The following is a 55,581-nucleotide window of genomic DNA, read 5'->3' on the forward strand; positions in this document are numbered from 1 at the left end:
TCGCGTTGTACATGCCCATGCAGCCTTCGTCGAAGACTCCGATGAGGGCCTTGTCGGCGCGAAGCTGATCGCCGATCGCATACCCGAGCTCGCGCTCCGGGCTCTCCGGCAGAGCGGGCAGCGGGCGCACGTGCGAGGCGTCGTGCGTGATGGATCCGGTGTCGATCCATTCGCGGATGCCGTCGCGGAACCAGGTGTCGGCATAGTCGACCGACCAGATGCTCGCGTACTCGCGCCCCATCTTCGTCAGGCTCGCGTTCAGACCGAGCAGCCCGACGAGTCCGGGCCAATCGGGCTGAAAGTTCGCGACCGTGAGGATCGGGCCACGATGGGTGCGCAGGCCGGCGAGCACATGGTGCGAGTACTGCCACACGGCTTCCGCGACGATGAGCGGTGCGTCGAGGGGGATCCCCGTGAAGACATCGAGCCCCATGCGCTGGCTCGAGATGAACCCGTGGCCGCGCGCCTCGTCGACAACGTGCCCGCGCACGACGCGCCAGCCGAGTTCCTCCACGACCGTCGTGACACCGGCCTCGAGCTCCTGCTGCGTCGGCCATCCGGCGACGTTCGCCGACTCCCGCAGATCGCCGTTCGCGATCAGATACACGGTCTTCGGCTCGAGCGCGGGTCGTTCGGCGGGCTGGGGAAGGGAATACGCGGTCATCGCTCGTCCTCGTCGTCGGGGATCTCTCTGGTCCAGCGTCGTGATCACGCCGGCAATGTAAAGGATTACATCGACGGCATGAGCAAGCAACCAGCGACCGGCGATTCCCTCAGATCCGGCCGGGAGGCTCGAGCAGTTCGCCGTGCAGCACGATCCGCTCGGGCTCCGACGCATCGCCCGCCACGCGCTGCAGCAGCCGCTCCGCGGCGAGCTCGCCCATACGCTTCGACGGCAGCCGAACGACCGGCACGGCGCGGGGGTCGAGCGTCGTGAACGGGAGGTCGCCGACGACCGACACGGCGACGTCCTCGGTCGTCAGCCCGCGTGAGGAGAGGGCCTGCAGGACCCCGACACCGAGGAGGTTGTTGCCCGCGACGATCCCGCCGGGCCGGGCCTTCCTGTCGAGCATCGCGAGCGTTTCTCGCCTGCCGCCGTCGACGTCGAACGTGCTGTGCACGACCTCGGTCACGCCGACGCCGATCGCGCCCCGAGCGCGATCGCGCGCGGTCGCGACATTCGCCGGACCGACGAGGCACACGAGGTCTCCGCGATCCGCAATCGCGCGCGCCGCGAGAGCACCAGCCTCGCGATTGTCCATGACGATCTCATCGACCGCGACGCCGCGCACCGATCTGTCGATCGCCACGAGGGCCGGTCCGCCCGCCGGAACGGCGGCGGGCGAGTCGTCATCGGCCGCCGCGAGGATCACACCGGCCATCTGCGTCGCCGTGGCGACGCGCAGATACTCGGCCTCCTGATCGTGATCCCCGTCGGTATTGCACAGGACGACCGAGAATCCGGCCTTTCGCGCGACATCCTCGACACCTCGTGCGACCTCGGTGAAGTACGGGTTCGACACATCTGGGAAGACGAGCGCGATCATCTCGCTGTGCCGACGGCGCAGGGAGCGCGCCGTGCGGTTCGGCACGAAGCGGAGCTCTTCCGCGGCCCGCCTGACGGCGTCCGACTTCTCGTCCGAGACGGTCTGCCCGTTGAACACACGCGAAACCGTCGCCGTCGAGACCCCGGCGAGCCGCGCGACGTCGATGATCGTGGCCACCATCTCAGCCTATGCCAGCGCGATCCGCCGACCCGGAGCCGCTCAGTGCAGGCTCGTCGTCTCGACGGAGCGGATCCGACCCCGGATGAAAGCGTTCGCGTGCGCCGCGAGGTCGTCCGAGTCGTCCCACAGATCGCGCCAGACCCCCAGGGTGTTGCTGAGCTCGGCACTGACGATCGCCGACGAGAACGACTCGAAGACCACGGGCCCGTCGTACGCCGTGCGGGCGAGTGCACCGAAGAAGGCGTCGAAGTCGACCGTGCCGCTGCCGAGATAGCCGCGGTGACTCTCGCCGATGTGCACGTATCCGAGGTCGTCCCCCGCGTCGAGGACGGGCTGCCAGAGATCCGTCTCCTCGATGTTCATGTGATACGTGTCGAGGTGCAGCGAGACGGCCTCGTGATCGATCGCCCGCAGGAGTTCGAGCCCCGCGCGTGCCGTGTTCACGACGTTCGATTCGTATCGATTGACGATCTCGAGGCCGAGCCGCACTCCCTTCGCCGCCGCGCGATCGCCGAGACGGTGCAGCGCAACGGCCGCGTTCCCCACTCCTTCCGGCGTGGACGGCGCCATGTACTTCTGCATCGCGCTGTAGATCACGCCCGTGAGGTGCGATCCCCCCATCGCGTGCACGATGTCGATGCACTCACCGAGCATCTCCTCACCGGCGCGCCAGGCCGCCGGATCCGGGCTCGTCAGATCGGTGGCGGCTGTGAGACCGAGCGACGCTGTCGCCTCGATTCCGCGCGCCGCGAGCAGACGCGCCGCAAGGGCCGCGTCGAAGTTCTTCGGATCCATAAGCGGGAACTCGACGATGTCGAAGCCGGCACGACGAGTCGCGTCGATCGCCGCCTCGATCCCCTTCGCGTCAAGTCTTCCCGTGAATACCTGGGCATGTGCGCCGATCTTCATTGACGTTCCTCTGCTCATCGTCGACCATGGAGTCGATGTAATCGATTTCAGGCTCGCGATCGAATCGAGATCAGATCGCGACATGGTCGGACTTCCGATTGTCGGACCATGAAGATACATTAGGTGACAACTTGACGTGGGCGCTACTCTGAGATGCGCTTACATCAGATGTTTCGAGCGACGCCGCCCGAAACACTCACGACACCCCGAAGAAGCAGGTACACCGTGACAGCACCACTCCTCGACGTCGAGGGGATCAGCAAGAGCTTCCCCGGCGTGCGCGCACTGCACGACGTCCGGTTCCATCTCCGCGCCGGCGAGGTCCTCGTGCTCGTCGGCGAGAACGGTGCCGGCAAGTCGACACTCATGAAGATCCTGTCCGGGATCTACGCCCGAGATGAGGGGACGATCCGCGTCGACGGGCGCCCCGTCGAGATCGCGAACCCCGCGGAAGCGCAGGATCTGGGGATCAGCATCATCCATCAGGAGATGAACCTCGCCTCGGATCTCACGGTCGCGCAGAACATCTTCATCGGACGAGAGCCGCGCGTCGGCCCCTTCCTCTCGGAGCGGGCACTCAATGCGAAGACATCCGATCTCCTCCGCGAGCTCGGAATCGCGCTCGCTCCCTCACAGCTCGTCGGCGACCTCACCGTCGGCCAGCAGCAGATGGTCGAGATCGCAAAGGCTCTCTCGTACGACGCCCGCGTGCTCATCATGGACGAGCCCACGTCGGCTCTGACCGACTCCGAGGTCGAGACGCTGTTCCGCCTCATCGCCGATCTCAAGGCGCGAGGGACGGGGATCGTCTACATCTCGCACCGAATGGAGGAGCTGCAGCGGCTCGCCGACCGCGTCACCGTCCTCCGCGACGGCGAGCACGTCGGCGACCTCGACCGCAGCGAGATCTCGATCCCGCGGATCATCGAGATGATGGTCGGCCGCCACGTCGGCGAGGGCGCGCGCCCGAAGTCGACCGATGTCGCCCGCGAAGAAGTCGCGCTCCGCGTCACCGGCCTCAGCACGCGCTCTCTCCTGAAGGATGTCTCATTCGAGGTCCACCGCGGCGAGATCCTCGGCTTCGCAGGCCTTATGGGCGCCGGCCGCACCGAGACGGCACGCGCGCTGATCGGGGCAGACCACCGCACGTCGGGGCACATCGAGGTGCATGGGCGCGCCGTCCGCATCTCGCAGCCCGCCGACGCGGTGAAGAACGGCATCGGCTACCTGTCCGAAGACCGAAAGCAGTTCGGTCTCATGCTCGAGCAGGACGTCGCCTTCAACACGATGCTCGCGTCGATGCGCAGCTACGCGAACGGCATCGGATGGATGCGCGATGGCCGGGGCCGCGATGTCACCAAGCGCTACGTCAAAGACCTCCGCGTGAAGACGCCGTCGATCGGTCAGACCGTGAAGCTGCTCTCCGGCGGCAATCAGCAGAAGGTCGTCATCGCGAAGTGGCTCGCCCGCGACTGCGATGTGCTGATCTTCGATGAGCCCACGCGCGGCATCGACGTCGGCGCGAAGGAGGAGATCTACACTCTCCTCCACTCCCTTGCCGCCGAGGGCAAGGCGATCATCGTCATCTCGTCGGAGCTCCCCGAAGTGCTCCGGCTCTCGCATCGCATCGTCGCGATGGCGAACGGACGCGTCACCGGCGTCCTCGACAACGAGGAAGCCAGCCAGGAGAAGATCATGGAGTACTGCACGATGGACAGTGCGAGCGAAGGGCAGGCCGCCTGATGAACACCGAGCCCCGCACCACGACGGTGATCAACACGGCGATCGCGGAGGACAAGCCCGCGTCGGGTGGCTTCGTCGGCTTCCTCAAACGGTCCGTCCAGCAGTCGCTCGCGTTCGGCACGCTGATCGCGCTCGTGCTGTTCTTCGCGATCGCGAGCCCGAACTTCTTCACCTGGACGAACATCTCCGGCGTCCTGCTCTCGACCGCCGTCGTCGGGATCCTCGCACTCGGCACGACCTTTGTGATCATCACGGGCGGCATCGACCTCTCGATCGGCACCGGGATGACCCTGTGCGCCGTGATGACCGGCGTCTTCGTCACGAACATGGGATTGCCGATCTGGCTCGGCGTCCTCGGCGGCGTCGCAACCGGCGCACTCATCGGCCTCATCAACGGCACGGGCGTCGCCATCCTCGGACTGCCGCCCTTCATCGCCACTCTCGCGATGATGATGATCGCGCAGGGCCTCGCTCTCGTCATCTCGGGCGTCGCCCCGATCTACTTCAGCGGCACGCCGTCGTTCAAGCAGATCGCCCTGGGCGAGATGATCCCGGGGCTGCCCAACGCCGTGCTGATCATGCTCGTCGTCGCGGGCATCGCGATCATCATCCTGTCGAAGACCCTCATGGGCCGCTTCACCTACGCGATCGGATCCAACGAGGAGGCGACCCGCCTCTCGGGCATCAACACGCGCCGATGGAAGATCGCGATCTACGTGTTCGCCGGCGCCTTCACGGGCATCGCCGGCGTCGTGCTCGCCTCGCGTCTCGACTCGGCGCAGCCGCAGCTCGGCATGGGATACGAGCTGCAGGCGATCGCGGCGGTCATCATCGGCGGCACGTCGCTGCTGGGCGGACGCGGGTCGATCGTCGGCACCCTCATCGGCGCGCTCATCATGTCCGTCCTCCTCAACGGCCTGCGCATCATGTCGATCCAGACCGAATGGCAGACCGTCGCGACGGGCATCGTCATCCTCGTCGCCGTCTTCGTCGACTCGCTGCGCAACAAACGCAGCTGAGACCTGATCCCTTCCTTCCCTGCACCCGAACGCCGGCTGGGAACCGGCACGAGACAACGGAGTTCTCCCTATGAAGAAGTTCACGAAGCGCACAGCTGCCTTCTCGCTGGCCGCCACAGCCGCGCTCGCCCTGAGCGCCTGCTCGGGCGATGGCGGATCCGCCGGCGGCGGTGACAACGAGGTTCCCGACAGCGACGCGACCTATGTCGCGATGGTGTCGAAGGGCTTCCAGCACCAGTTCTGGCAGGCCGTCAACGACGGCGCCCAGGAGAAGGCAGACGAGCTCGGCGTCGAGATCACGTTCGAGGGCCCCGCGTCCGAGACGCAGGTCGACGACCAGCTCAACATGCTGCAGACAGCGATCGACCGCGAGCCCGACGCGATCGCGTACGCCGCCCTCGACCCCGAGGCGTGCATCCCCCTGTACGAGGACGCCGAGTCGGCCGGGATCCCCGTGGTGCAGTTCGATGCGCCGTGCAACAGCGACTACGCGCTGACGCTCGCCGCGACAGACGGCGTGGCGGCCGGTGCTCTGGCGGCCGACCACATGGCCGAGCTCATCGGAGGCGAGGGCAAGGTCGGCGTCATCGGCCACAGCCAGATCAACTCGACGGGCGTCGAGCGCCGCGACGGCTTCGTGAACCAGCTGGAGGACGAGTACCCCGACATCGAGGTCGTCGACATTCAGTACGGCGACGGCGACCACCTCAAGTCGGCCGACATCGCGAAGGCCATGATCAACGCCCATCCCGACCTCAAGGGCCTCTACGGCACCAACGAGGGCTCGGCGATCGGCGTCGTCAACGCCGCGAACGAGCTCGGTCTCACGGGTGATGACCTCACGATCATCGGCTTCGACTCGGGTGCGGCCCAGATCAACGCGATCAAGGCCGGCACGATGGCCGGCGCGATCACGCAGGACCCCCGCGCGATCGGCGCGAAGGTCGTCCAGGCCGCGGTCGATGTGATCAACGGCGAGTCGATCGACGACTACATCGACACTGGCTCGTACTGGTACGACGCCGAGAACGTGGAGTCCGACGAGATCCAGGCGATGCTCTACGAATGATCGGATGAACAAAGCGGCCCCGCGAGATTCGCGGGGCCGCTTTCCTGTGTGCGCTCAGAACGCCAGCAGCGCGCGCGGATTGTCCGTCGTGAAGCGCGCGACGAGCTCGTCGCCGATGCGGGCGGCGAGCCGCGGCAGGTAGCGCCGCCCGAGGTACGCGAGGCCCGGCATGCCGCCATAGGCGACGTAGCGGGTCGCGCGCGCGACGTCGCCGCCGAGCAGGATCCGATCGCCGCCCGCGGCCACGACGCGCTCCGTCAGGGTGACGAGCTCGTCGTCGCTGCGCGTGCGAGGGCGGGCCATGCCGTCGTAGCCGAGCCACGCGCCGCGCGCCATGAGTTCGATGTGCAGCGCCGGATCCGGATCCCGGTCGGCGTGTGCGAGCAGGATCCGCTCGGCGGCGACGCCGAGGCCGCCCAGCAGATCGAGCACCTCGTGCGCCGCCGTGCAGAACTCGAGGTGCACCATGATCGGCGCGCCCGTCTCGGCGTGGGCGCGCGCCGCGGCCTCGAGCGTCGAGAGCTCGAACGCGCTGATCGACCAGTACCCGATCCCCGTCTTCACGATCCCCGCGCGCACCGGATCCCCGCCGGGCGATCGCGCCGGCTCGGCCGCGGCGGCATCCGACGACGGGCACCCATCCTGCAGATCGCGGAGGAACAGCGCCGCGCGCTCGTCGCTCGAGGCCGCGCGCAGGGGGTGGCCCTCCGCGTAGTGCGCCTCGCGGTGGATCCCCGTCGCGGCGACAACGGTCAGGCCGGTCCGCTCGGAGATCACCGCGAGTTCAGCCGACCTCCGGCCGAGTCCGATCGGCGTCGCGTCGATCATGGCGGCGAAACCGCTGTCGCGCAGCGAAGCGGCCTCCTCGGCGCTCCGCGCCGGATCGTCGATCTCGTCGCCGGGGAGCAGGGGGCTCACCTGAAAGAGGTGCTCGTGCGCATTCGTCGGCCCGAGCGCATCCGCCGGGATGTCACCGAGGACCGTGCGCACCGACGTCATCGTTCCGCCAGCCGCGCGAGTCGCTCGACGGCTTGGGCCGGCATCGGGATGCCGTAGACCTCGGCGATCACCTGCGTCCAGCCGTGAATGAAGTAGCGCCACCCGTCCACGACATCGAGCCCGCGCGCATCCTGCTGCGCGCGTGCCTGGGCGAGGAACTCGAGCGTCCCGCGGTAGTTGAACTCCCACACCCGCGCGCCCTCGGGGAAGAGCACGTCATCGGGAAGCGGGGATCCCGGGCGGTCCTTGCCGAGACCGGTCGCGTTCACGACGAGGGATCCGCCGGGCGCCTCCGCGAGCACCTCGTGCGTCACCGCGTCGTCGGCGAGGCGCAGATCGAGGAGTCCTCGCGGGGTGCCACGGCGCTCGTGCACGGCCGAGAGGTGGGAGAGCCGCTCGGGGCTCGTGTCGGTCACGACGACACGTCGCGGCCGATCCTCGCGCTCGGCGAGGCACCAGGTGAGGGCGGTGCCCGCTCCCCCGGCGCCGAGGACGACGGCGTCGCGATCCCCGCCGAAGCCATCCGAGGGGAAGAACTCCTCGAGCGCGAGGCGCGCCGTGATCGGATCCTTCGCGTGGCCCAGCAGCCGCCCGTCGCGCTTCGCGATGCTCGAGATCTCCCCGCAGGCGCGGGCGAAGTCGTCGAGCTCGTCGAAGAGGTCGTGGCAGGCGTCATAGAGAGCCATCTTGTGCGTCGTGACAAGAGCTCCCACGCGGTCCGGGTCGTCGCGCAACGCAGCGACGGTCGTCCGATACTGCTGCGCGCTCGCATCGAGGGGAAGATCCTCACCGTCGAGCGTCGCATCGTCGAGGCCGAGCGCCTCGGCCCAGCGCGGGAAGATCCCCATGATGGACGACGCCCCCGTCGAGACGCCGATGAATGTCATTCGGCTCATGCCGATTCTCCTCTCACGGCGTCGAGCGCGGCACGATACGCACGTGCGGCGCTCTCCACCTCATCGAAGCGCCCCGTCGCGAGCGCGGCGGGCGAGCACAGATCGCCGCCCGCGCCGACGGCCACGGCGCCCGCCGCGAACCAGTCGGCCAGGTTGTCCGCCGTGACCCCGCCGGTCGGCATGATCGACACATCGGGGAAGGGCCCGCGCAGCGCCTTCACGAACGACGGGCCGCCCAGAGAGGCGGGGAAGATCTTCACGATGTCGACGCCCAGCTCGGTCGCCTCCATCACCTCGCTCGGCGTGAGAGCGCCCGTCATCGTGACGCAGCCGGTGCCGCGCATCGCCCGCGCGACCGCCGGCCGAGTTCCCGGTGAGACGAGGAACTCGGCCCCGGCCTCCGCCGCCCGCTCGGCCTCATCCTCCGTCGTGACGGTTCCGGCGCCGAGGACGATGTCGGCTCCGTGTCGCGCAGCCGCCTCGCGGATCACGCGAGGCGCGTCGGGTGTCGAGTAGGTGACCTCGATTCCGGTGATGCCACCGCGGACGAGCGCCGCGATCGCGTCGATCGCGCATCCGGGCGACGGCGCGCGGAGCACCGCGAACACGCCCGCCTCCCTCACGCGGTCGAGTGTCTGCGGATCCGTCATGAGACCTCCCCGCTCGCGTCGGGGACGGGGACGACGGGGTTCGGAGGCGTCCGCCCGGCCAGCACGGCGAGCGCGTTCTCGACGGCGCCGGCCCCCATGTTGTCGACGGCCTCGACCGTCTGGGCGCCGAAATGCGGGGTGATCGTCACCCGCTCCGCGAGATCGTCCGCGAGAAGCGGCGAGGATCCGCCGCGCGTGTCTCCCGCCAGGGAGTCTGCCGCGTACGCGCCGATACGGCCTTCACGCAGCGCCGCGGCGAGCGCCGCCTCGTCGACGAGATCGGCGCGCGCCGTGTTGATCAGGACGCAGCCGGGCCGCGCGGCGGCGAGAGCGGCCTGGGTCACGAGGGTCTCCCCGCCCGGGGCGTGGAAGGTGATGAGATCGCATGCGCCCCACACGTCTTCGACCGTCGCGGACGCGGCGCCCAGCCGGGCCGCGACGTCCTCGTCGAGGAAGGGGTCGGCGGCGAGGATCCGCGGGGCGAAGCCCCCCAGTCGCTGCGCGACGCCCTGTCCGATGCGCCCGAATCCGACGATGCCGACCGTGAGGCTCGCGAGCTGACGGCCCCGAACGACGCGCCAATCGCCCTGCCGCACGCGGCGATCGCCTTCGGCGACCGAGCGCAGCGCCGCGAGCATGAGGCCGACGGCGTGATCGGCGACGGCGTCGCTGTTCGCGCCCGGCGTGTTCGTCACGGCGATGCCGCGCGCACGTGCGGCGTCGAGGTCGACGGCTTCGATGCCCACGCCGTACCGCGCGATCACGCGCAGTCGCGGTGCGAGTTCCATGTGGGCTGCTGTGACGGGCCCGGTCCCGGCGATCCATGCGTCGACACGCGGCAGGACGTCCGCGAGATCGTCGAGTTCGTGCCCGCTCGGCCCGCGCACGACCTCGTACCCCTCGGAATCGAGTCGGCCGAGGAGGTCGATGTCGCCGTCCGAGAACGATCGGCTCGTGGCGAGGATGACGCCGCTCATGCGCGCGCCTCCGCCGAACGACGGAACCAGGGCGCGAGGCTCGCGTAGGCCTCGTCGAACAGGGGGAGCCGCTCGCGGTAGACCGCCGTGCGCGAGGGATCGGGCGCGAACTCGGCGGTGACCTCCGACAGCTCCCGCGCGGCGCCGAATCCGTCGACCAGCCCCAGTCCGACGGCCCCGGTGATGGCAGCGCCCAAGCTGTTGGCCTCTTCGACGATCGTGCGGCGGCGCACCGTGACGCCCCACATGTCCGCCATGATCTGCAGCCAGGCGTCGCTCTGCGCCCCGCCGCCGACGGCGTCGATCCGGTCGATCGCGACGCCGCACTCGCGGAATGCGTCGATGCACTGCAGGAGGTTGTACGAGACGCCTTCGAGAACCGCGCGCATCATGTGGGCGCGCGTGTGGTGGCGTTCGATTCCGAGGAACGCGCCGCGCGCGTGCGGATCCCAGCGAGGTGACCGCTCCCCGAGCAGGAAGGGGAGGAAGAAGAGTCCGCCCTGCGCCGCATCGGCCCCATCCGCCTCCCGCACGAGTCGGTCCAGCGACGCGCCGTCCTCGCCTCCGGAGAGGATCTCGCTCAGCCACTGCACGGAAGCCCCCGCCGCCTGCATCGTCGCGGTCGGCGCGAACATCCCCGGGACGATGTGATTGAACGTGAAGGTGCGCATCTGCGGGTCGAGCACGGGCGCCCCGGTGGCGACCGAAACCCAAGACGAGGTCCCGAGGCACACATACGCGCCGTCCTCCGGGGCGACGACGCCGGCCCCGACGGCGGCCATCGGCCCGTCACCTCCGCCCATGACGACGCGCGTCCCCCGCCGGAGGCCTGTGGCGGACGCCGCCTCCTCGGTCAGCGTCCCGATGACGTCGGTCGACTCGACGATCTCCGGGAGGATCCGCGGATCCACCCCGGCCGCCTGCAGGATCTCGTCGGACCAGCGCCCCGCCTGCTGGTCGTACGCGTTCGTCGCGCTGGCGTCGCTGCGTTCGGTGGCGAGCCGTCCGGTGAGCCAGTGCACGACGACGTCCTTCGCGACGCAGGCGTGGCGCACGCGCGCCCAGACGTCCGGCTCGTTGTCGCGCACCCACATCAGCTTCTCGAGCGTGTAGGTGGGATTGAGGCGGTGCCCCGTCACCCGGTATGCGCTCTCTTCGCCGACGCGCGCGACGAGCTGTTCGGTCTGCGCGACCGCGCGCGTGTCGGCCCAGATGATCGCGGGGCGCACGGGGCGGTAGTCGGCGTCGAGCAGAACGGCGCCCATCATCTGCCCGCTGACGACGAGGCCCGTCACGCTCGCGGGGTCGACGCCGGTCTGCGCGAGGAGCCGCCGCGTCGCGTCGACGACCGCACGCTGCCAGTCGGCGGGATCCTGCTCGGCTGCGCCACCGGCGGCGAATCGGGCCGGATAGGACGCGGTCGTCGAGGCGATCAACCGCCCCGTCTCGTCGTGCAGCGACGCCTTGTCCCCCGTCGTGCCGAGATCGTGTGCGATGAGCACGGCTCAGCCCCCGAAGGGTCGCAGCTCGACGCCCGCGGCTCCGGCATAGGCACGCCGACCCATGCCGTGCTCGAGCACCCAGCCGTAGTCGTGCCCCGCCCCACCCGGATACACCGCGAGGAATCGATAGGCCTCGTCCCCCGTGTTGATCGAACGATGCGCCCATCCCGGCGGGATGTAGCCGATCGTCCCGGGCTCGATGTCGAGCCACTCGGTCCGCTCGCCGTCGTGCATGAGCAGGCCGCCCGTTCCGGAGATCCCGAGGTAGATCTCACCCTGGTGATCGGGATGCTGGTGACCCTTCGTCATCCAGAGCTCCCCGGCGGTCGTGCCGGGCTGGATCGTCGTGATCGACTGCGGGAGCTCACGATCAGCCTCGGGGACGGGCGAGCTCTGCACGCTGTAGACGACGGGATCGCCGTCCGCGACAGCCGCGCGCCACGCATCGGCGTCGGCGAAGAGGCCCTCGAGGTCGCTCATCCGTCGCACGAGCGTCGGCCCCTCCGGGGAGAGGGTCGCGGATTCCGCGTCGAAGCGGATCGCGAACGGGTCGATCGGGGGTGTCTGAAACTCGGTCACGTCGTTGCTCCTCGTGCGACAGGCCGCTCCCTCGTCGGACCGGCTCGGCACACGCAAGCTTAGTTGTAATTACAAGTTGAGACAATCCGAACGATCAGTTCCCTCCGACCCCCGTGTGGCGCAGCTTCGCCACCGACTCATCGGCCGCGCGCAGCTGGAACTCGAAGCGGCTGCGGTCGCCGCGATGGTAGGCGACGAAGAACTCGATCGCCCGCTCGTCCTCGTCGAAGCCGACGCTGCGCAGCACGAGAAGCGGACCGCCGACGGCGACATCGAGCAGCTTCGCCTTCTCGGGGTCCGCCACGGTCGCCTCAGCTGAGCGCACACCCCGCACCGCGTGGATCCCGCTTTCCGCGAGGACCCCGTACAGGGAGCGCCGGCGAAGATCGACGGCCAGGGCCGATTCGCCCGCCCACTCGGGCATCCAGGTCGTGGACAGCGACCACGGCTCACCGTCCACGAAACGGAGTCGCTCGATCACGACGACCGGCTCCCCCGGCGCGATGCCGAGCGCGTCGGCGACCTCATCGGATGCCGACTCGATGCGCTGCCGGAAGACCCTGCTCGTGACGTCCGCTCCCCGCGCCGTCATGTCCTCGTGGAGCCCGTGCAGCGTGTGCACGAGCGCCTCCGCAACCTTCTGCGGCGCGACGAACGTCCCCTTCCCCCGAACACGGGAGACGACCCCCTCGTGCTCGAGCTGCGCGAGGGCCTGACGGACGACCGTCCGCGAGACGTCGTACATCTCGCACATGCGATGCTCCCCCGGCAGAAGGTCGCCTGGCACCAGCCCGTCCTCCTCGATCAGCTCGAGCAGTCGATGCTTGAGCTGGTGGTACATCGGATGGGGCGACTGCCGGTCGAGGGCCCGCGGCGTCACCGGGCCTCCCCCCGACCGAGGAGGGCGTCGATCTCATCTCGCGCCGGGATGCTCGGTGAGGCTCCCGCCTTCGTCACGGCGAGCGCGCCGGCCGCGATCGCCCGCCGAATCGCCTCATCGCGGTCCCGCCCCTCCGCGAGCCCTGCCGCAAGGCACCCGGCGAAGGCATCGCCCGCCGCGGTCGTGTCGACGACCTCCACGCGGATCGGCTCGAAGAACACCGCGTCGGCGGCCGTGACGGCCACCGCCCCGTCTCCCGCGAGCGTCACGAGCGCGCACCCCGCGCCGCGGTCCGTGAACCACCGCCCCGCCGCGACGGCACCGTCGCGGTCGGTCACCTCGATGCCCGTCAGCAACTTCGCCTCGGTCTCGTTCGGCGTGACGAAGTCGACGTGGCGCCAGATGTCGTCGTCGAGCGGGTGCGCGGGCGCGGGGTCGAGCACGACCGTCACGCCAGCTTCTGCGGCGCGCCGGACGGCATGACGCGTGAGCCTGTGCGGCGTCTCGAGCTGTGTGAGCATGACGGCGCACCGGGAGCCGAGGGCGTCGAACGCGCGGTCGATGTCGGCCTCCCCGAGCTCTGCGTTCGCCCGCGGCACCATGACGATGTCGTTCTCGCCCGCCGCGTCCACGCGGATGTGGGCGATCCCCGTTCCCGCGCCCGCCACCTCGCGGACGAAGTCGGTGCCGACGCCGGCCGCGTCGAGCCCCGCACGGACGGTGTCGCGGAAGAGGTCGTCTCCCACGCAGCCGACCATGTGCGACGGCGCGCCTGCCCGGCCCGCGGCGATGGCCTGGTTCGCCCCCTTGCCGCCGAGCACCAGGGTGAACTCGTCACCGAGGATCGTCTCGCCGCGCTCCGGCACGCGCTCCGAGAACGTCGTGACATCGGCCGTCATGCTGCCGACGACGATCACGTCGGTCCGGTCCGGGATGGCGTGGTGCGCCATGGTGTCGCCTCCTGTCGCGTGCGCCTCGTCACCGAGGCGCCAAACTTGTCATTACAATATCGGACATCAGACTTCGCCGACGAGGGCCGTCGGCGTCACCCGAGAGGACGCACATGACCGCAGCGCCGCGCCTGTACGCCGATTCCGCCGTCGTCGACGAGATCGCCCCCCTCCTCGCGGGCAAGCTCATCCACGGCGTCACGACGAATCCCACGATCCTCGAACGTGCAGACCGCACGGGTGCCCACATCTCCGATCTCTACGACACCTGGAGCACGCAGGGCGCCGACGAGATCTTCTTCCAGGCCTGGGGCGCCGACGAGGCGATGCTCGAGAAGCGCGCCCGCGAGATCCTCGCGCTCGGCCCCCGCGCCGTCGTGAAGGTCCCCGCGACGGCGACGGGGTTCCCGGTCGCCGCACGCCTCGCGCATGAGGGGAACTCGGTTCTCCTCACCGCCGTCTACGCCGTACCGCAGGCGCTCGCGGCCGCCGCGGCGGGAGTCCGCTACATCGCGCCCTATCTGGGGCGCCTCCGCGATGCCGGCCACGACGGCCTCGCGACCATCGCAGCGATGCAGAGCCAGTGCGCGGGCTCGGACACCGACGTGCTCGCCGCGAGCATCCGCTCGCCGCAGGATCTCGTCGATCTGCGGGATGCGGGCGTCCGGCACCTCACGGCCAATCCCGCGGTGCTGCGCGAGGCCCTCGTCTGCGAGGCGAGCGACGAGGCGGCCGCGGCGTTCGAGGCGACCGCCGCCGGCGGATCCGAGAACGCGACCGCGTGACGCGCGCACCATCGCCCGGCGGCCGAGTTGTCAGCGGTACGCCGCGACGACCCGCGCGATCTCGCCGAGCGCCCGCTCATCGGGCTCGTCGAGCGCCATCCGGCTGAACTGCGCGGGCACGCCGAGCAGGCGCAGCGCCGCCTTCATCCGCGGCATGTCGCCGCCGATGACGCGGACCACGTCGTCGACGTCGGCCTGCGCCCGTGCGGTGGCTTCGGCGTCGCCGGAGTCCGCGGCCCGCGCGAGGGCGCGGAACGGCCCCGGCAGAACCGACGAGACACCTGAGACGACGCCCTGCGCCCCGACCTCGCCCGCCGCGACGAGATCCCGATCCGCGCCGGTGTAGATGAGGAAATCGTCCGAGACGACCGCCCGATAGCCGGCGATCTCGTCGAGTGACAGCTCGCTCGCCTTGAGGCCGACGACCCCGGGGATCGCGGCGAGGCGCGCGAGCAGCCCCGTGCTGACCGGGTTGCCCGTGCGCGCCGGGAAGATGTAGACGAACAGCTCGCCGTCGCCGACCTCCTCCGCGATGCCGGAGAAGTACGCGTGCATCGCGTCGTCGCTCGCCGGCAGGTAGTACGGAGTGACAGCGGCGAACTCGCGCGCGCCGAGCTCCTTCGCGATCCGCACGCGGCGCCGGGCCTCGAACGCGCTCGGCGCCCCGACGTGGATCACGGCGCGCATCCGCGGCGCGATGATCTCCATCGCCTGCGAGACGACCGCGCGGAACTCGTCGTCGTCGATCGCGGGGAACTCCCCCGTCGTGCCGAGCACGAACCCGCCCTCGTTGCCCGACGCGGCGACGTGCGCGAGAATGGCGCGGTTTCCGTCGGGATCCAGGGATCCGTCGGCGTGGAACGAGGTGGGGATCGCGGTGAGGATGTCGCGACGGGTCACTGGGGCTTCTCCTTCTTCCCGCGCGGTCGCGGGTGGTCTTCCGTGCGGATGGTGGCGGTGAGCATGTCGGGCTGCGCGCGCAGATCGGCGTGCGCGCGCTCGACATCGGCCAGGGTGTCGTCGTCGAGAACCGACTCGGCGAACGAGGCGCGCCGGTCGCGCGGCCGGCGCGCATTGCGGATCGCGGGGACGACGACGGACGCCACGGCGAGCGCCGTGAGGACGAGCGCGATGGGGCTGACCGTCTCGAAGAACGGCTTCGTCGGGAGGATCGCGAGTGTGCGCGCGAGGTTCTCCTCCGCCAGCGGCCCGAGCAGCAGGCCGAGGACGACAGGGCCGGCGGGGATCTCGAGCCGCTTGAACGCGAGCCCGATGACACCGAAGACGAGCATCTGGATCACGGTCGAGACGCTGTTCGTCGTCGCGTACGTGCCGATGAGGCAGAACACGAGGATCCCGCTCCACAGATAGGGCTGCGGGATGTCGAGCAGCTTCACCATGCCCTTCATGCGCACGAGGCTCATGGCGAGGGCGAGGAGGGTCGCGACGACCATGATCCCCGCGATCGACGCGACGAGCTCGGGGCGCGAGACGAACAGGTCCGGTCCGGGCGTGATGCCCCAGATGATGAGGGATCCGATCATGACGGCCATGACGGAGTCGCCGGGGATCCCGAGGGCGAGCGTCGTGGTGAGGGATCCGCCGAGCGTCGCGCTCGACGCCGTGTCGGAGGCGGCGACGCCCTCGATCGATCCCTTCCCGAACGCGCCGGGGTTCTTCGATACGGCGCGCGCCCGCTCCCAGCCGACGAGGCCGGCGATGTCGCCTCCCGCGGCGGGGATGAGGCCGACGCCGAGCCCGATCCCGCCTGCGACGCCGACCGCGCGGCCCGTCTGCCGCAGCTCGCGACGCGTCGGCCACCAGCGGCCGAGGGCCGAGATCGGCCGCGTCGCGGCGGGTCGGTGGGTGAGGAGCTGGTCGAGCAGCTCCGCGATGCCGAACAGACCGATGATGACGGCGATGAAGTTGAGGCCCTCGACGAGCTCGAGCAGCCCGAACGTGAACCGCTGGTCGGCCGTCGGGGCGTAGGTGCCGACCGCGCCGAGCGCGAGCCCGATGAGGCCCGCGAGGATCCCCTTGAGCATCGACTTCGACGAGATGCCGATCATGATCGCGATGCCGAACAGGACGAGCGCGAACAGCTCGGGCGAGCGGAAGTAGTTGCGGGCGAACGTCGCGACGGGTACGGCGAGCGCCGAGAACACGACGATCGACGCGAGGATCCCGACGGCCGACACGATCGCCGACAGCGTCAGGGCGAGCCCGGCACGCCCCTGCTTCGCCATCGGATATCCGTCGAGCGTCGTCGCGATCGACGCGGGCGTCCCCGGGGTGTTCACGAGGATCGCCGGGACGCGGTCGCCGAAGTTCGCCGCGACGTAGATGGTGAGCAGGATCGCGAGGCCCTGGACGGGCTCGAGCGTCATGGTGAATCCGGCCGCGAGCGCGACGACCATGGTCGCCGTGATGCCGGGGAAGGCGCCGACGAGGAAGCCGAGGACGAGGCCCGCGAGCATGTACAGGGCGACCGACACGTCGAGCAGCGCGCCGAGGCCATCGAGTACGGGGGTCACAGGGGGATCCTCAGGGCCAGGCCGAACACCGCGTAGACGAACCCGGTGAGGGCGATCGGGTAGACGACGAGGCCGACGATGCGGCGCTGGCCGAACAGGAGCAGGAGGGCGACCATGTAGATCGCCGTCGCCACGGGGAACACCTCGATGCGGTACCCGAAGGCGATGATCGATCCCAGCGACCACAGCGCGATGAACCCGGCCGTGATCGCGACGGTCGCGATCACGCGCACGGGGCCGCCGCGCGAGACGCTCTCGAGGTCCGCGCGCGTCGGCGCCGGGCGCGTGAGGGAGATGACCAGGTGCACGACGCCGGCCGCGACGCCGGCCGTGCCCAGCACCACCGGCCAGGTGCGGGCGTCGATCGCGCCCGAGGACGCCTCGGAGCGCAGGTCGATCTGGGTCGCGAGAGCGAGGTATCCGGCGAAGAAGGCGACGAGCGCCGCCGCGAAGGCGACCTCGAGCCCCTTCGACGGGCGAGGCGGAACGGCCTCGCCCGTCGCCGGCGGATCCGTCGTGAGAGACGCGCCCGCATCGTGCTGCGCGGGGCTCATCAGCCGAGGAGCTCCTCGAACAGCGCGAACTGCTCGTCGACGAATGCGGTGTGCTCTTCCGCGTCGCGGTAGACGACGAGGTTGCCGGCGTCGTCCTGGAACTGCTGGTAGCTGTCGCTGGCGACGGCCTGGGCGATGGCGTCCTCGAGCGTCGCGTGCACGTCGTCGGGCAGGCCCGCGGGGGCGTAGATGCCGCCCCAGCCGCCGAACTCGACGTCGACGCCGAGGGCCTCGGAGACGGTCGGCACATCCGCGGCGTCGGGGTGCCGCTCGTCGTGCATGATCCCGAGGATCCGCACCGCGTCGGACTGCGCGAGCGCCTCGCCGAGGCCCGACACGCTCGCGACCGTCTCGCCGGATGCGGCCGCGCTCACGGCGGGCGCGCCGCCGTCGTAGGCGACGGGGGTGAGCGCGGCGCCGGACTGCTCGGCGAATCCGAGGGCGGCGGCCTCCCAGATGGATCCGGCGCCCGCCGTCGCGACGGTGACCTCGCCGCTCTTCGACTGCTCGACGAGGTCTTCGAGCGTCTCGATGTCGCTCGAGGCCGAGACGGCGATGACGCCCGGCGCGAGCATGATCTGCCCGAGCATGTCGTAGTTCTCGGGCAGCACATCGGCGCCCTGGGTCGTGTTCAGCATGGCGATCTCGACGGGGCCGAAGCCGATCGTGTAGCCGTCGGCGGGCTGGTCGGCGACGTACTCCATCGCGAGCGCGCCGGCCGCGCCGGGCATGTTCTCGGCGATGACGCTCACCCCGAGCGTGTTCTCGAGCTCGGTTGCGAGGGCGCGCGACGACAGATCGGATCCGCCGCCGGCGTCGGCCTGGATGATGAGTCGGATGTCGTCCTGCGGGAAGGCGGCGTCGCCGCCCTCCTCGCTGTCGACGGGTGTGCACGCGGCGAGGCCGCCGACGGCGATGGCCGCGGCGGAGACGGCGACCGTGAGACGGGTGATTCTGGTGCGGGGCATCTTCGCTCCTCTTCGCGGGGAACCCGGCGCTGTTGTCGGGTGAAAGTCATTCCATCACGTTTACTGTTAACAGTCAACGGGAGGCCTTGAACCGCGAACGCACAGGCTCTGCGCGAGCGCACACGTTATTGCGTGTGCGCTCGCGCAATCCGTGTGCGATGGAGGAGCTACGGCGCGGAGCGCGAGTCGAGCTCGAGCCGCATCCGCTTCTCGGCGCCCGCGAGATGCCCCTGCAGCTCGGCCGCCGCGATCACGGGATCACCCGCACGGATCACCTCGTACAGCCGCCGGTGCGCGTCAGCCGCCTCGTGCAGGTCCCGATCGTGGTTGACGGTGACCTGCAGCAGGGCCTCCCACGTCAGCGCGTACTGCTGCCAGGCTGCGCGCAGCCGGGGGTGGTCGGCGAGCTCGTACAGCAGGTCGTGGAACCGCATATCGGCCGCAAGGAAGGCGGCGTGATCCCCGTCATCCGCCGCCCGCGCCATCCGCTCGACATCGGCGAGGGCCGGAGCCCAGCGCGCATCGTCGGTCACCATCATCGCCCGCTTCATCGCCAGCTGCTCGAGGGCCCCGCGCAGGCTGTAGAGCTGCTCGACGTCATCGTCTGTGAGGCCCGTCACGTAGATCCCGCGCGGCTTCTGCACCTCGACGAGACGCTCGTAGCTCAGCTGCGTCACGGCGTCGCGCACGGGGCCGCGGCTCACGCCGAACTCGTCGGCGAGGGCCTCCTCGGTCAGGCGGGCGCCAGGCGCGAGCTCGCCGCGCACGATGCGCGTGCGCAGGATCGCCGCGACCTGTGTTCCGAGCGGCACGGTCCGCTGCACTGCCACCATGGGTCCTCCCGTTGTCCGTTAACAGACTACAGACGCGAAGGGCGACCCTCCATATCCACAAGTCTTCGCCAAGTCAGCAGCTGGTGGCTGCGGACTTGGCGAAGGCTTGTGGACGCGTCACCCCGCGAGGCGTCGGAACCGATCCACCGCGCGGTTGCGACGGCTCGATCCGCCCTCGCCGTGCACCCGGCCGACCTGCAGGATCGCGCGGGCGAGGACCTCGTCGGGCTGGGTGCGGCGCGCCTGATCGTCGGCGAGCAGCTCGACGAGGGCCTCGACCTCGCTCTCGGCGCGCTCCGCCATGGGGAACCACGGGAGCGCGGCGCGCCATGCCCGGAAGGAGACGCGCAGCACCTCGTGACGCTGCTCGACGTGCGCGCGCTCGTGCGCGATGACGGCCGCGAGCTCGTCCTCGTCGAGCGCGTCGAAGAGGCCCTTCGAGAGGACGGTGACGGATCCGATCCCGCGCGGCAGGCAGTAGGCGACGGGCGCCTGGTCGTCGAGGACCACGGTGCGCTTCCTCGTCGGATCCGGCTCGCTCAGCAGCAGCAGAAGCTGCAGGTGCCGCCGGCGCTGCCGCTCGAACTGCACGATCGTCACCGCGAGGTGGCCGAGGAGGTACAGGGCGAGGAGCGCGGCGGGGATCCCGGCGATCCACGGGTGCGCGGGGAAGAATGCATCGCCGAGCAGCCAGAGCGCGCCGACCATCGACAGCCCTCCCGCGAGGGCGATCGCCTGCCAGAGCAGCAGCGCCCGAGCCGGGGCGCGCGCGGGCCATGCGGCGCGCGAGAGCATGATCGGCGCCGGCCACGCCAGGACGACGGCGACGCCGGCCAGCGCGATGGCGGCGATCAGCGCCGGATAGGACATGGGTCGAGCCTACGCGGCGGTTCCCCAGCGGTTCAGTCGGATCCGACACCCGCGCGATCGAGGATCTGGCGCAGGTATGCGGCCTCCTCCTCGGAGACGCCGCCGACGAATCGGGCGAGCACGGCGGTGCGGTCGCCCGCGTCGCCGAGAACCTCGTGCATGAGCTCGGCCTGGTGCTCGGCGCGAGACGCGATGGCGTGATAGCGGTGCGGGCGCACGGACTTGTCGGCCGCGACGAGGCCCTTCTTCTCGAGCCGGGAGAGCACGGTGAGCACGGTCGTCGCCGCCATGTCTCGGCCGCGCTGGGCCTCGATGGCGTCCTTGATGTCGTACGCCGTCAGCGCGTCGTCGGCGTCCCACAGGACGTCCATGACACCGCGCTCCAGATCTCCCAGATTCGCCAACCGCTCCCCCTCGCTCGAGCCGTGAAGTCCGTCCATTCTACAGCGTGTCGAGCAAGATCTACTTCCTGTCGAAATACTTCTACTCTTCGTAGAAATTTGTTCTACACTGCGTAGAAGACATCGCTCCGACGACGCGAAGGAGACGCGCGTGGACGTTCTCGACATCGCCCGCTGGCAGTTCGGCATCACGACCGTCTACCACTTCCTCATGGTCCCGCTCACCCTGGGACTCGGCATGACAGTCGCCATCCTCCAGACGGCGTGGGTGCGCACGGGGCACGAGAAGTTCCTGCGCGCCACGAAGTTCTGGGGGAAGCTCTACCTCATCAACTTCATCGTCGGCGTCGCGACGGGCCTCGTGCAGGAGTTCCAGTTCGGCATGGCGTGGAGCGAGTACTCCCGCTTCGTCGGCGATGTCTTCGGCGCGCCCCTCGCCCTCGAGGGCCTGCTGGCGTTCTTCGCCGAGTCGACGTTCCTCGGCGTCTGGATCTTCGGCTGGGGCCGCCTGCGCAAGGGCCTGCACCTCGCGGCGCTGTGGTGCGCGGTCACGGGGTCCTGGGTGTCGGCGTATTTCATCATCGTCGCGAACTCGTGGATGCAGCACCCCGTCGGCGTCGAGCTCGCGGCCGACGGCCGCCCCGTCATGACCGATGTCTGGGCCGTGCTCACGAACAACACGGCGATCGCGGCGTTCACACACACGATCTTCGGCGCGCTGGTCGTGGCGGGCATGTTCCTGCTCGGCATCAGCTGGTACCACCTGTGGCGCCGGCGCCACGACGGCATCGACACCGTCGACGGATCCGGCCGCGTCGTCGTCGGCGAGGCCGATCTCCCCGGCCGCGACCGCACCGATCACGGCGTGTGGATCTGGTCGCTGCGCTTCGGCGCGATCGTCGCGATCCTCGGCTTCGCCGGCACGGTCGTCACGGGCGACGCGCAGGGCAAGCTCATGTACGAGCAGCAGCCCATGAAGATGGCCGCCGCCGAGGCCGCGTGCCACACGGGCGGATCCTTCTCGGTCCTCTCTCTCGGTGACCCCGGCGGCGACTGCGATGACGTCGTCACCCTCATCGAGGTGCCCGGCGTGCTCGGCTTCCTCGGCACAGGCGAGTGGGGCGCCGAGATGCCGGGCATCAACGACCTCGAGCCGACGTACGTCGACCAATACGGCGCGACGATCCCCGACGATGCGCTCTACGGCGACCGGGCGGGCAGCGAGGTCGAGTACGTGCCGGTCATGTGGGTGACGTACTGGGGCTTCCGCCTCATGATCGGGCTCGGCGGGATCGTCGCGGGCGCCGCCGTCATCGCGCTGTGGCTCACACGGAAGGGCACCGTGCCGCGATCGCCCTGGATCATGCGCCTCGCCCTGCTGGGCATCGTCGCGCCGTTCGCGGCGAACATCGCGGGCTGGATCTTCACGGAGCTCGGTCGTCAGCCGTTCGTCGTGGCGCCCAATCCCGATCCGTCCGGCATCGACGGCGTGTTCATGTTCACGGCGGCCGCCGTCTCGCCCGGCGTGACCGCGGGAGAGCTGCTCTTCTCGGTCATCTCGCTCTCGGCGATCTACGGCGTGCTCCTCGTCGTCGAGCTGTTCCTGCTCGTGAAGTACGTGCGGGGCGGCGTCGCGAGCGCGATGCCCGAACTCGCCCCGCACGAGACGCCCGACGACGACCGGCGCGACGACGTGCTGGCGTTCGCCTACTGAGACCCGCGGAACAGGAGACAACGCTCATGGACGTTCTTCCCGTCATCTGGTTCGGCGCCATCGCCCTGCTGTGGATCGGCTTCCTGCTGCTCGAGGGCTTCGACCTCGGCGTCGGCATGCACGTGCTCTTCTCCACGCGCGACGAGCGCGAGCGCCGCACGATGCTCAACACGATCGGCCCCGTGTGGGACGGCAACGAGGTGTGGCTCATCACGGCCGGGGCCGCCATGTTCGCGGCGTTCCCGCTCTGGTACGCGTCGCTGTTCTCGGCGCTGTACATCCCCCTCACGATCACCCTGCTCGCGCTCATCCTCCGCGCCGTCTCGATCGAGTACCGCGGCAAGGTGCACACGGCGCGGTGGGCCGGGTTCTGGACGTGGACGCTCGGCATCGGGTCCCTCGTCACGGCCTTCTGCATCGGCGCCGCCCTCGCAATCACCTCGACGGGTCTGCCCCTCGACGCGAACGGCGACCGCGCCGGCCACCCGTTCGTGTGGCTGACGATCCCCGCGGTGCTCGGAGGGCTCGGCGTCGTCGGCTTCGCGCTCGTGCACGGATCCACGTTCCTCGCGCTGAAGACCGATGGGGCGATCCGCGAGCGCGCCGCCCGCTTCAGTGCGACGTGGGGGCCGCTGCTCCTGCTGCCCGCCGCGGGGTGGGCGATCTGGGCGCAGTTCGCGAACGGCGGATCCGCGCTGTCGTGGATCCTCGTCGGCCTCGCCGTCGCGGGCGCGGCGTTCGGGCGGCTGAGCGCGCGGTCGCGGCGCGGCGGGGGCGGATCCGCCGGCGATGCGCGGGCGGAGCGCCGCGCGTTCCTCGGCTACGGCGCGTTCGTCGTCGCGGGAGCGGCGTCGATCTTCGCCGCGATGTTCCCGTACGTGCTGCCGTCGACCCTCGATCCCGCGCACGGCCTCACGGTGTTCAGCGCATCGAGCAGCGACTACACCCTGACCGTCATGTCGATCGTCGCGGCCGTCGGCCTGCCCCTCGTGATCGCCTACCAGGCGTGGTCGTACTGGGTGTTCCGGAAGCGGCTCACCCCGGGCATGATCCCGGCCCCGCACATCGTGCTCCCCGCGATCCTGCGGGAGAGGTAGCGGCGCCAGAATCGGAGAAATCCTCCGGATCGGACGCCTCGCGCGAGAGCTCCCGATCCGGGGGATTTCTCCGACGTTGTGGCGGCGGCTCACCGCCCCGTCGCGGCGCGGGCCTGGAGGATCGCGCGGTCGCGGGCGTTTCTCGCCCGCGCGGCCGCCTCCGCGAACGCCTCGCGCGCCTCCTCCGCGCGGCCCAGGCGCTCGAGCAGCTCCGCCCGCACGGAGGGGACGAGGTGCGAGGCGCGCAGCCGGGGATCCTGGGCGAGGCGCTCGACGATCTCGAGTGCCTCAGCGGGGCCGGACGCCATCGCCACGGCGCTCGCGCGGTTCAGCTCGATGATCGGGGACGGGGTGATGCTCAGGAGCGCGTCGTACAGCCGCACGATCGTCGCCCAGTCGGTCTCCTCGACACTCGGGGCGAGCGCGTGGCACTCGGCGATCCCCGCCTGCAGCGCGTAGGCGTCGCGGCCGCGGCCGATGCGGTCGACCCGAGCGAGCGCCGCGCGGCCGCGCGAGATCGCGCCGCGATCCCATCGAGCCCGATCCTGGTCGGCCAGCAGAACCGGATCCCCGGAGGCGTCGAGACGCGCGGGGAAGCGCGATGCCGTCAGCTCCATGAGCGCGACGAGCCCGTGGGGGCTCGGCTCGTTCGGCAGCAGCACCGCGAGCGAGCGGCCGAGGCGCAGGGCCTCGCGCGCGAGCTCGGGGCGGATCACGTCGTCGCCGTGCGATGCCGCGTGCGCCTCCGTGAAGACGAGGTAGATGACGCCGAGGACGGCGGCCAGGCGCGGCGCGAGGTCGGCCCCCGCCGGCGCCTCGAAGGGCACCTCCGCCTCGGCGAGTTGCTTCTTGGCCCTCACGATGCGCTGCTGCACCGTCGAGACGGGCACGAGGAACGCCGCGGCGATCTCCTCGGTCGACAGGCCCGCGACGATGCGCAGCGTGAGGGCGACGCGGGCCTGCGGCGCGAGCACGGGGTGGCACGAGATGAAGATGAGACGCAGCACGTCGTCGTCGATCTCGTCTGGATCCCACGGCTCCTCGCCCGCCGGATCCATGTCGCCCGCGATCTGGGCGAGGCGATCCTCGTACCGTTCGCGGCGGCGCCAGTGATCGATGGCGCGGCGCTTCGCGGTCGTCGTGAGCCACGCTCCGCCGTTGCGGGGCACGCCCGTGCGCGGCCACTGCGCGAGCGCTTCGGCGAGCGCCTCCTGTGCGAGGTCCTCGGCGAGCGCGAAGTCGCCTGTGTAGCGGGTGAGGGTCGCGACGATCTTCGCCGCGTCGATGCGCCACACGGCCGACACGGCCCTGCGCGCGGATTCCTCCGCGGACAGGGCCGTGTCGTCGAGCGTCATCGAGGGGCGCTCACTGCTGGGCGCGGGCGGCCTGCTCCTCGCGCCAGCCGGCCTCCTTCTTGATCCACTCGTTGTCGGGGTCGAAGTCCGACTCGTCGGTGACGCGGCGCACCTCGATCTTCGATCCCGGGCCGAGCGGCACCTTGCTCGCCCACTGCACGGCCTCCTCCTTCGAGGCGACCTCGAGGATCCAGAAGCCGTTGAACAGCTCCTTCGTCTCGCCGTAGGGTCCGTCGGTGACGAGCGGCGGCTCGGCCGAGAAGTCGACGACGAATCCGTTGTCGTCCGCGTCGGCGAGCCCCTCTCCGGCGAGCAGCACGCCCGCCTTCATGAGCTCTTCGTTGTACTGCCCCATCTGCGCGATGATCTCGTCGAAGTCGACGTCCTTCGTCGCCTCGATCGCCTCGTCCGAGTTGCGCATGATCAGCATGAACTTCATGGGTCTGACTCCTTGTCTCGGGGCCGCCGTATCGGCCCTCTCACTGACAACGTCGACTGGGGAACCTGCGGATCGACATCTCCGAGAACATTTTTCTGGATCCGCGTGCCGCGCGTCCAGTGCCTCTCCCGATTCGCCCCTGTTCCCGTGTCTGAGGTCCGGCGTACCGTTGCCGCATGGTCACCGGAATCATCCCCCCTCACCTGCTGACGCGCCTCGCTCGGCTCGACGATCCGCGCTTCGGGCGCGCGGCGGCCGCAGCGCGACATGCGCTCGTCCGCGACCCGTCGGTGCGCGACGGGCGCGCGCGGCTCGCGGCCCTGCACGCGCCGGCCGTCGACGCCGGCGGCCTTCATCGCACGATCAGCGATGCGCAGAACGCCGAGACGCTGCCCGGCGTGACCGCGCGCGGCGAAGGCGATCCCGCGACGGGCGATGCCGCCGTCGACGAGGCATACGACGGGCTCGGCGCGACATACGCGCTCTTCTCCGACGCGTACGGGCGCGACTCGATCGACGGGGCGGGCCTGCCGCTGCGCGCGACCGTGCACTTCGGTGCACAGTACGACAACGCCTTCTGGGACGGCGAGCGCATGGTCTTCGGCGACGGCGACGGCGAGGTGTTCCGCCGGTTCACGGCGTCGCTGTCGGTCATCGGCCACGAGCTCGCGCACGGCGTGACCGACCACACGGCGCGGCTGGTCTACCGGGGCCAGTCCGGGGCGCTCAACGAGTCGGTGTCCGATGTCTTCGGCGCGCTCGTCGAGCAATACGAGCGTCGACAGGATGCGGCGAGCGCGACCTGGCTCATCGGCGCGGGCCTGTTCACCGACGAGGTCGAGGGCGACGCGCTGCGCTCCATGGCCGCCCCCGGCACGGCGTACGACGACGATCTGCTCGGCAAGGATCCTCAGCCCGGCCATATGCGCGACTTCATCGACACCGTGGAGGACAACGGCGGCGTCCACCTCAACTCGGGCATCCCCAATCGCGCGTTCCACCATGTGGCGACCGCGCTGGGCGGCTTCGCGTGGGAGCGGGCGGGCCGCATCTGGTACGACACCCTCCTGTCCGGCCTCGAGCCGAACATCGACTTCGCGGGCTTCGCGGAGGCGACGATCCGCACCGCTGAGCTGGCATTCGGCGCCGAGTCCGGTGAGGCGACGGCCGTGCGCGGCGGCTGGTCCGAGGTGGGGGTGCGGGGCGATGCCGCGGCGTGACGACGACGACCCCCGCGACGCCGACGGCGCCGCGGAAGGCGAGGCGGAGGAGCGGATCGTCGTGATCCGCTCGGGCGGCTTCGCCGGCCTGCGCCGCGAATGGGCGGTGTCGCCCCGCGACGACGCGGCCGCGTGGATCCCTCTGGTCGAAGCGTGCCCGTGGAACGAGGTCCCGAGCGACGCCACCGCGCGCGACCGATACATCTGGCGCATCGAGGTGCACCTGCTGACGCTCCATCACGCGGCTGACGTTCCCGAATCGTCCCTCACGGGTGCCTGGCAGGCTCTCGTCGAGCGGGTCCGTGACGCGTCGGAATGAGGGGTGCCTGCGCCGCGCGAAGCGGGGAGGGGCTCGTGTCCCGGCGACTGGCTCGGGCCTGGCGGGCGCCCGAGGAACGAGGGCGCGGGAGCGGAGCCGGGACACGAGCCCCTCCCCGCGGCCACCCCGCGCACGCGACCCGAGACGCCTATGAGCCACACAAGCACCCCGCGCGGCGTTTCGTCTCATCCCGACGTATCGGGTAGGCATGGAGTCACGATGAGCAACGATCCGTGGCAGGCGGAGGCCGAGCGACCTCGGGAACCGGCGCGGAGGCCGGAGCTGGGGCCGGTTCCGCGCTTCGCGCTGTTCGCGCTCGGGGTGCTCGCGGCGCTGAAGGGTCTTGGCCTGGTGCTCGTGGCCGCCGCCGTCGCGGAGGGCGTCTCGGGGCTGCTGTCGGGGGCGATCGATACGCAGCACGTGGTGCTGCTGGGCGGCGTGGGCGCGGTTCTGCGCGCGCTCGCGGGCTGGGCGACGCGGGGCGTCGCCCAGCACATGGCGGTGACCGTGAAGCGGGACCTGCGGGGCCGGCTGTGGGATCGCATCGCACACGGCGACGCCGAGGGTGCGGAGCTCGCGGAGGACGCAGCGGAGGACAAGCCGTCGGCGCCGGCGCGCATCTCGACGACTCGCGAGGGCGACGGGTCGGTCTCGGTGCTCGCGACGGACGGGCTCGATGATCTCGACGACTATTACCAGGCGAATCTGCCGGCGATCATCCAGGCGGTCGTCGTGCCGCTCGTGGTGGGGTTGCGGATCCTCGGCGCCGACTGGGTGAGCGCGCTCATCGTCGTCGTGACGGTGCCCCTCGTGCCGCTGTTCATGGTGCTGATCGGCCGCCACACGCAGGCGCGCACGGATGAGGCCGTCGGGTCGCTCGCGCGGCTCGCGAACCACATGACGGAGTTGGCGCGTGGCCTGCCGGTGCTCGTGGGGCTCAACCGCGTCGAGGATCAGTCGCGGGCGCTCGACACCATCCAGCGCGAGTACCGTTCGCGCACGCAGGAGACGCTGCGCTGGGCGTTCCTGTCGTCGATGGCCCTCGAGCTCATCGCGACGATCTCGGTCGCGGTCGTGGCGGTCTTCCTCGGCCTGCGCCTGCTGAACGGTTCCGTGGGCCTCGAGGCGGCGCTGCTCGCCCTGATCCTCGCGCCCGAGTGCTTCGCCGCACTGCGCGAGGTGGGCGCCGCCTTCCATTCGTCGCAGAACGGCCTGTCGGCGCTGCAGCGGGTGCGCGGGATCCTCGGGGGCGCGCGCCGGGACGATGTGCGGGGCGCGGCGCTGCCTGTCGTCGCGGACATCACGAGCCCGATCGACCTCCCGCTGACGAAGACGCTGCCCGAGACGTTCGAGCAGCCGGTGGACTTCCCGACGCTGAGCGAGATCGCGGCGGGCACGGCGTGGGCGGGGCAGCCGGAGCCGCAGCAGGAGCACCTTCCGCCGGCGATCGTCGTGCACGACCTCACGGTGCACTACGCGGGGCGCACGGATCCGACGCTGTCCGGCTTCTCCGCGCGCCTGACGGGGATCACCGCCGTCACGGGGCCATCGGGCGCGGGCAAGTCGACGCTGCTCGGCGCGCTCACGGGCACCCTTCCGGCCGACTCCGCGTCGTCGGGGTGGATCGTCGGCGTCGACTCCGAGCTCGTGGCGTGGGCACCGCAGGCGCCACGGGCGTTCACGGCGACGCCGTGGGACGAGCTCGTGCTGTACGGCTCGTCGAATCCGGAGGCGCCGCTGCGCGAGGTGGGGCTGCAGGCGGCGGCGTATTCGTCGATCGCGGAGCTGAGCCCCGGCGAACAGCGGCGGCTCGCCGTGGCGCGTGCGCTCGTCCGTGTGGACAGCGGCGCGACCGTCATGGTGCTCGACGAGCCGACGGCGCACCTCGACGACGGCTCGGCCGCGCGTGTGCGCGATGCGATCCGCCGCCGGGCGAATCGTGCGACGGTGATCCTCGCGACGCACGAGCCAGAGACCCTGGCGCTCGCGACGCACACGGTCGCGGTGGACGAGGCGGGCGGATCCGCGGACACCGCCGAGCAGGGCACGGACCATCGGCTCGGGTACGCCGCGGCGGGCGCGACGGGCGCGGTCTCGGACGGCGGATCCGTCGATCCCGCCGACGAGGTGTCCGCCGCTCCCCGGGCGGCGTCGCCCGAGCCGACGACGTCGACCGTCGGCCTCCCGGTCATCACCGACACGGTCCGGCTCGCCGACGGGCCGGCGTCGCGCAGCATCCGCCTGCCGCGGCTGCGGGGGCCGAAGCATCGGGCGCTCCGTCGCGACCGCGCCGGCACGTGGCGCGCGCTCGCCGCCGCCATCGCTCCGGTCTCGGGCCCCTGGGCGGTCGGCATCCTGCTCGCGTTCGCGACGATCGCGATGGGCCTGGCCCTCACCGCCGTCTCGGGCTGGCTCATCGTGCGCGCGAGCGTCGAGGAGCACATCATGTATCTGCTCGTCGCGATCGTCGGCGTGCGGTTCTTCGGCATCGGGCGCGCCGTCTCGCGCTATGCGGAGCGCCTCGTCACGCACGCGGCGGCCTTCCGCGTGACGGACCGACTGCGTCTTGTCCTGTGGCGGTCGATCGCGGGCCGCGGCGCCGGCTCCCGGCGCCTGCTCGAAGGCGGATCCCCCGTCGACTATCTGGTGACGCTCGCCGATGAGCTGCGCGACCTGCTCCCGCGCACGCTCCCTCCTCTCGCGGTCGGCGTGCTGTCGATCGCGGGCATCTCGGTCACGACCTCGTTCGTCGCACCGCACCTGACCGGCCTCGTCGCCGCGACGCTCGGCGTCGCGGCCGTGGTGGGGGCGGCCTTCGCGGTGCTGTCGGCACGCGGCGCGATGCGGCTGCGGATCCGCGAGCGCTCGGCCCTCGTGCGCGGGACGACCGCACTCGCGGCCGCCTCCGACGAGCTGCGGGCGAACGGCGTCTCGCTGCCCGCGGTCGCGCGCCTCGATCGCGCCGGTTCCCGGCTCGCGCAGGCCGAGAAGCGCGCGGCGTGGGCTGCGGGCCTCGGCGGCGCCGTCGTCGTCCTCGCCGCATCGACCCTCGCGATCGTCGTCGCCCCGCTCTCGACCGGCAGCCCCGCCGAGCTCGCCTGCGTGGTCGCGCTGCTGGCCCTCGCCGCGGTCGAACCGCTCGAAGGTCTCGTGGCGGCGGCGCACCGGATCCCCGCCCTGCGCGAGGTCGCCCGGCGCCTCGCGCCCCTGACGACCCCGCCGCAGCCGGTGTCGACGGGCACGGATCCGGCCCCGACGCCCGTCCGCGAGCTGGCGCTGCGCGGTGTCGCGGCGAAGTACCCGGGCACGGACGAGCCCGTGTTCCGTCACGTGACGGGCACCGCGCAGGCGGGTGACTGGCTCGTCGTCTCGGGGCGATCGGGGGCTGGGAAGTCGACGCTGCTGACGGTCATCATGGGCGCGCTGTGGACGACGGAGGGATCCGTGACGGCCGACGGCGTGCCCCTCACGGAGATCGCGCCGGCTTCGTGGCGGGACCGGGTCGCCTGGTGCCCGCAGGACGCGTACGTGTTCGATTCGAGCATCCGCGCGAATCTCCTCCTCGCGCGCGGCCGCGACGATGCGCCGACCGACGACGACATGATGGACGCGCTGCGTCGCGCCGGCCTCGGCCCGCTGCTCGAGTCTCTGCCCGATGGCCTCGACACGCATGTCGGCACGGGCGGATCCGGCCTGTCGGGCGGCGAGCGCCAGCGCCTCGCCGTCGCGCGCGCCCTCCTCAACCGGGCCGATGTGATCCTGCTCGACGAGCCCGCCGCACACCTCGACGCCCCCACGGCACAGGCGATGATGGCCGACATCCGCCGCGCGACGACCGACCGCATCGTCGTGCTCGTCAGCCACCGCTCCGACGCCCAGGCGCCGGAGGGCTCCGCCACGATCGAGCTGTAGGGGCCCGGCCGTTCTTGGTCGCCGTGCCGGAAGATGCCCTCACCTCGTCGCACGTTGACGAAGTGAGGGCATCGCCTCGCTCGCACACGATCGTGTGGACGCGGCGCTGACTCAGGCCGGTCAGTCGTCTCCGACCCAGTCCCACTCACACGCGATGGCGTCGGAGAAGTCAGCCTCGTCGATGTCGTGTCCTGTCGGGATCACGGCGATCTCGATCACCTTCGACTCCCCGATCGTCTCACCGTCGCTGCACGCGTTGACGATCGTCCACTCACTCGACCGCAGCATGTTGGCCGAGAAGGTTGCTCGTTCGCCGACTCGCGGACTCGCATCCTGAACCATGAAGGTCACGTCGCCGTCCGCGACGGTGTCGCCACGATCGGTGAGATTCGACAATGGTTCACCGATATACGCGTCGACTCGCTGGTCGGCGAGAGCATCACCTGAAGGCGCGCACCCTGCAGTGACCCCCGCGGCGATGATCACGCAGACGAATCTCTTGCAGCTGCCTCTGACCGTCATTCGCAGAAGAGTCCATTGGAATAGGGATTGAATGCCCAGAGGAGACCACTGTACGACGTATTCGTACTGAGAACGCGCCCGTCGTTGGAATAGCGCGTTTCACGCTTCTTGACCTTGTAGGTGAATTTGTCGCCGACAGCGTATGCTCGCCAGACCTGGCCTGCCTTCATACCGTCAGGGTCAGATTCGCACCCGATCGTCACAGTCTGCGAATGGGAACTGCTGATCCCGAGCTGGCCAGAGACGAGCCCGCGGGATGCCCCCAACGCGACATTGATCGTACGCGTCGCGGTCTCACCCTTGGAGATCGTGCACTTTCCGCCATCGGTGCCGATCTTGCAGTATCCGATCACCCGAGACCGATCGACCTGGTACGTCTTCTTCACCTTGTTCACCACCCACCGCTGAACAGCCAAGTTCTTGGCCTCGAACTCATCCCCGACAGGTTGGTCCGCGACAGCTTGGTCGGGCACTGCTACGGCCGCAGCCGCCGGAAGAGTCGAACCGAACGCGAGAAGGGTCGCGAGGACCCCCCCCCAGGATGAGAACGCGCAGGCGCTTCAGTGACATGCTTCACACTTTCAGATCGTTGATTAGGTCACCGGATGGCGCCCACAACGAACATATGCGATGGACGAAATGCTGTCTGTCCCCCTTTTGGGGGACAAAATGGCCACCGCTCCGACGCCCAGGCCCCGGAGGGCTCCGCCACGATCGAGCTGTAGGGGCCCTCACTCGGGCAACGGCCACCCCGTGTAGGCCTCGGCGAGGAAGCCGCGGCCGGCGCGCGACTCGACGACGCTGTACAGCTCGCCGAGCTGTCGTCGGTCGTCGAAGTCGCTCGAGTCGGGCGTGCGGTGCAGCATGCTCGTCATCCACGACGAGAAGTGCTGCGCCTTCCAGATCCGCGCGAACGCGGTCTCTTCAAATGCGTCGAGGAGGTCGGCGGAGCCGCCGAGCAGCAGGCGCTCGAGAGCGCGGGCGAGGATCACGACGTCCGCGACGGCGAGGTTCATGCCCTTCGCGCCCGTCGGCGGCACGGTGTGGGCGGCGTCTCCGACGATCGCGGCGCGTCCGCGGACGAGCTTGTGGGCGACGAAGCTGCGGAACCGCAGGACGTCGCGCTGGAAGATGTGTCCCTCCTTGAGGGTCGTGCCGGGCACGCGCGCCTGCAGCATGTCCCACAGCTGCGCCTCGCTGTACGCGTCGGGATCCTGGGCGGGGTCGCACTGGAAGTACATCCGCTGCACGTCGGGGCTGCGCTGGCTGATGAGGGCGAAGCCGTCCGGCGAGTTGCTGTAGATGAGCTCGTCCGCCGACGGCGGCGCCTCGCACAGCACGCCGAACCAGGCGAAGGGGTATTCGCGGAAGAAGCCCCCGTGCGCGCCCGTGACGGCGTCGCGGGTGACGCTGCGGGATCCCTCGGCGCCGACGACGAAGTCGGCCTCGATCTCGACGGCCTCGCCGTCGGGCCCGGTCCCGCGCACGCGCGGGCGGTCGCTGTCGATGTCCGCCACCTCGTCGATGCGGGTGGAGAAGCGCAGGTCCTGGCCGGCGGCGAGGCGCGCGGCGATGAGGTCCTTCAGCACCTCGTGCTGCGGGTACAGCCAGACGCCGCGGCCGACGAGGTCGGCGAAGTCGATGCGGTGCCCGGCGCCGTCGAAGCGCAGCTCGATGCCCTCGTGCCGGCTGCCGACCGTGTCGACCCGGTCGGAGGCGCCCGTCTCACGCAGGATCTCAACCGTGTTCTGCTCGAGGATCCCGGCGCGCACGGTCGTTTCGATCTCATCGCGCGTGCGGCTGTCGACCACGATCGACTCGATGCCCGCACGGTCGAGCAGGTGGGCCAGCATGAGGCCGGCGGGGCCGGCGCCGACGATGGCGACGCGGGTGCGTTCGGTCATGGTGTCTCCTTCGACGTGTCCTGCGCCGAGTCTGCCTGCTGTCGCGAGACCCGACGTCGTAGTTCCCGTTGAACGGGAAGAGTGTCAGGATCCGCGAAGGAGCCGTCGCGCGATCCCGGCCGCCGCGGCCCGCAGCTCCTCGAGCGCGCCCGCGGTCGGGGCCGCGCGGGGAATCACGACCGACAGAGCGGCGAGCACCCGCCCCGCGCCGTCGCGCAGCGGCACTGCGATCCCCGTCGACACCGGCTCGACATATCCCGGCGCGATCACGAAGTCGTCTCGACGGATCCGCGCGAGCAGGTCGCGCAGCTCGCGCGGATCCGTCACCGTGTCGGGCGTGAAGGGATCCAGTCGCCCGGCGAGAGCGACCTCGCGCTGCTCCTCATCCGCGAACGCGAGCAGCACGAGTCCCGACGAGGAGGCGTGCAGCGGCAGGCGGCCCGCGATGCGCGTGATGTTCGACACGGCGTGCGGATCCGACAGCCGCTCGAGGAAGAGCACCTCGCCGTGCTCGAGCACGCCGAGCTGCGTGTGCTCGCGCAGCCGGGCCTGGATGCGCTCCATGTGCGGCATCGCGACCTGGCGCAGGCGCAGGGCTCGCGATCCGCGCTGCGCGATCTCCCACAGGTGCATCCCGAGCTGCACGCGCCCGTCCGCGAGGCGCTCGAGGAGCCCGGTCGCGACGAGCTCCGCGACCAGCCGGTGCGCCGTCGACGTCGGCAGTTCGGCGAGGCGCCCGATCTCGCTCGCCGTGAGCGCCGTGCGGTCGGCATCGAACGCCTCGAGCACGCGCACGATCCGCTCGGAGACCGATTCGCCGGACGGGGAGTTCGCCATGGGTCCAGCTTCCCCCATTCCCGCTCACCGCGAGACGCGACCGCTCCTGTGACCGACAGGTGTAGCATCCGCTGGTGACCCAGACCCCGCCCACGAGCGCCGATCGCCGCGTCTCGCTCGGCCTGCTGTTCGGCGCGCTGTGCCTCATCGCCGTCAACATGCGCACGCCGATCACGGGCATCGGACCGCTGCTCGAGCAGATCAGCGCATCGACGGGTCGGCCGCTGCCGGTCCTCAGCCTGCTGACCTCGGTGCCGGTCATCTCGTGGGCCGTCGTGTCGTCGGTCGCGCACCCCCTCACACGGCGGTTCGGCACCCGACGGGTGGTGCTCTGGGCTCTCGTGCTGCTGGTGGCGGGCACGATCGTCCGCTCCCTGCCGGGTGCCGCGGCGGAGGTCGAGCTGTGGCTCGGAACCGGGGTCATCGGCGTGACCCTCGCGCTCCTCAACGTCCTCATGCCCGCCGTCGTGAAGCGGTCATTCGGCTCACGCGTACCCGCCGTGACGAGCATCTACACGGCCCTGCTCGCGGGATGCGGCGCCGTCGCGTCGAGCCTCGTCGTGCCCGTGTCGTACGTCGTCTCGGGCGGAGAGGGATCCGCGGGGTGGCGGGTCGCGCTCGTCGCGATGATCGCGACGCTGCCGATCGCGATCGCCCTGTGGGCGTGGCACATGCGCCAGGCCGGGCCCGACGAGCGCGAGGCACGGCGCGCCCCCGACGCGCCGCCTCGCGCGCCGCGACGGAGCGTGTGGGGCGATCGCACCGCCTGGCTCGTCGGCCTGTACATGGGCGCGCAGTCGACGCTCTTCTACGCGATGCTCACCTGGACGGCGCCGTACGCGCGCTCACTGGGGCGCAGCGAGCTGACCGCCGGCAACGACGTGATGATCCTCCAGATCATCGGCGTGATCGGATCCCTCGTCCTGCCGTTCCTCATGCGCGGCGCGCTGGCGCGGTGGATGCCGTCGATCATCCCCGTCGTCGGCACGATCGGGATCGTCGGCCTCATGATCGCGCCGCAGGGCATCGTCGTGTGGCTGATGATCCAGGGCCTGTACACCGGATCGTCTCTCGCGATCTCGCTCACGCTCATGGCGACGCGCGCCCGCGACCATCGCACGGCATCGGCCCTCAGCGGGATGGCCCAGTCGGTCGGGTACGTCATCTCGGGCGCGGCCCCGCTGATCTTCGGTGCGATCCTCACCGCGACGGGCGGATGGGAGTGGGCGTTCGGATACGTGCTCGTCGCCCTCGCGGCCCAGCTCGTGCTCGGCCTGTTCGTCGGCCGCGAGCGCCATGTCTTCGACGGCCCGCCCTGACGCTGACGCCGGCGATGTGCGTGCATCGCAAGGCGGAGGAGGGAAGGCGCACCGGGTTTGTGCGCCGACCGACGACAACGCCGCGAGGCGCGTGCAGCGTCGGCGTCAGGCGACGATCTCGAGGAGGTCCTCGCCCAACGTGTGGAACACGCCGTGCATCCGGTGGCGCGCGACGAGGGATGCGTCGTCGCAGACGACGAAGAGCGCGAACGTGAGCGCCGCGCGGCGGCCCAGCACGATCCCCGCCTCCGCGAGCACGCCGTCGGAGCGGCCCACCTGGTTCACGAGGATGAGGTCTCGCGCGGACGCGGCGGGAACCGGATCGACGGCCATGGGGGCGCCGACGAGGCTGACATCGTGCTGCCTGGTGGGCAGCGATCCGAGGCGGTCGATCACGGCGTCCGGCAGCCCCTCGCGGCGCGCGAGCTTCGCGAAGAGCTCGGCGTACTCGCGGGTGGTGCCGATCGCGACGTGCGGCGCGTCGTCGGGTCCGCGGTCGTCACGGAAGCGGTCGAGCACGGCCGAGCGGGTCATCCCGAGGCCCGCCATGCGCCTGGTGACGCCGTCGAGGCCGATGATGGCGAGGAGCGCGTTCGCCGCGACGCGGTCGCCCGTCGCGGCGGCGAGGGCCGCGACGTCGGCGAGGGCGAGATCCGCCTGCTCGAGGTGCCGCCACATTCCGCTCCCGTCGACGGCGTCGCCTCGGGTGACGCGCTGCGCCCCGTCGAGGGATCCGTCTTCGAGCCGCGCCGCGACCTCGATGAGGATCGGGATCACCCCGAGGTCTGCCACGGGCATGACGACGTGGCTGTCGGCGGAGAACAGCACCTGCCCCGTGTCGGCGTCGGCGACGTGCGTGCTGACCTCGGCGCCCGTTCGCGCGAGCTCGTCGAGCGCACGCTCGGTCGCCGCCAGGCGTGGCCGAGCGGGCGAACGCCGTTGCGCCCGCCTCGTCGTGCTGCTGCGTCGCTCCCCCCGCAGCGACGCAGACCGGGTTTCGGGCTCTGTGGCCACGTGGTCTCCTCGAGATGCCGCACGAGCGGGTGCGGCGGTGGTCTGCGTCCGTCTTCTATTGTGCTGTGGATCCGGGCCTGTCGCCCGCACCGTCACCAGATCGTCACACGCTGGTCCTCGGGCAGCCACAGTCCGTCGCCTTCGCGGATGCCGAACGCGTCGTAGAACGCGTCGATGTTGCGCACGATCTGGTTGCAGCGGAACTCATTGGGCGAGTGCGGGTCGATCGCGAGCAGGCGGATCGTCTCGGCGTCGCGACCCTTCTGCTGCCAGACCTGCGCCCACGACAGGAACACCCGCTGCATGCCGGTGAAGCCGTCGATCTCGGCGGGCTCCTCGTCGCCGAGCGACAGGGCGTAGGCGCGCAGGGCGATGCCGAGGCCGCCGAGGTCGCCGATGTTCTCGCCGATCGTGAGCGCGCCGTTGACGGTGTGCTGCGGGTCGAGGCCCTGCGGCGTGAGGGCGTCGTACTGGTCGATGAGGCTCTTCGTGCGCTGCTCGAATGCGGCGCGGTCGTCGTCGGTCCACCAGTTCTCGAGGGTTCCGGTGCCGTCGTACTGCGACCCCTGGTCGTCGAATCCGTGGCCGATCTCGTGCCCGATGACGGCGCCGATGCCGCCGTAGTTCGCCGCGGCGTCGCGCTCGGGGTCGAAGAACGGGTGCTGCAGGATCGCCGCGGGGAACACGATCTCGTTCATGAGCGGGTGGTAGTAGGCGTTGACGGTCTGCGGCGTCATCAGCCATTCCTCGCGGTCGATCGGCTGCCCGATCTTGGCGAGCTGTCGGTCGTGCTCGAAGGTGCAGGCCCGGCGCACGTTGCCGAGCAGGTCATCGGCGTCGATCTCGAGGGGCGCGTAGTCGATCCACTTCGTCGGGTATCCAACCTTCGGCGTGAAGCTGTCGAGCTTCTCGAGAGCCTTCTCGCGGGTGGCGGGGCTCATCCACTCGAGGGTCGAGATCGACGCGCGGTAGGCCTCGATGAGGTTCGCGACGAGCAGGTCCATCTCGGCCTTCGCCGCGGGCGGGAAGTGACGGTCGACGTAGATCTTGCCGACGGCCTCGCCCAGCGCGCCTTCGACGACGCTGATGCCGCGCTTCCAGCGCTCGCGGTTCTCGGGAACGCCCTGCAGCGTCGTGCCGACGAACGAGAAGTTCTCATCGACGATGTCGTCTGTGAGGTACGGGGCCGCGGAGCGGACAACCTTCCAGCGCAGCCACGCCTTCCAGTCGTCGAGGCGCTGCGGGGTGAGGAGCGTGCCGAGGCCCTCGACGAAGGTCGGCTGCGCCACCGTGACCTCGTCGACCACCGTCTGCGGCGCGGCGCCGCCGAGGAGCCCCTCGGCCCACGGCGTGAGGTCGACGCCGGCGAGCTTCTGCAGTTCGGTCCAGGTCATGAGGTTGTAGGTCGCGACGGCATCGCGGCTGCGCACGTTGTCCCAGTGGTGCGCCGCGACGGCCGTCTCGAGCGCCATGATGCGGGCCGCGCTGTCGGCCGGATCCGGGACGCCGGCGAGCGCGAGCATGCGCTCGACGTGGCCGACGAACGCCGTGCGCACGTCGGCGAACTGGTCGTCGCGGTAGTACTGCTCGTCGGGCAGCGAGATGCCCGCCTGGGCGAGGAACGGGATGTAGCGCTGCGGGTTGCCGGGATCGGGCTCGACGTACACGCCGATGACGCCCGCGACCGCGCCGTTCCGGTCGAACTCTCCGATGGTGCGCAGCAGCGCCGGGACGTCGGCGATCGCGTCGACCGCCGCGAGCTGCCCCTGGATCGGCTCGAGGCCCCGCGCGGCGATGCGGTCGGTGTCCATGAAGCTCGCGAACAGGTCCCCCACCTTGCGCGCCTCGGTTCCCACCTCTGCCGCGCGCGACTCCTCGACGATCGCGCGCACGTCCTTCTCGGCCTGCTCGGCGAGCTCGTGGAACGCACCCCAGCGCGCCTTGTCGCCGGGGATCTCCGTCCTGTCGATCCACGCGCCGTTCACATGGCGGAACAGGTCGTCCTGCGGACGGATGTCATCAGAGAACTCGTCGATCGCGAGGCCGGAGGAAAGCGTCATGCGATCCATCGTAGGCGCGACCACCGACACCGGATCCGGGCCGGACCAGCGGAGCGGCGGCTGCGGCGAACGATGTCTCACGTCGCCCCTACGCTGGATCCGTGACCGCGCAGCGCACCCTCAACCGCCAGATCCTGTGGCTCGCGCTGCCCGCGTTCGGGTCGCTCGTGGTCGAGCCGATCTTCCTCGCGCTCGACTCGGCGATGGTCGGCCACCTCGGCGTCACGCCTCTCGCGGGCCTCGGCATCGCGGCGAGCGTGCTGCAGACGATCGTCGGCCTCATGATCTTCCTCGCCTATTCGACGACGCCCGCCGTCGCGCGACTGCACGGGGCGGGCGACGACGCGCGGGCGGTCTCGCGGGGCATCGACGGCATGTGGCTGGCGCTCGGCATCGGCGGGGTTCTCGCGGTGGCGGGATACTTCATCTCGCCGTGGGCGGTCTCGCTGTTCGGCGCGTCGGCGCAGGTCGCGGAGCAGGCCGAGATCTACCTGGCGCTCAGCATGTGGGGGCTGCCCGCGATGCTCGTCATCTTCGCCGCGACCGGGCTGCTCCGCGGCCTGCAGAACACGGTCACGCCACTGTGGATCGCGGGGGTCGGATTCGCGGCGAACGCCCTGCTGAACTGGGTGTTCATCTACGTCGCCGACTGGGGGATCGCCGGATCCGCCGCGGGCACGATCGTGGCGCAGTGGGGCATGGTCGCCGCGTATGTCGTGATCGTCGCCCGGCTCGCGCGAAGCCACGGATCGAGCGCACAGCCCTCGCGCGCCGGCGTGCGGGGAACTGCGCTGACGGGCGGGTGGCTGCTCCTGCGCACGGTCGCGCTGCGCGCCGGACTCCTGCTGACGGTGGCGGCCGCGACGGCGCTCGGCACGGACGAGCTCGCGGGATGGCAGATCGTGTTCACGATCGGATCCATCGCCGCCTTCGCGCTCGACGCGCTCGCGATCGCCGCGCAGGCGCTCATCGGAAAGCACCTGGGCGGCGGCGACGAGGACAGCGTGCGCTACGTCCTCGGCCGCACGGTCGCCTGGGGAGCGATGGCGGGCGTCGTCATCGGCGTGCTCATCGCCGCGCTGTCCCCCGTCATCGGCGTCGCCTTCACGGGCGAGTGGGGCATGTCGTGGATGATCCTCCCGGCGCTCGTCATCATGGGCATCCTGCAGCCTGTCGCGGGCATCGTGTACGTGCTCGACGGCGTCCTCATGGGCGCGAACGACTCGCGCTACCTCGCCCTCGCGGGCCTCGTGAACCTCGCGCCGTTCCTCGTCTACCTGACCGTCCTCCTCATGGCCCAGCCGGGCGGATCCTGGGGTCTGATGTGGGTGTCGATCGCGTTCTACGGCGTGCTCATGGGCATGCGCTGGTGGACCCTCGCACGCCGCGTACGAGGATCCGCGTGGCTGAGGAACGCCGCCTGATCAGGCGGGGGTGAGCCCCGCGTCCTCGAGATCCTCGATGACGATCTTCTTCATCCGCATCATCGCCTGGATCTGCGCGGGGGTGGCCGTCAGCTGATCCATGTGCTGCGGCACCACCTGCCAGCTCAGCCCGAACCGATCCTTGCACCAGCCGCACTGCTCGGCTTCCGGCGTGTGCGACAGGGCGTGCCAGTAGTAGTCGACCTCCTCCTGGTCGGCGCACGTCACGACGAACGAGATCGCCTCGTTGAATGTGAAGATCGGCCCGCCGTCGAGGCAGACGAAGTCGACGCCGTCGAGCGTGAAGCGGCCGTTCAGCACCTTGCCCGCCATGCCCGCGAAGTGCGGGTCGAGCGACTCGTCGGGATACGTCTCGATCGAGCGGATCTCCGAGTTCGGGAACACCGACGTGTAGTACTCCATCGCCTCCCGCGCCTGGTCGGCGAACCACAGGCACGGCTGGATCTTGCTGAGCTCCATGATCGACCCCTCTCGCCCGGCGCTCCGGTGCACCCGGCTCACGGGGCAGAGGCTACGCCCGTCGAGTCGACGCCGGTAGGCCCCTCAGCGTGCCCAGCGTCGGCACCACTCGTACATGACGACGGCCCCCGCGGCCGACGCGTTGATCGAGCGGGTGGATCCGTACTGCGTGATCTCGATGTGCGCATCGGCTGCGGCGAGCGCCTCGTCCGTCAGGCCCGGACCCTCCTGCCCGAACAGGAACGCGCAGCGCTCGGGGATGTCCGCCCGGTCGACGGGGACAGCCTCGCCGACGTTGTCGACGGCGATGATCGGAACGCCCTCGCCCGACGCCCACTCGCGGAAGGACGCGACGTCGGGATGGTGCACGACGTGCTGGTACCGGTCGGTGACCATGGCGCCGCGTCGATTCCACTTCTTCCGGCCGACGATGTGCACGGTGTCGGCGAGGAAGGCATTCGCGCTGCGCACGACGGATCCGATGTTCATGTCGTGCTGCCAGTTCTCGATCGCGACGTGGAACGGGTGCCGGCGCGTGTCGAGATCGGCGATGATCGCGTCCATCTTCCAGTAGCGGTACCCGTCGACGACGTTGCGGGTGTCGCCGTGGGCGAGCAGTTCGGGATCCCAGTGCTCGCCGTCAGGCCACGGCCCCGGCCACGGCCCGACACCGTGCACCGGCACGTCGCGGGTCTCTTCGGGGCCGGCGGAGTCGCTCACTCCCCCATCGTCGCATCCCGCGCGAGCTCCTTCCGCCGGACGATCGCCCGTTCTCCGGATCCGATCCTGAGACCGGATCCGGAGAACGGGCGGATCTCCGCTGGATCGGATCGCCTACGGCGCGATCCGGAGATCGTGCCAGACCGACGCCCACTGCGCTGGCGTGAGGTCCCGGGGCAGGGCGCTGTCCCGCACGCGGGCCCGCGCGAGGGCCCGGTGGGCGGCGCGGCCGCTCCGCTGTGAGGCACCGGCGACGACGCGTCGGAGGGATCCGCCCCTCCCCGTGAACACCGCGCGGACGAACGCCTCGTACGCGCGGCGCTCGCGCGGGGGCACGAGCGGCGAGCCGCGGCGGGTCACACGCAGGATCCCACCATCGACGCTCGGCGACGGCGCGAAGTGACGAGCGGGGACGCGCCCCTCGAGCGCGAACTCGAACCACGGCGCGGCCTGCGCCGTCATCATCGTGCGCCCGCCGACGCCCGCGCGCTTCCTCGCGACCTCCCACTGCGTGAGGAGGATCGCGTCGCGCCAGCCCGGAGCGCCGAGCAGGCGCCGGAGGATGGGCGTCGTGAGGTGGAACGGGATGTTCCCGACGATGACCGGGCCCGCGAGCGGGTGCCGGAGGATGTCGGCGCGCTCGACGCGCACGTCGGGGAGCGAGCGCCGCAGCCGGCGCACCCGATGTTCATCGAGGTCGATCGCCGTCGTCGGACGCCCCAGTCGCGCGAGGGAGCGCGTGATCGCGCCATCGCCGGCGCCGATCTCGAGGATGGATCCGCGTGTGTCCGCGGCGAGCGCGGCGATGCGCTCGATGGTCGGTCGGTGGGTGAGGAAGTTCTGGCCGAGTTCGTGTCGGCCGCCGTGGGTTGAACGAGGCATGTGCGCGCTCCAAGGAAGAGTTCTGGAGCACCCCGACGGCAGGATGAGCGCGTGCAGGCACGCGAAGACTGTCCGTCCGAGGTGCCGATGACATCTCGGAGAGACGGCGCGCTGACGTCAGCGAAGAGTTCGGATCGAACGCGAGCGCGCCGTCAGGCGCGGCGGTCGCGGAAGATCTCGCAGCGCCCCATCACGGGCGCTCCCTCTATCATTCCCATACCGTCACGGTAGCACTCGCACCCGTCACGCCGAGAGCCAGATCGCCTCGGCGGCGCCGTCGGGCAGCTCCACGCGGCGCCCCTCGACCTCGATGCATTCGTCGCCCACGGTGATCTCGGTGGCCACGTCGATCCCGGAGCTCGTGATCGCGCGCAGCAGCAGCGGATCCCTGTCGCTCACCCGCAGGACGCCGCCCCGGTGCCCCGGATCCGCCTCGTCGAGCCGCACGAACGGCGAGCGCTCGACGGATCCGTCCGGCTGCGGGATCGCGTCGCCGTGGGGGTCGTGCGTCGGATGCCCGAGGCGGTCGTCGATCCGCGCGAGCATGCGCTCGCTGACGGCGTGCTCGAGCACCTCGGCCTCGTCGTGGACCTCGTCCCACGCGTAGTCGAACTCCCGCACGAGCCACGTCTCGATCAGGCGGTGCCGACGCGTCATCGTCACGGCGCGCGCCCGGCCGGCCTCCGTGAGGGTGACGGCGCGATACGGCTCGTGCGAGACGAGGCCTGCCGCGGCGAGCTTCTTCACCATCTCGGTCACGCTCGACGGCGCGACGCCCAGCTTCGAGGCGAGCACCGACGGCGTGATCGGCGCATCCTGCCACTCGGTGTGGGCGTAGATGGTCTTCAGATAGTCGTCGGCCGCCGGACTCGTGGACATGACATCCAGGGTACGGGGCCGTGCCCGGCCATCAGCGGCCGGCGCGGGCCGCCTTCTGGAAGGGCCACGTCATGCCGGAAAGCGCCTCGCACTTCTCCCACACGCGCCGGCGCACCTCCGGATCGACCGAGGTCGGCGACGGCCGCTGCCGGACGGGCGCGCCGTGGGTGAGGAAGCGCGGGCCCCAGTACTCTCCGCTCGAGATCGTCGGATCGATGAGCGCGCGCACGATCGTGTCGGCCCCACGCTGCTTGCTCTGCGCGACGGGCGCCTGCACGCCGTCGCGGATCCGCTTCCACCGCCCGGGCTCGTTGACGCCGGTGACGAGGGGCGTCCGCCCGCCGATCGAATATCCGGGGTGGGCGACGACGCTCTGCACGGGCACCTCGGCGTCGCGCAGGCGCGCGTCGGCCTCGAAGCCGAGCGCCTGCACCGCGACCTTCGACTGCACGTACGCCTTCCATGCCGAATAGGAGCTCTCGAGCTGCACATCGGTCGGGATGTGGGCGCCCATGCGCGTCGACATGCTGCCGAGCCACACCATGCGCGGGGTCCACCGGCTCGTCGACGACTTCGCGAGCGACACGAGCAGCTCGGCCCCGAGCACGAAGTGCCCGAGCGCGTTCGTCGAGAACACGAGCTCGCGCCCGTCGCGCGTGACCTTGCGGCGGCGCGGCGTGTGCACGATCCCCGCATTGAAGATCACCCCGTCGAGGCGGGTGCGCTCGAACAGCCCTCCCCGCACGCTCGCAGCCGCGGCGCGGATGGATCCGGGATTCGCGACGTCGAGCAGCAGCGTCTCGACCGACGCTCCGGGGACGCGCGCCTCGATCGCATCGTGCGCGGCCGCCAGCCGGTTGGGGTGCCGCCCGCTCATGATCACGTGCGCGCCCGCCCGCGCGAGGTGCTCGCAGGCGAAATAGCCGAGACCGGCGTTCGCACCCGTGACAAGATAGCTCCGCCCGTCCTGCGGCGGCAGCTGCTGCGGATCCCATGCCGCCCGCGCGCTCTTGCTCACACTGCCGAGCGTATGCCCGCACCAGCCGGCGCGGGGCGCGGCGCGCGGATCGTGCGGCGGGGATTCGCGCCAACACGCGGCGCAGATTCCGCGGACGACATACGCTGTCCACATGGCGAGTCGAAGCGAGATCGAGTGCTGGCTGACCGACATGGACGGCGTGCTCGTCCACGAGAATCGGGCGATCCCCGGCGCCCCCGAACTGCTCGCGCAGTGGCGCCGCAACGACACCCCGTTCCTCGTGCTGACGAACAACTCGATCTTCACGCCGCGCGACCTGTCGGCGCGCCTGCTCGCGAGCGGAATCGAGGTGCCGGAGGACCGCATCTGGACGTCGGCGCTCGCGACCGCCACGTTCCTCGAGACGCAGTCGCCCGGCGGCACGGCGTATGTGGTCGGCGAGGCGGGGATCCTCACCGCCATGCACGAGGCCGGCTTCATCATGACCGAGTCGGATCCCGAATACGTCGTCATCGGCGAGACCCGCAACTACTCGTTCGAGGCGATCACGAAGGCGATCCGGCTCATCGGCCGCGGCGCGCGGTTCATCTCGACGAACCCCGACGCGACGGGTCCCTCCGCCGAGGGACCGCTGCCGGCGACGGGCGCGATCAATGCGCTCATCACGAAGGCGACCGGCAAGGAGCCGTACGTCGTCGGCAAGCCGAATCCGATGATGTTCCGCTCGGCGCTCAACCGGATCGGCGCGCACAGCGAGAACACCGGCATGATCGGCGACCGGATGGACACCGACATCGTCGCCGGCATCGAGGCGGGCCTGCACACCGTGCTCGTGATGAGCGGCATCAGCGACCAGAACGAGATCGACCGATACCCGTTCCGCCCGAGCGAGACGCTGTCCAGCGTCGCCGACCTGCTGGAGGATCGCGACGATGGGTGAGGTCTTCCTGTTCGTCATCGGGCTGTCGTGCGTCGCGGCGATCGTCATGGGGATCCGCGCGCTGCGCCACCTGAAGGACGGCCGCGACGACGACGACGCGTTCGGCCCGCGGCGCTGACGAGCGATCAGTCGGTGCGCATCGGGCTGCGTTCGTAGTCGAGGTCGCCGACGTCGAGGATGCGGCGGACGGCGCGCTTCAGGCGCGGAACGTCTTCGTGCGCGGCCGCAAGAACGACAGCGTGCGCCGTATCGAAGTACTCATGGATGACGATGTTGCGCATGCCGACGATCTCATGCCACGCCACCTCCGGTGCTCGGGCGCGCACACTGGAGTGAAGATGCGAAACCGCCTCGCCGATGATGAGGACGCGCGCACGCGTCGCGTCGAAGTGGATCCCGTCGTCGAGCCCCGGATCTTCAGCGACGTACTGCGCAATGGCTTCACAGCACTCCAGGATGTCTTCCAGCCGCTCTCGTTGCCGTCGCGGAGTCATAGTTCAACTGCCTCGGCCATGATGTTCATCACGGCGTAGTGTTTGAGCCCCACGTCTGGCACGACGTCGACCTCCACACCCAGAACGAGTGCCGCCTCCTCCCGCATCGATACGATGCGGACCGGGCTCACTCCGTCCTTGAGGTGCACCAGCAGATCGACGTCGCTTCCAGGCCCCGCGTCACCGCGAGCCACGCTGCCGAAGACGCGGATGCTCTCCGCGCCGAGGTCCCCCAGCGCCTTCTCGAGCTCGGCCTTCTTCGACCGGACGAACGCGAGGGTCGGCGTCGGCTTGTAGTCGACGACGATGCTCAGCTCGGATCCGACGAGGGAGACGAAGTCGACGAGCGTGCGGTACGACGGCTCGCGCCTGCCGCGCTCGTAGGCGCTGATCACGCTCTGCGTGACGCCCACGCGCTCGGCGAACTCCGCCTGCGTCAGGCCCGACTTCTCGCGCGTATCGCGGATGATCTCCGCAGCCGTCATAGTCACGATACGCACTATAGCGTATCGTGACTGTGTGCCACAAGGCCGGGTTCTTCGCGGTCAGCGGACCGAGACGGACGCCCGGATCACCGCAGCGCGAGGGCGGCGGCGCCGACGAGCGGGCCGTCGGGGCCCAGGCCGCTGCGCACGACGCGCGTCGCCTGCGCATACGGCAGCTGCGCCCAGTCGCGCAGGGCCGCGCCGACGAGCTCGACATAGTCGTCGGCCGCGAACGAGAAGCCGCCCGAGATCGCGACGACCTCGAGGTCGAGCAGCGTCGACGCGTCGGCGAGAGTGCGGCCGACAGCCCGTGCCGAGCGCTCGATCGCCTCGCGCGCGACGCGATCGCCGCGGCGGGCGTCCTCCGAGAGCTGCTCCCCCGTGGATCCCTGCCAGCCCGCGAGCTGCGCCCACTGTACGCTCGACGGCCCCGACGCGACCTCCTCGAGCGTGAGCTCGCCGCTGTGCTCGGCCGAGTGCATCTGGCCGAGATGGCCGGCGTTGCCCGTGTTGCCGCCGATCGGCGCACCGTCGATGACGATGCCGCCGCCCACACCCGTCGAGACGACGATCGAGAGCGAGGCGCGCGTGCCGGCCGCGGCGCCGAGCCACGATTCGGCGAATGCGAGCGCGCCGCCGTCGTGACGCAGTGTGACGTCAGCCTCCGTCTGGCCCGTGTCGACGATCACCGAGTCGCGCACCGCCTCGACGAGGCCGAACCCGCGCACGCCCGGCATGTTGACGGGGTGGATCGTGCCGCTCGCGAGGTCGACGGGCCCCGCGGATCCGATGCCGGCGCCCGCGAACTCCGCGTCGCTCGGCAGGTGATCGATCGCCGTTCCGACGACGGCGCTCACGGCCGCGCGCAGCCCGTCGGGGGTGATCTCGCGGCCGGTCGGCACGCGATTGCGGCTCGCGGCCAGCACCTCGCCGCTCTCGTCGACAAGGGCGGCCTCGATCTTGGTGCCGCCGAGGTCGACGGCGAGCGCGAAACGGGTCATGGAGGAAGGGTACCGGGATCGGACGGGCCGCTCCGTCCGGGCGCCTGGGCCGCGCGCTACTGCGGCGCGAGCCCCAGGTCGTCGAGGTCGATCGCCGCACGCCATTCGAGACCTTCGGCCTCGATCGCCGCCTGCGCGCCCGTCTTGCGGTCGACGATCACGGCGACGGCCGCCACCTCGGCGCCTGCCTTCCGGAGGACCTCGACGGCCTTCAGCGCCGACTGGCCCGTCGTCGACGTGTCCTCGAGCACGACGACGCGCTTGCCCTCGACCTCAGCGCCCTCGATCTGACGGCCGCGGCCGTGATCCTTCGGCTCCTTGCGCACGACGAACGCGTCGAGCGGGCGGTCGGTTCCCGCCGAGGCGTGCATGACGGCGTTCGCGATGGGATCCGCGCCGAGCGTCAGCCCGCCGACGGCGACGACGCCGTCGATGTCCGCGACGAGGTCGCTCATGATCCGGCCGATCGCGGGCGCCGCCCTGTGGTCGAGCGTGAGCTTGCGCATGTCGACGTAGTACGTCGCCTTCTTGCCGCTCGACAGGGTGAAGTCGCCGTGGAACACCGCCTCGGCCTGGATCAGCTCGATGAGCTGCTGACGGTCGGACTCGAGCGCGGGCGTGGATGCGATGGCCATGACCGCCAGTCTACGAGCGCCGCGCAGACGGCTAGGCTGTGGGCATGGCGAAGGCAGATCAGCCCCTCGAAGACTGGCTCGCGTCTCACCCGATGCGGAAGCCGGGCCTGTTCACGGACGGATACGCCCGCGGCCCGGTGAACGACGTGATCGACAAGGTCGTCGAGCGCCTGCGCACGGGGCGCCAGTTCGCCGACCTCATCAAGAACCTCGACTTCCCGTCGGCGCCGCGCGCCGAGGCCTACGACCGCCAGGGCGTCGACGACCTCTTCGACAACCTGAAGTGGGGCTCGGATCCCCGCGGATAGCCGCGCTCCGGTCGCGGCCGAATAGGCTGGATCCATGCGGATCGCGACCTGGAACGTCAACTCCGTCCGTGCGCGCGTGGACCGTGTGGTCGCGTTCGCGGAGCGGGCGGGAGTCGATGTCCTGCTCATGCAGGAGATCAAGTGCAAGCCGATGCAGTTCCCGTATCAGCCATTCGAGGACGCGGGATACACCGTCGAAGCGCACGGCCTGAATCAGTGGAACGGCGTCGCGATCGCGAGCCGCCTCCCCCTCGAGGACATCGAATATTCCTTCCCGGGAATGCCGGGTTTCAAGAAGGGCTACGAGGGCGACGACGCGCCGCTCGAGGCCCGCGCGATCTCGGCGCTCGTCGAGGGCGTGCGCCTGTGGAGCCTTTACGTGCCGAACGGGCGCGGGCTCGACGACCCGCACTACGCCTACAAGCTGCGCTTCTATGAGGCGCTCCGCCAGTACGTGAGCGACACGCTCGCGGCGGATCCCGAGCTGCCGCTCGCCCTGACGGGCGACTTCAACGTCGCCCCGTTCGACGGCGACAACGGGGATCCGTCGATCGTCGAGGGCGTGACCACCCACGTCTCCCCCGCCGAGCGCGAGGCGTTCCACGCGCTCGAGGGCGCCGGCCTCCGCGACGTCGTGCGCCCGCTCGTGCCCGAGGGCTTCACGTTCTGGGACTACAAGCAGCTGCGCTTCCCGCGCGACGAGGGCCTGCGCATCGACTTCATCCTCGGCTCCCAGGCGTTCGCCGAGTCCGTCGAGGGCGCATCGATCGAGCGCGACGAGCGCAAGGGCGAGGGCCCGAGCGACCACGTGCCGATCGTCGTCGACCTCGATCTGTCGGACGACGAGGACGACGACCTCCCGATGATCTTCGGGTGAGGGCTGCGCTGAGCTGGGTTTCTCTGATGTCGGATCACTCTGCGAGCCAGACGCGTTCGCATCGGGTCACGAGAATCGGTGCCACCTGCCATATCGAGCATGACCGCAGCCCAGGGTCGTCATCGGTCTCAGTGAGCATCAGCGAATACATCGAGCTCGACACGTCAGAACGCATCGAGCTGAGACGGGATCGTGGCGTCTCGGTCAGCGGTTCTCGTGACTCTCGACACGCGCCGCATGATGGTGCGATCGACGATGTCGACGAAGCGGTCCTTCTGAGGGCGATTCGATCTGCGCTATTGCCCGACGAGGGCGATCTCCAGGATGCCGGCGAGAATTACCCCTGGCATGAGTACTCCGCCCTCGCTGAGCTACGCGGTGTGCAGGTCCTCCCGCAGGAGCTGCGTGCTCTGCCGTTCGAGGTCGACATCAGCGACACGCAGCGTCCCGCGGATCCGTCATAGCCTCGGGTCCTATGCAGGCGCTCCTCACGTCGACGAGGGCCTTGATCTCCGGGCTCCCTCGATAAGGCGCGCCAGCTGAGAGGACCCCGACCGGTCACGCCACGCCGTGGCGGTAGGCCCACACGACGGCGGCGACGCGGTCGCGGGTGCCCGTCTTCTGCAGCACGTTCGACACGTGGGTCTTGACGGTGGCCTCGCCGATGAACAGCTCCTTCGCGATCTCCGCGTTGCTCATCGCCGACGCGAGGAGGCGCAGCACATCGGCCTCGCGCTCGGTGAGGTCGACGGGGATCCCGTTCGCCTCAGGTTCCACGGGCCCCGCAGATCCCCCATGCCGCTGGATCACGCGCCGCGTCACCTCGGGCGCAAGGAGTGCGTCACCTGAGGCCGCGACGCGCGCCGCATGCACGAGCTCCTCGGGACCGGCGTTCTTCAGAAGGAATCCGCTCGCTCCGGCGTCGAGGGCCGCGAACAGGTAGTCATCGCGGTCGAAGGTCGTGACGATGACGATGCTCGCGGCAGACCCGGAGGCGACGATACGGCGCGTCGCCTCGATGCCGTCCATATCGGGCATCTGCACGTCCATGAAGACCACGTCCGGCGCGAGATGCGCGGCGCGATCGACGGCCTCGACACCCGTCGCCGCCTCCCCCGCGATCTCGATGCCCGACGCCTCGAGGATCATGCGGAATCCGGCGCGCATCGTCGCGTGATCGTCGACGAGGAGGACGGTGGGTGCGGTCATGGGATCATTCTGCCGCGAGCGGCACGCGCACGCGCACCAGATAGCCGCCCTGATCGCGCGGACCCGCCTCGAGGTGGGCACCCATCGCGGTCGCGCGCTCGCGCATGCCGAGCGTGCCGAGGCCGGTGCGGGATCCGAGTACGACGCGCCCCGTGTTCGTCACCTCGAGCTCGACCGCGTCGTCGCCGTATCGCAGCCGCACATCGGCCGTGACGCCGGGGCCGCCGTGGCGGCGGGCGTTCGTGAGCGCCTCCTGCGCGATGCGGTACATGTTGATCTGCACGAAGTCGGACACCTCTCGCGCCTCGCCGATGACGCGGAGCGTCGTCGGCGTCCCGGCGGCGTCGGATCCGCGCACGAGCGCATCGAGCGACGCGAAGCCGATCGTCGACGGCGCCTCGTCGGCCCGCTCATCGTGGTCGCGCAGCGTGTCGAGGAGGTGGCGGAGCTCGGCGATCGCCTGCCGGGATGACTGCTCGACCGCGGCGAGCGCCGACTTCGCCTTCTCGGGATCCGCGTCGACGACCGTGCGCGCGGCTCCGGCCTGCACGCCCATGGCGGAGACGTGGTGTGCGACGACGTCGTGCAGCTCGCGCGCGATGCGCACCCGGTCGAGCGCGACGGCCTGGGCGGAGGCAATCTCCTGCTGCTCCTCGAGCTCGCGCGTGCGCTCCTGGAGCGCCTGCCGGCCCAGCGCCGCCTCATATGCCTTGTCGCCCATATAGTAGGCGCCGCCGAAGAAGACGACGTTCACGAGCCACATGATGAGCATGTAGGCGAGCGTCGGTGACAGCGCCCCCACCGCCGTGACGCCCTCGGGCACGGGCTCCGTCGCGGCGCGGAAAGTCGCGACGAGCATCCACACGAACATCGCGGCGACGATCGCGAGGCGCACGAGCCGCGCACGCTGTCGGTCGTCGACCCACGCCCCGACCGTGTACATCGCGAGGAACAGGACGATCTGACCGACGTACAGCTCGGGGACGCCCATCTCCATGCCGACGATGTAGACGGCGTTGACGACGATCGCGACGAGGATCGGATGCCGGCGACGCACGACGAACGGCAGCGAGATCACCGCCGCATAGACGAGGCCGGCGCGCGCGTCGAGCGTGTCCGGGCCGGCGAGCTGGGCGAAGTACCCGAGGACAGAGCTGATGACGGCGCCGACGAAGAGTGTCACGCCCAGCCACACGTCCGCGCGCGCCTGCGCGACGGATGGCGCCTGGCGCGCGAATGGGCGCGAAGGCGTCGCTGTGCGCGAGACCCGGGGGGCGGTGTCGACCATGGGTCCACGGTATTCGCCGCACCACGCGTCAGCCTCCCCCGCGCGACGGATCCCGCGACACCCCTTGAACCGATGCGCCCGCCGGGAGCATGCTGATCTCGACACGACCCCCTGCGAAGGAGCGCACCATGACCACGAGCGTGTTCGTCAACCTGCCCGTCGCCGACCTCGAGCGCTCGAAGGCGTTCTACACGGCCCTCGGCGCCGACATCGTCCCCGAGTTCACCGACGAGAACGCCGCGTGCATCAAGTGGGACGAGAACGTGTTCTTCATGATCCTGAAGACGGAGTACTTCGCGACCTTCACCGACAAGCCCGTGCTGTCGCCCGACGCCGGGGCGCAGGTCATCACCGCCATCAGCCGCGCGTCGAAGGAGGAGGTCGAGAGGACCCGCGAGCTCGTCCTCGCGAACGGCGGCGGCGAGAACAAGGAGCCCCAGGACTACGGCTTCATGACGCAGGTGTCGATGACCGACCCCGACGGCCACATCCTCGAGTTCATGTGGATGGACCCTGTCGCGATCGAGAAGGGCCCGGAGGCGTTCATGGCCGAGCAGCCGCACGACGCCGAGCATCCCGAGGCGAACGACCGCTTCACCGACGCCGAGGAAGAGGGCTGGCCGGCGCGCTGATCGAGGGTCGCCAGAGAATGTCAGTGCGCGGGCGCCGCGACTGACCACTTCTGGCGACCCTCCCTCTCCTCCGCGCGGCGGTGACGAAGATCCGTCGCGCGGCGGAGGCGGCGGCCGCCGGCGCTCCGTAGCGTCGGGGGCATGCTCCAGCTCACCGGAATCACCAAGCGGTACGGCGACCGCACGGCGCTCGACGATGTGTCGTTCTCCGTGGCGCGCGGTCGCCTCACGGGCTTCGTCGGCGGCAACGGCGCGGGCAAGACGACGACGATGCGCATCATCCTCGGTCTGCTCTCGCGCGACGCCGGCGAGGTCACGCTCGACGGCGCCCCGCTGACCGCCGCCCAGCGGCGCAGCTTCGGCTACATGCCGGAGGAGCGCGGCCTCTACCCCAAGATGAAGGTGCACGAGCAGATCACCTACCTCGCGCGCCTGCACGGCTTCGACAAGCAGGTCGCGGCCGAGAAGGCGCGCGCGATCCTCGGGCGCCTCGGTCTCGAGGAGCGGCTCACGGATCCCATCGAGTCGCTGTCGCTCGGCAACCAGCAGCGCGCGCAGATCGCCGCGTCGCTCGTGCACGACCCCGATGTGCTGATCCTCGACGAGCCGTTCAGCGGGCTGGATCCGCTCGCCGTCGAGACGGTGCTCTCGGTGCTGCAGGAGCGCGCCGACGCGGGCGTCTCGGTGCTGTTCTCATCGCACCAGCTCGACCTCGTCGAGCGGCTCTGCGACGACCTCGTCATCATCTCCGGCGGCACCGTCCGCGCGGCGGGCGGCCGCGAAGAGTTGCGCACGCAGCACTCGACCAACCGCTACGAACTCGTCTCGTCGGGTGACGCGGGCTGGTTGCGCGAGGAGCCGGGCGTCGAGGTCATCGAGTTCGACACGGGATACGCCGTGTTCGACGTCGACGCGGATGAGACGGCGCAGCGCGTCCTCCGCCGTTCGATCTCCGAGGGATCCGTCACCCGATTCGCCCCGCAGCATCCGTCGCTCTCGCAGATCTTCAAGGAGGTCGTCCGATGACCATCGCATCCGGCGCCCCGGCGGTGTCCACCGCCCAGGCGACCTATCTCGTCGCGGAACGCGAGGTCGTCACGCGGATCCGCAGCAAGGCGTTCCTCATCTCGACCGCGATCATCCTGGTCGGCATCGTCGCGGGGATCGTCCTGATGAACGTCCTCGGCGATCGCGTCCAGACGACCTCGATCGCGGCGCCGTCGCAGATCGCGGGCCAGCTCGCCGACATCGACGGCGTCGACGTCACGAGCGTCGCCTCGCCGGACGAGGCCCGCGATCTGGTGCGCGACGAGGAGGTCGACGCGGCCGTCGTGCCCGACGAGACGTCGCCGACGGGCACGACCGTCGTGGCGCTCACCGAGGCCCCCGAGATGCTCGTGTCGTCGCTGTCGCAGGCGCCGTCCGTCGAACTGCTGGATCCCGATGGCGGCTGGACCTTCCTCCGCTACATCATGGGCATCGCGTTCGGCGTCATCTTCATGATGTCGGCGATGTCGTTCGGGATGCCGGTCGCGACGAGCGTCGTCGAGGAGAAGCAGACGCGCGTCATCGAGATCCTCATCACCGCGATCCCCGCCCGCGCGCTGCTCGCGGGGAAGGTCCTCGGGAACACGATCATGGCACTCGCGCAGATCGTCCTCATCGTCGCGGCCGTCTCGATCTCGCTCATGGCGACGGGGCAGATCGAGATCCTCTCGGGCCTCGGCGCACCGCTGCTCTGGTTCGCACTGTTCTTCGTGACGGGCTTCCTGCTGATCGCGACCATGTTCGCCGCGACGGGCGCCATGGTGTCCCGGCAGGAGGACATCAGCCAGTCGGTCGCGCCGATCATGTACCTCGTGATGATCCCGTACATGCTCGTCATCTTCTTCAGCAGCAACCCCCTGGTGATGTCGATCATGTCGTACGTGCCGTTCTCGTCGCCCGTGTCGATGCCGATCCGGCTGTTCTTCAACGAGGCGCAGTGGTGGGAGCCGATCGTCTCGATCGTCATCTCGCTCGCCGCGTGCGTCGTCGTGATCGGGATCGCGGCGCGGATCTACGAGAACTCGCTGCTGCGGATGGGATCCCGCGTGAAGTGGCGTGATGCGCTGACGCGCTGATGCCCGTCGGCCCCGGCCCACTTCGGGCCGGGGCCGACACATTTCTTCATTCACGGGAATACTCTTCACGGGGCGTGGTTGAGGTCGAGGTGGGCATCGGCCCACGCCCGAACCGCTGGCCTACCCCAGGGAGCAGAATGAGCACCACCGCCCTCGACCGCACGGCACCCACCGACGCGCCCGTCCTCGACATCCTCGCCGCGCGCTGGAGCCCCCGCGCCTACGACGGATCCGCCTCCGTCGACGAGGGCAAGCTCGCGAGCGCCCTGGAGGCCGCCCGCTGGAGCCCCTCGGCGTACAACAATCAGCCGTGGCGGTTCATCGTCGCGCGCCGCGGATCCGCCGCCTACGCCGCCATCTCCGAGGCGCTCGTCGACTTCAACAAGATGTGGGCGACGAAGGCCGGAGTGCTCGTCGTCGCGATCGCCGAGCTCGAGAGCGACGAGGGGCGCACCCACGCGACGGCGCACTACGACCTCGGCCAGGCCGCCGCGCACTTCTCGGTGCAGGCCCACCACGACGGTCTCTTCGTGCACCAGATGACGGGCTTCGACGCGCCCGCCGTGCACGCCCACTTCGAGCTGCCCGACCGCCTCGAGGTCGTCACGCTCCTCGCCGTCGGCGACCTCGGCGATTCCGCCCACCTGCCGGAGCCCGTGCGCGCCGGTGAGTCGGCGCCGCGCGAGCGCCGCCCCATCGCCGAGACGGTCATCGTCGACGCCTGAGGCCACACCTCGAATCGACAAGTCTCCGTCGAGTCCGCAGCTGTTCGCAGCGGACTCGACGGAGACCTGTTGACTTGCGGGGAGGTGACCGAGACGTCACTCAGCGGTGCATCATCTCGGCAACGTCCACTTCTGGCTGGGACCGGTGTGACAGTCCCAGATGTGCACTCGTGTCCCGTCGGCGGTGCCTTCGCCGTCGGCGTCGAGGCACCGGCCGCTGGCGGCGTTGTGGTACTGCGAATGCGCCGTTCGCTCCCACTGCTGGCTGGGACTCGTGTTGCAATCCCACAGGTGCGCGAGTGTGCCGTTCGACGTTCCGCCCGCCTCCAGGTCCAGACATCTGCCGAGGGCCTTCAACTGGCCGTTCTCGAACGTCCAGTCCTGGGCCGGCACATCGGCGCAGCTCCAGAGCTGGATCGCGGTGCCGTTCGCGGTCGATCCGCCCGCGACATCGAGGCAGTGAGCGGCCTTGGTGACGACATTCCCGTTCCCGACGGTGGATTCGCCCATGTAGACGATGTCCCAGTTCGTCAGAGACGGGACGACGAAGCTGATATACGCGCCTCCTGCGTCGCTTCCCTGAGTGAACGGCAGTTCCGTGGCACGACCGCCGTCGCGGTCGGGACTCGCCACGTGCACAGCTTCCGGCGTCGGGCTGTCGCCGAGGTAGTACTTGACGGGGACGTCCGTGAGCGTCGCCGGGTCTGCCGCCGGGTTCCGCCACTGGCCGTCGTTGCCTTCGAGATTGAGCAGATGGATGACGTCACGACCATCGTTGCGCATGACGTTCGTCCAGATCGTGCCACCCGCACCGTTCGTGCTCGTCTGGTGCCCGGCGATCTCGACGATGTTGTCGAGCCGCCGCAGCGTGGGCCCGTAGAGCACGTTCTCGTATCCGGTGATGACGTCGTAATAGCTCTCCATCCATGCCTGGAGCTCGTGC

58 protein-coding genes (2 of these 58 only partly in view) are annotated in these 55,581 nt (G+C 70.3%); 20 read left to right on the forward strand and 38 right to left on the reverse strand.

Annotated features, from left to right (window positions below):
* The 3 genes from GB932_RS14245 to GB932_RS14255 form a co-directional block, all read right to left on the reverse strand.
* Positions 1–664 carry the 5' end (the start) of a fucose isomerase gene (locus GB932_RS14245; RefSeq protein ID WP_156761354.1) on the reverse strand. 971 nt of this gene lie to the left of the window's left edge, so the window shows 664 of its 1,635 coding nt (coding positions 1–664); the start codon lies at positions 662–664; the stop codon falls past the left edge of the window.
* A 109-nt stretch (positions 665–773) separates the two neighbouring features.
* The gene (locus GB932_RS14250; protein ID WP_197517500.1) at positions 774–1,724 is read right to left on the reverse strand and encodes a LacI family DNA-binding transcriptional regulator; all 951 of its coding nucleotides are present in this window, start codon (positions 1,722–1,724) and stop codon (positions 774–776) included.
* Positions 1,725–1,766: 42 nt separating this feature from the next.
* The gene (locus GB932_RS14255) at positions 1,767–2,636 is read right to left on the reverse strand and encodes a sugar phosphate isomerase/epimerase family protein (RefSeq protein ID WP_156761356.1); all 870 of its coding nucleotides are present in this window, start codon (positions 2,634–2,636) and stop codon (positions 1,767–1,769) included.
* A 225-nt stretch (positions 2,637–2,861) separates the two neighbouring features.
* On the opposite strand from GB932_RS14255, the gene GB932_RS14260 reads away from it, so the two are divergent.
* The 3 genes from GB932_RS14260 (at position 2,862) to GB932_RS14270 (ending at position 6,467) form a co-directional block, all read left to right on the forward strand.
* A complete protein-coding gene (locus GB932_RS14260) occupies positions 2,862–4,379 on the forward strand; it encodes a sugar ABC transporter ATP-binding protein (RefSeq protein WP_156761357.1) in 1,518 nt (505 codons plus the stop codon).
* Complete coding sequence (locus GB932_RS14265; RefSeq protein ID WP_110590238.1) at positions 4,379–5,398, forward strand: ABC transporter permease; 1,020 nt, start codon at positions 4,379–4,381, stop codon at positions 5,396–5,398. Before GB932_RS14260 ends, GB932_RS14265 begins: the two co-directional genes overlap by 1 nt.
* A 70-nt stretch (positions 5,399–5,468) precedes the next feature.
* A complete protein-coding gene (locus GB932_RS14270; protein WP_110590239.1) occupies positions 5,469–6,467 on the forward strand; it encodes an ABC transporter substrate-binding protein in 999 nt (332 codons plus the stop codon).
* Between the two features lie 54 nt (positions 6,468–6,521).
* Here GB932_RS14270 and GB932_RS14275 read toward each other — a convergent pair whose 3' ends face one another.
* The 8 genes from GB932_RS14275 to rbsK all read right to left on the reverse strand — a co-directional run bounded on the left by GB932_RS14275 (position 6,522) and on the right by rbsK (position 13,900).
* Complete coding sequence (locus tag GB932_RS14275) at positions 6,522–7,466, reverse strand: phosphotriesterase family protein (protein WP_156761358.1); 945 nt, start codon at positions 7,464–7,466, stop codon at positions 6,522–6,524.
* Positions 7,463–8,362 carry a shikimate dehydrogenase family protein gene (locus tag GB932_RS14280; RefSeq protein WP_156761359.1) on the reverse strand — a complete coding sequence of 300 codons (900 nt, stop codon included), beginning with the start codon at positions 8,360–8,362 and terminating at the stop codon, positions 7,463–7,465. The genes GB932_RS14275 and GB932_RS14280 overlap by 4 nt, the downstream gene beginning before the upstream one ends.
* A complete protein-coding gene (locus GB932_RS14285; protein WP_156761360.1) occupies positions 8,359–9,012 on the reverse strand; it encodes a bifunctional 4-hydroxy-2-oxoglutarate aldolase/2-dehydro-3-deoxy-phosphogluconate aldolase in 654 nt (217 codons plus the stop codon). The genes GB932_RS14280 and GB932_RS14285 overlap by 4 nt, the downstream gene beginning before the upstream one ends.
* On the reverse strand, positions 9,009–9,989 hold the full coding sequence (locus GB932_RS14290) for an NAD(P)-dependent oxidoreductase (protein WP_156761361.1): 981 nt from the start codon (positions 9,987–9,989) through the stop codon (positions 9,009–9,011). Before GB932_RS14290 ends, GB932_RS14285 begins: the two co-directional genes overlap by 4 nt.
* Complete coding sequence (gene xylB / locus GB932_RS14295; protein WP_156761362.1) at positions 9,986–11,491, reverse strand: xylulokinase; 1,506 nt, start codon at positions 11,489–11,491, stop codon at positions 9,986–9,988. The genes GB932_RS14290 and xylB overlap by 4 nt, the downstream gene beginning before the upstream one ends.
* Positions 11,492–11,494: 3 nt before the next feature.
* Positions 11,495–12,070, reverse strand: a complete 576-nt coding sequence (locus tag GB932_RS14300; RefSeq protein ID WP_156761363.1) for a glucose-6-phosphate isomerase family protein — start codon at positions 12,068–12,070, stop codon at positions 11,495–11,497.
* A 94-nt stretch (positions 12,071–12,164) separates the two neighbouring features.
* Entirely contained in the window at positions 12,165–12,950 is a 786-nt protein-coding gene (locus GB932_RS14305) for a GntR family transcriptional regulator (protein ID WP_231916215.1), read from the reverse strand.
* A complete protein-coding gene (rbsK, locus tag GB932_RS14310; protein WP_156761364.1) occupies positions 12,947–13,900 on the reverse strand; it encodes a ribokinase in 954 nt (317 codons plus the stop codon). The genes GB932_RS14305 and rbsK overlap by 4 nt, the downstream gene beginning before the upstream one ends.
* A 113-nt stretch (positions 13,901–14,013) precedes the next feature.
* On the opposite strand from rbsK, the gene GB932_RS14315 reads away from it, so the two are divergent.
* A complete protein-coding gene (locus GB932_RS14315; RefSeq protein ID WP_156761365.1) occupies positions 14,014–14,685 on the forward strand; it encodes a transaldolase family protein in 672 nt (223 codons plus the stop codon).
* A 30-nt stretch (positions 14,686–14,715) separates the two neighbouring features.
* Here the strand turns inward: GB932_RS14315 and GB932_RS14320 are convergent, their stop codons facing one another.
* The 7 genes from GB932_RS14320 to GB932_RS14350 all read right to left on the reverse strand — a co-directional run bounded on the left by GB932_RS14320 (position 14,716) and on the right by GB932_RS14350 (position 20,848).
* On the reverse strand, positions 14,716–15,585 hold the full coding sequence (locus GB932_RS14320) for a dihydrodipicolinate synthase family protein (RefSeq protein WP_156761366.1): 870 nt from the start codon (positions 15,583–15,585) through the stop codon (positions 14,716–14,718).
* On the reverse strand, positions 15,582–17,219 hold the full coding sequence (locus GB932_RS14325) for a tripartite tricarboxylate transporter permease (RefSeq protein ID WP_156761367.1): 1,638 nt from the start codon (positions 17,217–17,219) through the stop codon (positions 15,582–15,584). Before GB932_RS14325 ends, GB932_RS14320 begins: the two co-directional genes overlap by 4 nt.
* Entirely contained in the window at positions 17,216–17,773 is a 558-nt protein-coding gene (locus GB932_RS14330) for a tripartite tricarboxylate transporter TctB family protein (RefSeq protein WP_156761368.1), read from the reverse strand. Before GB932_RS14330 ends, GB932_RS14325 begins: the two co-directional genes overlap by 4 nt.
* A complete protein-coding gene (locus GB932_RS14335) occupies positions 17,773–18,741 on the reverse strand; it encodes a tripartite tricarboxylate transporter substrate binding protein (protein ID WP_156761369.1) in 969 nt (322 codons plus the stop codon). Before GB932_RS14335 ends, GB932_RS14330 begins: the two co-directional genes overlap by 1 nt.
* A gap of 167 nt (positions 18,742–18,908) precedes the next feature.
* Complete coding sequence (locus GB932_RS14340; protein ID WP_156761370.1) at positions 18,909–19,574, reverse strand: GntR family transcriptional regulator; 666 nt, start codon at positions 19,572–19,574, stop codon at positions 18,909–18,911.
* Between the two features lie 117 nt (positions 19,575–19,691).
* Positions 19,692–20,444: a M56 family metallopeptidase gene (locus GB932_RS14345; RefSeq protein ID WP_156761371.1), complete on the reverse strand. Its 753-nt coding sequence runs from the start codon at positions 20,442–20,444 to the stop codon at positions 19,692–19,694.
* 32 nt (positions 20,445–20,476) lie between these two features.
* Positions 20,477–20,848, reverse strand: coding sequence for a BlaI/MecI/CopY family transcriptional regulator (locus tag GB932_RS14350; protein ID WP_156761372.1), 372 nt, complete (start codon positions 20,846–20,848; stop codon positions 20,477–20,479).
* Between the two features lie 148 nt (positions 20,849–20,996).
* Between GB932_RS14350 and GB932_RS14355 the strand changes: the two genes are divergently transcribed.
* Both GB932_RS14355 and cydB read left to right on the forward strand, forming a co-directional pair.
* Positions 20,997–22,559 (forward strand): cytochrome ubiquinol oxidase subunit I, encoded by a 1,563-nt coding sequence (locus GB932_RS14355; RefSeq protein ID WP_156761373.1) that lies wholly within the window; start codon positions 20,997–20,999, stop codon positions 22,557–22,559.
* A gap of 26 nt (positions 22,560–22,585) precedes the next feature.
* On the forward strand, positions 22,586–23,656 hold the full coding sequence (gene cydB, locus GB932_RS14360) for a cytochrome d ubiquinol oxidase subunit II (RefSeq protein ID WP_156761374.1): 1,071 nt from the start codon (positions 22,586–22,588) through the stop codon (positions 23,654–23,656).
* A gap of 89 nt (positions 23,657–23,745) precedes the next feature.
* Here cydB and GB932_RS14365 read toward each other — a convergent pair whose 3' ends face one another.
* Both GB932_RS14365 and GB932_RS14370 read right to left on the reverse strand, forming a co-directional pair.
* Positions 23,746–25,011, reverse strand: a complete 1,266-nt coding sequence (locus tag GB932_RS14365) for an RNA polymerase sigma factor (protein WP_156761375.1) — start codon at positions 25,009–25,011, stop codon at positions 23,746–23,748.
* 10 nt (positions 25,012–25,021) lie between these two features.
* Complete coding sequence (locus GB932_RS14370; protein ID WP_156761376.1) at positions 25,022–25,450, reverse strand: YciI family protein; 429 nt, start codon at positions 25,448–25,450, stop codon at positions 25,022–25,024.
* Between the two features lie 176 nt (positions 25,451–25,626).
* Here GB932_RS14370 and GB932_RS14375 point away from each other — a divergent pair, with 176 nt between their 5' ends.
* The 3 genes from GB932_RS14375 to cydC all read left to right on the forward strand — a co-directional run bounded on the left by GB932_RS14375 (position 25,627) and on the right by cydC (position 30,901).
* Positions 25,627–26,670, forward strand: coding sequence for a M4 family metallopeptidase (locus GB932_RS14375; RefSeq protein ID WP_156761377.1), 1,044 nt, complete (start codon positions 25,627–25,629; stop codon positions 26,668–26,670).
* Complete coding sequence (locus GB932_RS14380; protein WP_156761378.1) at positions 26,657–26,989, forward strand: protealysin inhibitor emfourin; 333 nt, start codon at positions 26,657–26,659, stop codon at positions 26,987–26,989. Before GB932_RS14375 ends, GB932_RS14380 begins: the two co-directional genes overlap by 14 nt.
* A 219-nt stretch (positions 26,990–27,208) precedes the next feature.
* Complete coding sequence (gene cydC / locus GB932_RS14385; protein ID WP_197517501.1) at positions 27,209–30,901, forward strand: thiol reductant ABC exporter subunit CydC; 3,693 nt, start codon at positions 27,209–27,211, stop codon at positions 30,899–30,901.
* A gap of 120 nt (positions 30,902–31,021) precedes the next feature.
* On the opposite strand, the gene GB932_RS14390 is transcribed toward cydC, so the two are convergent.
* The 4 genes from GB932_RS14390 to GB932_RS14405 all read right to left on the reverse strand — a co-directional run bounded on the left by GB932_RS14390 (position 31,022) and on the right by GB932_RS14405 (position 34,164).
* Positions 31,022–31,387, reverse strand: a complete 366-nt coding sequence (locus GB932_RS14390) for a hypothetical protein (RefSeq protein WP_156761380.1) — start codon at positions 31,385–31,387, stop codon at positions 31,022–31,024.
* A gap of 32 nt (positions 31,388–31,419) precedes the next feature.
* Complete coding sequence (locus tag GB932_RS14395) at positions 31,420–31,809, reverse strand: hypothetical protein (protein ID WP_156761381.1); 390 nt, start codon at positions 31,807–31,809, stop codon at positions 31,420–31,422.
* Between the two features lie 345 nt (positions 31,810–32,154).
* Complete coding sequence (locus tag GB932_RS14400; RefSeq protein ID WP_156761382.1) at positions 32,155–33,327, reverse strand: 4-hydroxybenzoate 3-monooxygenase; 1,173 nt, start codon at positions 33,325–33,327, stop codon at positions 32,155–32,157.
* Between the two features lie 84 nt (positions 33,328–33,411).
* Positions 33,412–34,164, reverse strand: a complete 753-nt coding sequence (locus tag GB932_RS14405) for an IclR family transcriptional regulator (RefSeq protein WP_156761383.1) — start codon at positions 34,162–34,164, stop codon at positions 33,412–33,414.
* A gap of 74 nt (positions 34,165–34,238) precedes the next feature.
* Here GB932_RS14405 and GB932_RS14410 point away from each other — a divergent pair, with 74 nt between their 5' ends.
* Complete coding sequence (locus GB932_RS14410) at positions 34,239–35,483, forward strand: MFS transporter (protein WP_231916216.1); 1,245 nt, start codon at positions 34,239–34,241, stop codon at positions 35,481–35,483.
* A 105-nt stretch (positions 35,484–35,588) separates the two neighbouring features.
* On the opposite strand, the gene GB932_RS14415 is transcribed toward GB932_RS14410, so the two are convergent.
* The gene (locus tag GB932_RS14415; protein WP_156761384.1) at positions 35,589–36,497 is read right to left on the reverse strand and encodes a serine hydrolase; all 909 of its coding nucleotides are present in this window, start codon (positions 36,495–36,497) and stop codon (positions 35,589–35,591) included.
* Positions 36,498–36,589: 92 nt separating this feature from the next.
* On the reverse strand, positions 36,590–38,566 hold the full coding sequence (locus GB932_RS14420) for a M13 family metallopeptidase (RefSeq protein WP_156761385.1): 1,977 nt from the start codon (positions 38,564–38,566) through the stop codon (positions 36,590–36,592).
* Positions 38,567–38,658: 92 nt separating this feature from the next.
* On the opposite strand from GB932_RS14420, the gene GB932_RS14425 reads away from it, so the two are divergent.
* On the forward strand, positions 38,659–39,981 hold the full coding sequence (locus tag GB932_RS14425; protein WP_156761386.1) for an MATE family efflux transporter: 1,323 nt from the start codon (positions 38,659–38,661) through the stop codon (positions 39,979–39,981).
* Here GB932_RS14425 and GB932_RS14430 read toward each other — a convergent pair whose 3' ends face one another.
* From GB932_RS14430 to GB932_RS14450, 5 genes are all read right to left on the reverse strand, one after another.
* Positions 39,982–40,503 carry a VOC family protein gene (locus GB932_RS14430; protein ID WP_231916217.1) on the reverse strand — a complete coding sequence of 174 codons (522 nt, stop codon included), beginning with the start codon at positions 40,501–40,503 and terminating at the stop codon, positions 39,982–39,984. It abuts the gene before it with no gap.
* Positions 40,504–40,545: 42 nt separating this feature from the next.
* Positions 40,546–41,181: a TrmH family RNA methyltransferase gene (locus GB932_RS14435; RefSeq protein ID WP_156761387.1), complete on the reverse strand. Its 636-nt coding sequence runs from the start codon at positions 41,179–41,181 to the stop codon at positions 40,546–40,548.
* Positions 41,182–41,295: 114 nt separating this feature from the next.
* On the reverse strand, positions 41,296–42,063 hold the full coding sequence (gene erm, locus GB932_RS14440; protein ID WP_156761388.1) for a 23S ribosomal RNA methyltransferase Erm: 768 nt from the start codon (positions 42,061–42,063) through the stop codon (positions 41,296–41,298).
* A 243-nt stretch (positions 42,064–42,306) separates the two neighbouring features.
* Positions 42,307–42,942 carry a metal-dependent transcriptional regulator gene (locus GB932_RS14445; protein ID WP_156761389.1) on the reverse strand — a complete coding sequence of 212 codons (636 nt, stop codon included), beginning with the start codon at positions 42,940–42,942 and terminating at the stop codon, positions 42,307–42,309.
* 31 nt (positions 42,943–42,973) lie between these two features.
* Positions 42,974–43,960 carry an SDR family NAD(P)-dependent oxidoreductase gene (locus tag GB932_RS14450; protein WP_231916219.1) on the reverse strand — a complete coding sequence of 329 codons (987 nt, stop codon included), beginning with the start codon at positions 43,958–43,960 and terminating at the stop codon, positions 42,974–42,976.
* Positions 43,961–44,072: 112 nt separating this feature from the next.
* Between GB932_RS14450 and GB932_RS14455 the strand changes: the two genes are divergently transcribed.
* Together GB932_RS14455 and GB932_RS19660 are read left to right on the forward strand one after the other, a co-directional pair.
* Positions 44,073–44,861 carry an HAD-IIA family hydrolase gene (locus GB932_RS14455; RefSeq protein WP_156761391.1) on the forward strand — a complete coding sequence of 263 codons (789 nt, stop codon included), beginning with the start codon at positions 44,073–44,075 and terminating at the stop codon, positions 44,859–44,861.
* On the forward strand, positions 44,854–44,979 hold the full coding sequence (locus GB932_RS19660) for a hypothetical protein (RefSeq protein WP_306769964.1): 126 nt from the start codon (positions 44,854–44,856) through the stop codon (positions 44,977–44,979). Before GB932_RS14455 ends, GB932_RS19660 begins: the two co-directional genes overlap by 8 nt.
* 7 nt (positions 44,980–44,986) lie before the next feature.
* Here the strand turns inward: GB932_RS19660 and GB932_RS14460 are convergent, their stop codons facing one another.
* The 4 genes from GB932_RS14460 to pyrE all read right to left on the reverse strand — a co-directional run bounded on the left by GB932_RS14460 (position 44,987) and on the right by pyrE (position 47,476).
* Positions 44,987–45,355 carry a HepT-like ribonuclease domain-containing protein gene (locus tag GB932_RS14460; protein WP_156761392.1) on the reverse strand — a complete coding sequence of 123 codons (369 nt, stop codon included), beginning with the start codon at positions 45,353–45,355 and terminating at the stop codon, positions 44,987–44,989.
* Positions 45,352–45,840 carry a helix-turn-helix domain-containing protein gene (locus GB932_RS14465; RefSeq protein ID WP_231916264.1) on the reverse strand — a complete coding sequence of 163 codons (489 nt, stop codon included), beginning with the start codon at positions 45,838–45,840 and terminating at the stop codon, positions 45,352–45,354. The genes GB932_RS14460 and GB932_RS14465 overlap by 4 nt, the downstream gene beginning before the upstream one ends.
* Before the next feature lie 86 nt (positions 45,841–45,926).
* Positions 45,927–46,841 carry an ROK family protein gene (locus GB932_RS14470; RefSeq protein ID WP_156761394.1) on the reverse strand — a complete coding sequence of 305 codons (915 nt, stop codon included), beginning with the start codon at positions 46,839–46,841 and terminating at the stop codon, positions 45,927–45,929.
* Between the two features lie 56 nt (positions 46,842–46,897).
* Positions 46,898–47,476 carry an orotate phosphoribosyltransferase gene (gene pyrE / locus GB932_RS14475; RefSeq protein ID WP_156761395.1) on the reverse strand — a complete coding sequence of 193 codons (579 nt, stop codon included), beginning with the start codon at positions 47,474–47,476 and terminating at the stop codon, positions 46,898–46,900.
* A 44-nt stretch (positions 47,477–47,520) separates the two neighbouring features.
* On the opposite strand from pyrE, the gene GB932_RS14480 reads away from it, so the two are divergent.
* From GB932_RS14480 to GB932_RS14490, 3 genes are all read left to right on the forward strand, one after another.
* Complete coding sequence (locus tag GB932_RS14480; protein WP_156761396.1) at positions 47,521–47,784, forward strand: hypothetical protein; 264 nt, start codon at positions 47,521–47,523, stop codon at positions 47,782–47,784.
* 34 nt (positions 47,785–47,818) lie between these two features.
* Entirely contained in the window at positions 47,819–48,661 is an 843-nt protein-coding gene (locus GB932_RS14485) for an exodeoxyribonuclease III (protein ID WP_156761397.1), read from the forward strand.
* Between the two features lie 131 nt (positions 48,662–48,792).
* On the forward strand, positions 48,793–49,125 hold the full coding sequence (locus GB932_RS14490; RefSeq protein ID WP_156761398.1) for a hypothetical protein: 333 nt from the start codon (positions 48,793–48,795) through the stop codon (positions 49,123–49,125).
* A 94-nt stretch (positions 49,126–49,219) separates the two neighbouring features.
* Here the strand turns inward: GB932_RS14490 and GB932_RS14495 are convergent, their stop codons facing one another.
* Positions 49,220–49,870 carry a response regulator gene (locus tag GB932_RS14495; RefSeq protein ID WP_156761399.1) on the reverse strand — a complete coding sequence of 217 codons (651 nt, stop codon included), beginning with the start codon at positions 49,868–49,870 and terminating at the stop codon, positions 49,220–49,222.
* A gap of 4 nt (positions 49,871–49,874) precedes the next feature.
* Positions 49,875–51,158, reverse strand: a complete 1,284-nt coding sequence (locus GB932_RS14500) for a sensor histidine kinase (protein ID WP_156761400.1) — start codon at positions 51,156–51,158, stop codon at positions 49,875–49,877.
* Between the two features lie 128 nt (positions 51,159–51,286).
* Here GB932_RS14500 and GB932_RS14505 point away from each other — a divergent pair, with 128 nt between their 5' ends.
* The 4 genes from GB932_RS14505 to GB932_RS14520 all read left to right on the forward strand — a co-directional run bounded on the left by GB932_RS14505 (position 51,287) and on the right by GB932_RS14520 (position 54,638).
* A complete protein-coding gene (locus GB932_RS14505; protein ID WP_156761401.1) occupies positions 51,287–51,790 on the forward strand; it encodes a VOC family protein in 504 nt (167 codons plus the stop codon).
* A 141-nt stretch (positions 51,791–51,931) separates the two neighbouring features.
* Positions 51,932–52,816 carry an ABC transporter ATP-binding protein gene (locus GB932_RS14510; RefSeq protein WP_156761402.1) on the forward strand — a complete coding sequence of 295 codons (885 nt, stop codon included), beginning with the start codon at positions 51,932–51,934 and terminating at the stop codon, positions 52,814–52,816.
* Complete coding sequence (locus GB932_RS14515; RefSeq protein ID WP_156761403.1) at positions 52,813–53,913, forward strand: ABC transporter permease; 1,101 nt, start codon at positions 52,813–52,815, stop codon at positions 53,911–53,913. Before GB932_RS14510 ends, GB932_RS14515 begins: the two co-directional genes overlap by 4 nt.
* 137 nt (positions 53,914–54,050) lie before the next feature.
* Positions 54,051–54,638, forward strand: a complete 588-nt coding sequence (locus GB932_RS14520) for a nitroreductase family protein (protein ID WP_156761404.1) — start codon at positions 54,051–54,053, stop codon at positions 54,636–54,638.
* Between the two features lie 111 nt (positions 54,639–54,749).
* Here the strand turns inward: GB932_RS14520 and GB932_RS14525 are convergent, their stop codons facing one another.
* Positions 54,750–55,581 carry the final stretch of a glycoside hydrolase family 66 protein gene (locus GB932_RS14525; protein WP_197517504.1) on the reverse strand. It continues 1,706 nt past the right edge of the window, so 832 of the gene's 2,538 nt are visible here — the last part of the coding sequence; its start codon lies beyond the right edge, outside the window; its stop codon occupies positions 54,750–54,752.

The sequence above is a fragment of the Microbacterium karelineae genome (assembly GCF_009745985.1).
GTDB lineage: Bacteria > Actinomycetota > Actinomycetes > Actinomycetales > Microbacteriaceae > Microbacterium > Microbacterium karelineae.

What these genes read in the sequence shown, in the direction of transcription:
- GB932_RS14255 (WP_156761356.1), bottom strand. Translation starts at nt 2,636, where the DNA reads ATGAAGATCGGCGCACATGCCCAGGTATTCACGGGAAGACTTGACGCG.
- GB932_RS14265 (WP_110590238.1), top strand. Translation starts at nt 4,379, where the DNA reads ATGAACACCGAGCCCCGCACCACGACGGTGATCAACACGGCGATCGCG.
- GB932_RS14270 (WP_110590239.1), top strand. Translation starts at nt 5,469, where the DNA reads ATGAAGAAGTTCACGAAGCGCACAGCTGCCTTCTCGCTGGCCGCCACA.
- GB932_RS14275 (WP_156761358.1), bottom strand. Translation starts at nt 7,466, where the DNA reads ATGACGTCGGTGCGCACGGTCCTCGGTGACATCCCGGCGGATGCGCTC.
- GB932_RS14280 (WP_156761359.1), bottom strand. Translation starts at nt 8,362, where the DNA reads ATGAGCCGAATGACATTCATCGGCGTCTCGACGGGGGCGTCGTCCATC.
- GB932_RS14285 (WP_156761360.1), bottom strand. Translation starts at nt 9,012, where the DNA reads ATGACGGATCCGCAGACACTCGACCGCGTGAGGGAGGCGGGCGTGTTC.
- GB932_RS14290 (WP_156761361.1), bottom strand. Translation starts at nt 9,989, where the DNA reads ATGAGCGGCGTCATCCTCGCCACGAGCCGATCGTTCTCGGACGGCGAC.
- rbsK (WP_156761364.1), bottom strand. Translation starts at nt 13,900, where the DNA reads ATGGCGCACCACGCCATCCCGGACCGGACCGACGTGATCGTCGTCGGC.
- GB932_RS14315 (WP_156761365.1), top strand. Translation starts at nt 14,014, where the DNA reads ATGACCGCAGCGCCGCGCCTGTACGCCGATTCCGCCGTCGTCGACGAG.
- GB932_RS14330 (WP_156761368.1), bottom strand. Translation starts at nt 17,773, where the DNA reads ATGAGCCCCGCGCAGCACGATGCGGGCGCGTCTCTCACGACGGATCCG.
- GB932_RS14335 (WP_156761369.1), bottom strand. Translation starts at nt 18,741, where the DNA reads ATGCCCCGCACCAGAATCACCCGTCTCACGGTCGCCGTCTCCGCCGCG.
- GB932_RS14340 (WP_156761370.1), bottom strand. Translation starts at nt 19,574, where the DNA reads ATGGTGGCAGTGCAGCGGACCGTGCCGCTCGGAACACAGGTCGCGGCG.
- GB932_RS14345 (WP_156761371.1), bottom strand. Translation starts at nt 20,444, where the DNA reads ATGTCCTATCCGGCGCTGATCGCCGCCATCGCGCTGGCCGGCGTCGCC.
- cydB (WP_156761374.1), top strand. Translation starts at nt 22,586, where the DNA reads ATGGACGTTCTTCCCGTCATCTGGTTCGGCGCCATCGCCCTGCTGTGG.
- GB932_RS14365 (WP_156761375.1), bottom strand. Translation starts at nt 25,011, where the DNA reads ATGACGCTCGACGACACGGCCCTGTCCGCGGAGGAATCCGCGCGCAGG.
- GB932_RS14370 (WP_156761376.1), bottom strand. Translation starts at nt 25,450, where the DNA reads ATGAAGTTCATGCTGATCATGCGCAACTCGGACGAGGCGATCGAGGCG.
- GB932_RS14375 (WP_156761377.1), top strand. Translation starts at nt 25,627, where the DNA reads ATGGTCACCGGAATCATCCCCCCTCACCTGCTGACGCGCCTCGCTCGG.
- GB932_RS14380 (WP_156761378.1), top strand. Translation starts at nt 26,657, where the DNA reads ATGCCGCGGCGTGACGACGACGACCCCCGCGACGCCGACGGCGCCGCG.
- cydC (WP_197517501.1), top strand. Translation starts at nt 27,209, where the DNA reads ATGAGCAACGATCCGTGGCAGGCGGAGGCCGAGCGACCTCGGGAACCG.
- GB932_RS14400 (WP_156761382.1), bottom strand. Translation starts at nt 33,327, where the DNA reads ATGACCGAACGCACCCGCGTCGCCATCGTCGGCGCCGGCCCCGCCGGC.
- GB932_RS14405 (WP_156761383.1), bottom strand. Translation starts at nt 34,164, where the DNA reads ATGGCGAACTCCCCGTCCGGCGAATCGGTCTCCGAGCGGATCGTGCGC.
- GB932_RS14420 (WP_156761385.1), bottom strand. Translation starts at nt 38,566, where the DNA reads ATGGATCGCATGACGCTTTCCTCCGGCCTCGCGATCGACGAGTTCTCT.
- erm (WP_156761388.1), bottom strand. Translation starts at nt 42,063, where the DNA reads ATGCCTCGTTCAACCCACGGCGGCCGACACGAACTCGGCCAGAACTTC.
- GB932_RS14445 (WP_156761389.1), bottom strand. Translation starts at nt 42,942, where the DNA reads ATGTCCACGAGTCCGGCGGCCGACGACTATCTGAAGACCATCTACGCC.
- GB932_RS14455 (WP_156761391.1), top strand. Translation starts at nt 44,073, where the DNA reads ATGGCGAGTCGAAGCGAGATCGAGTGCTGGCTGACCGACATGGACGGC.
- GB932_RS19660 (WP_306769964.1), top strand. Translation starts at nt 44,854, where the DNA reads ATGGGTGAGGTCTTCCTGTTCGTCATCGGGCTGTCGTGCGTCGCGGCG.
- GB932_RS14460 (WP_156761392.1), bottom strand. Translation starts at nt 45,355, where the DNA reads ATGACTCCGCGACGGCAACGAGAGCGGCTGGAAGACATCCTGGAGTGC.
- GB932_RS14465 (WP_231916264.1), bottom strand. Translation starts at nt 45,840, where the DNA reads ATGACGGCTGCGGAGATCATCCGCGATACGCGCGAGAAGTCGGGCCTG.
- GB932_RS14470 (WP_156761394.1), bottom strand. Translation starts at nt 46,841, where the DNA reads ATGACCCGTTTCGCGCTCGCCGTCGACCTCGGCGGCACCAAGATCGAG.
- pyrE (WP_156761395.1), bottom strand. Translation starts at nt 47,476, where the DNA reads ATGGCCATCGCATCCACGCCCGCGCTCGAGTCCGACCGTCAGCAGCTC.
- GB932_RS14480 (WP_156761396.1), top strand. Translation starts at nt 47,521, where the DNA reads ATGGCGAAGGCAGATCAGCCCCTCGAAGACTGGCTCGCGTCTCACCCG.
- GB932_RS14485 (WP_156761397.1), top strand. Translation starts at nt 47,819, where the DNA reads ATGCGGATCGCGACCTGGAACGTCAACTCCGTCCGTGCGCGCGTGGAC.
- GB932_RS14495 (WP_156761399.1), bottom strand. Translation starts at nt 49,870, where the DNA reads ATGACCGCACCCACCGTCCTCCTCGTCGACGATCACGCGACGATGCGC.
- GB932_RS14500 (WP_156761400.1), bottom strand. Translation starts at nt 51,158, where the DNA reads ATGGTCGACACCGCCCCCCGGGTCTCGCGCACAGCGACGCCTTCGCGC.
- GB932_RS14505 (WP_156761401.1), top strand. Translation starts at nt 51,287, where the DNA reads ATGACCACGAGCGTGTTCGTCAACCTGCCCGTCGCCGACCTCGAGCGC.
- GB932_RS14510 (WP_156761402.1), top strand. Translation starts at nt 51,932, where the DNA reads ATGCTCCAGCTCACCGGAATCACCAAGCGGTACGGCGACCGCACGGCG.
- GB932_RS14515 (WP_156761403.1), top strand. Translation starts at nt 52,813, where the DNA reads ATGACCATCGCATCCGGCGCCCCGGCGGTGTCCACCGCCCAGGCGACC.
- GB932_RS14520 (WP_156761404.1), top strand. Translation starts at nt 54,051, where the DNA reads ATGAGCACCACCGCCCTCGACCGCACGGCACCCACCGACGCGCCCGTC.